Origin of the sequence: Microcoleus sp. D3_18_C2 (genome assembly GCF_036702395.1) — a bacterium.
In the GTDB taxonomy this organism is placed as follows: Bacteria; Cyanobacteriota; Cyanobacteriia; order Cyanobacteriales; family Microcoleaceae; genus Microcoleus.
Genome location: NZ_JAUBTG010000029.1, coordinates 1 through 48,037 on the forward strand (window position 1 = coordinate 1; position 48,037 = coordinate 48,037).

Below are 48,037 nucleotides of genomic sequence, written 5' to 3' on the forward strand. Positions count from 1 at the left end.
TCACTAACTCGCAGCGGAGTCAGGCTAACCGTCCCTGGATAGGAGAACCTATCCATTTAGGCTAAACGAATCGCACATCGGACATGATATCATGTACGATCCATCGAGATTCCCTGCCCAAAAACCTTAACCGCTTCAGCCAAATCAGTTTCACCCATTAAAATGCAGCGTCTTAGCAAATCGATATCCAGCGTTTCCAATCCTGACAGTTGACTCTGAATTACTTGCTCGTAGCCATCTTCCCGGAGATGATAAAGCCGCAGCGTGCCATCTTCCCAAAACCAGATTTCAGGCACGCCCAAAGCTCGATATTTTGGCAACTTGCTCAGTCCACCGCTAGTATAAACCACCTCGATCGACAAATCGGGAATCAACTTAGGTTCTCCCAAACAAAACGATTTGTCTGCTTGAGTTGAAGCTTCTGGCGTCTTCTCCTGCGTCATTGAACCAGAAGGGTAAAACTTAATACCTTGTTGCAGCAGAAAAGTAGTCACCAAGTAACCAATGATTTCAGAAAAATTTTCGTGTTGGAATCCCGGCATTAGAATCTCGATCGCCCCTGCAAAAAAAGACAACTTTATGCCAGGGGAATCTTCCGAAACCTTCTGGATTAACTTGAATTGCTCCCAAGTGCCGTTGAGCACCACTCGCCCATCAAGAATTTCGCGATCGAGAACTTGTGTCATTGACCCGCACCATTATCTCCTATTGGCATTATAACTGAGATGTTGGCACCATTCTCAATTATTTGTTTAGGAACAGGCCGGAAAGCCTGTTCCTAAAATTCACTCTTTGTGGAACAGGCCGGAAAGCCTGTTCTTGAGAATGGTGCAATATGTGAGTTATAACGCATTGGGCGATCGCTCCTACAGAATATCCATGCAGCAATTGTAGCTTCAAAATCCGAACAGTTATCTCTAGTTCCCAGGCTCTTCCTAAGAACACATATCCCAAGGCTCTGCCTCGCCTTAACTCCCAGCCTATTTCACAATACAAGACGCATCCAAAACCACTAGAATTTCATTCTGAAAAACCGCACAACTTGTCATTGCTGAAGCTAAGGCGGGAATTTTCCCTTGTTCGAGAGAAAGGCTCGCCTCCGGTATAGAATCAAATTGATTTAGCCAGCCATCATCCTTTATATACTGAAGACTCAAAGCATTGCGATCTATCATCCAAAAATCAACTCCATATTGATTGATAAAATTTTGCAATACAGCTCGATCGGGAGTGTATTGAGCGCGAATTAAATCGTTAAGTCGCTGCAGATATCTGCTGTAGTAGCCTTTCTGATACGGCACTGCATATTCTTTTGCCACCAGAACCGAACGCTGACTAAAGGTTGGCAAATGATCCGTATCGGTGGCGATCGAAGCAATCAATATATCTTTAGGTTGTTGCTCAAAAAATTTGTACAAAGCTGGCATTTTACCTTCTACATACCCGACAGTTGGGAATTTTTTGACCAAGGCGGGATAAAGGACAACGGCGATAGCGATTGTCGCTGTCGTAATTAGTGCCACGATATTTTTTAAATGAAATATTGTTGCTGTTTTTGATGCCCAATGACCGACTCCATCGATAATTAAAGTGAGGGCGATCGCAGTTATTAAAACAACAATAAATCGCAAGCTGTAAGCTGTATATCTACCTGGTTGATATAGCTTAAAAATGGTAGCGTGAGCCGCAAAAAACATCGCAGATGATGCTAGAAATAGCTGAAGCAAAAGCCAGATTTTGCTTTGAATCTGATTTGCTAAGGGAAAAACCGATCGCAAAAATAGCAGCAGCGGAAATAACAGCGCGACACAGTGAGTTACAGGCGTAAACAGCGACTTGGGAAACATCCCGCTACCCCGCCCTGTCAGCCAATAATCTACCGGATTTGGACGAAAAAAAGCATTTCTGCCACCTGGTGCAAATTCGGCCATTTGCTTCGCTTCTGCTGCGGTATAAGTTGGGCCAAATTCAGAGTTATCTAAAGCATAGGGCAGCATTACTAAAAATATTAATCCCAAACCTGTACTGCAAAATAGGTAATTTGTGCGATCGCCCGACAAACGCAAACCGCCGTTTTTCCAGCATAGCAGGCGCAAAACTAAAATTCCGGCAGCAACCAAGGCGTAAGGAGGATAGAATAGTCCGATCAGCGCGATCGCCCCCAAACAAGGCAGCAACGAACTGCGCGACAAATAATATAAAAAAGCAAGAAATATCGGATAGATAAAAGCTCTTGGCGTTGTGGAAGCCAAATCATCGGTCATCCACATATGCTGATTTAGCAGCAAAGATGCAATAAATCCAGTCATCGGCACTGGCAACATTTCTAGGCAAAGACCAAAACAGTAATAGGTGGAGATTAAGCCGAGAAATAGTGGCAATATTTTGTGAAATAATAGCGGGTGAATGCCAACTGTTGCTGCTAATTTGTAGAGCGTGCTGTATCCTGCGGGGGCGACAGATTGAAAATAATTAGCAATGAAATCGTTGGGGAATAATTCAGGATCGACAAACCGCATCATCCAGAAAACGTGCTGCCTCGCATCGTCTTGCACCATATACTCGGCGCTAAAGACTTGCTTGAGTCCTAAAACAGCATAAACTGTGGCAAATGTCAAGCTCAGAGTCAACCAAAATATTGTGTGCGATCGGGATGTGCGATCGACTGTAGCAGTCAGAAATTTGTGCAACCGAGCTATTAATACCATTTTAGATTTGAGATTTGAGATTTGAGAATTGGGAATGACTGATTTTGACAAGTAGGATTATATTATGCCAGGTCAATTACCCCTAATAAAAAGTGTTTGCCGTAAGGACTTTAGTCCTCACGACAAACCGCTTATTTTCAACTTCGCCCTATTTTAGATTATTTTCCAGGCCGCACGCCCGCAATTTTAAGGCGAATCCGATAAAGACTTGTACTTCCGGTAATATAAAGCGTTTTGCGATCGCTTTCTCCCCAAGCCAAATTAGTCGCCGTCTCAGGTACAGAAATCTTCCCCAAAAGCTTGCCATCCGGCGAAAAGATCCACACTCCCCCCGGCCCGGTGCTGTAAACATTCCCCTCTACATCAACTTTTAAACCGTCGGGTACTCCCCTTTGACTGGCATCTTTTAACTCCGCAAAAAGCTGCTGGTTAGTAACAGTTCCGTCCGGTTTTACATCGAAAACAGCAATGTATCCCGCTTCCGAATTGTTGACATAAAGTTTTTGCTCGTCTGGTGAAAAAGCGATGCCATTCGGCAGCACCAAATCCTTAACCAGCAGAGTTAATTTTCCGTCGGGTGCCAGTCGGTAAACACCGTAAAAGCCCAATTCTTCCTGCTCTTTACTAACACCGTAGGACGGATCGGTAAAATAAATACTGCCATCGGATTTAACAACTAAATCGTTCGGACTGTTGAGCCGCTTACCCTCGTATCTATCCGCCAAGGTGATAACTTTTCCGTCCTTTTCTGTACGGGAGACGCGGCGATTTTCGTGTTCGCCAGTAAGTAAGCGGTTTTCTTTGTCTAAAGTATTCCCGTTGGCTTTTCCCGAAGGGCGGCGAAATACCTCAACTTGCTGATTTGAGCCAAATTTATAGATAATATTGGCGGGAATATCGCTGAACAGCAAAAAGCCGTCTGGATGCCAAATCGGGCCTTCTATAAATTGGAAATTGCTAGCTAGTTTTTCTAGTTTGGCGCTGTCATCGAGAATACTTTGCATGGTATTTTTTGTGTTCTGGTTTTCCGTTTGAGCGGTCATTTTTGTGAAGTTTCCGCTAACTATTTCGCTAGGACTGCTGACTGCTAAAGTTAATACCATCAACAACAAACTAATTGTAGCAATTTTGATTGTCATGTTTGCTCATAAATAAATTATTTCCTTCCCGCCATAAGATTAACTATCTCCTTCTTTACTTCTTCCTTTCTTCTTTCTTTTCTCCAAGAGCGCTATCGCGCCCCTTCGCTAACAAATCTAAAGCGGTTCGTAAACTCACTCTTTTGTCCAGCAAAAAAGATGATTGAGAGCGGTATTAAATTTAATAGTACCGTATGGATCAAAAAAATTAAGCTCTAAAATGCGAGCTTAATTATATTTAACTTAAAAGGTTTTACCTGTCAACTGTTAAGCTGGAAATGAAACAAATAGCGCCGCAATACCAAGAACGATCGCACCGATACCCATCACAAAAGACCAGAAGCGGTGATAACTGTTAACCACCGTACCGCTATCGCTTTCAAGCTGAATCAAATCCATCCAAGGTGCAACACCCCGGCGGAACCAACCCAAAGTCCTAACATCCATCCCAATCAAACTTTCAACCCGTTTCATGCCAAACATAAAATTACCAATTGGCCCAAAACGAGAAGCATAGCGCAGATAAATCATTCCCGTTCTATCTTGCAATTTCAGATCGGAACCGAAGGTATAACCCGCATCGCCGCGACCAATTAATTCGCCTTGTAGTTGCGCCGGTTGACCCCGCAAAGGACTTGCGTAAGGGTCAGACATTAAGGTTAAAACATCCAAATGTTCTGCTTGTTGGTAATTCGGGAACATCACCAGAGTTTTGAGCAAAATTCCTGCACCCAAACCGATCAAAGGACAAGCAACCATCATCATCGGGTTTACAGCATACAGGGAAATGCCGATCGCAAAACCCACCGCTAAGCCCAGAGTTTCTGCACTGTACAGCAGCAAATCGAACACAAAATTGCCGTACAATCTCCGCTTGCTCAAATCGTTGCCTTCGCCGACAATTCGCCCCATGTCAAACTCAATATCTAAGCCTAATTGTTCGGCATAAGTGCTCAAAGCGCGAACTCGTTTACCAGTCAGCGGGTGAGTCGAGTTCAACTCCATCCACCAACCCCACGGATTAAACATATCCCACAAAAACACTCGCCCAATCTTTGCTGGTTCCGAAGAAATCCTGTAAGCAGTGCCAGTAGAGGTGGCAGCTTTGGCATCGTAAATGCCTAAAGCGCGAGTTCCTTCTAATAAGCTGCTGGGTTCTGTTGCTCTTTGTCCTTCTTCCAAAATACCGTAAGCAATTTTTACCAAAGCGCGGGACAAAGCATTGGGATTTCCGGTTGTTTCGGCAGCAAAATGGTCGGCAAAATATTCTCGCGTCCGCGACAAATACAGCAATAAATAAGTGCCAGCGATGTAAAACAAATAAGCAACAGCAGCTACCGTACCGGCCGCATCTTTAGCTTTTTCCCCACCACTTCGACCCATCCTTTGAGTTGTAGTGTAAATTAAATAAGTAATCTGCACCAAAGTCGAAGCTAAAGTCATTACTGCAAAGTCCCAGTGGACGATGTGACCGAGTTCGTGGGCGTAAACAGTGGCAATTTCCTCGTCGTCTAAATAGGTAAAAAGACCTTGACTGACGACTAACCGAGCGCTGTTGGGAAATGAACCGTAAGTAAAAGCAGTAGGGTTTTGGTCGTCGATAATTCCTAAACGCGGACAAGAGAGTTTTTTCTGCTTGCAAACCTTCTTAATAACTTTAGCTGTTTCTGGACTTAGGCTTTCAATTTCTGCTAGGGAAACCCAGCGAGTATGGTATAACCAATTTTGGCTTAAGTCCATCAAGTAAGGTGATAGGAAAAAGGCAGCGATGTTAAAAATCAGAGTTATGGGAAGTGCGATCGCCAATCCGGCGACTGGATCGGGACTGCTGAGAATCAAAACTGAGGCTAAGGATAGCGCTAACACCATACCAAACAGCAGGCTGATGGTGACGCCGGAAGCTAAAACGAGATTTCCCCCAGTTTTCTGTATCAGTTTAACGCCGGCTTTGGCTGCTCGCCCTGCCTTGCGTAAAGGGGCATGAGATGACATAATAATCTCCAAAGGTTATTGACAAAAGGAAATGACCGTGGGATTTTATCTATACTTCACTGTTTTAACCTGTTAATGCGGATTACTGTCAGGGGTCTCAACAAAAATATAGAATTTTCTCTAGAATTGTTAAAACTGAAAACCGCCCCGAAATTTATTTGTGCGGATTCAATTCCCAACTCAAAATTCAAAACCCAACACTCAAAACTATTTAAAAGTTACTGCCATGTCTATTATTGAAATTGCCCAAAAAACGCGCGGATCTGCTAGAAAATTGGCAGTTTTGTCCGCTGAGGCCAAAAATCAAGCTATTGAAGCTATTGCGAAAGCTTTAGAAGCTGCTGCGCCGGATATTGTGGCGGCGAATGCTGCTGACTGCAAGGCGGCTGAGGCTGATGGAATTGCGAAACCGCTGTACGATCGCCTCAAGTTGGATGAGAGCAAGTTGAAAAGTGCGATCGCGGGCGTGCGAGATGTTGCGAAACTCCCAGATCCGATCGGTGTCGTGCAAATCCACCGTGAATTGGATACAGGATTAATTCTGAAGCGCATCACCTGTCCTTTGGGCGTTTTAGGCATTATTTTTGAAGCGCGCCCAGAGGCGTTAATTCAGATAGTATCATTGGCAATAAAATCTGGAAATGGCGTCATTCTCAAAGGTGGCAAAGAAGCAGTCCGTTCCTGCGAAATCTTGACAAAAGTGATACATCAAGCCTTAGCAGAAACAGCGGTTAATCCAGAAGTCGTGCAGTTGCTGACGACGCGGGAAGAAACAATCGAACTGCTGAAAATGGATGAATATGTAGATTTGATTATTCCCAGAGGTTCTAATTCCTTCGTGCGGTTCGTGCAGGAAAACACGCGGATTCCCGTGTTAGGACACGCCGACGGAATTTGTCATTTGTACGCAGACAAAGCGGCGGATATTCAGAAAGCAGTAGAGATTTCTGTAGATGCAAAAACCCAGTATCCCGCCGCCTGCAATGCCATTGAAACTTTGTTAGTTCACAGGGCGATCGCCCCCAAATTCCTGCCCGCAGTGGCCGAAGCTTTGCAGCAGAAAAAAGTTGAATTGCGGGGAGACGAAAAAACTCGCGCCCTCCTCGAAAATATTGCCGAAGCAAATGAAGCGGATTGGTCTACAGAATACAGCGATTTGATTTTGTCAATCAAAATAGTAGATTCTGTGGAAGAGGCAATTAATCACATTAATACTTACGGTTCCAGACACACAGATGTCATTGTTACCGAAGATAGCGAAGCCGCCGAAACATTTTTAAATGGAGTCGATGCTGCCGGAGTTTATCACAATTGTTCAACTAGATTTGCCGACGGTTTCCGCTACGGTTTCGGTGCAGAAGTGGGGATTAGCACGCAGCAAATGCCACCTCGCGGGCCTGTTGGTTTAGAGGGGTTAATTACCTATAAGTATCGAGTTTTTGGAAATGGCCATATTGCGGCTAGTTATGTGGGGAAAGATGCTAAGGAATTTACACATCGGGATTTGTAAATCCTCGATAGCCGATCAAACCCGACAATAAAAAAGCCTGTAGGGGCGGGTTTTACCAACAATATTTGATGTTCACGAACAATTTATATAAACCCGCCCCTAGACAGCCGATAATCCAAATTAACCTGATATTCGATCGCAGGCGAAAAATGTAGATTTAGATTTGCCGCCCAAGTGGGGGCGGGTTTATTATATTTTTGGTTGATAACATAGATGGTTGGTAAAACCCGCCCCTACGATATCCTGTAGATACTGAATCTTAACCAAAGTGTCGCTTCTCCTTCATCCATCCCAAAAAAAGCGATCGCCCTTCCTTCCCTCGCATTCAAACAAACTTAGCTACAATAAGCTATACTGTGCTCGGCGACTCCCCACATCGAACAATTTGCCGTGGTTTATGTCTAACTCCTCCCTCCTCACCCCTGGTTCGACTCTCGAAAAACGTTACCGCATCCTCCGCGAATTGGGCCGCGGTGGCTTTGGGCGCACTTATCTCGCCGAAGATATCAACCGCTACAACGAACATTGCGTGCTCAAAGAGTTTTCTCCGGTGGTGCACAGCCCGAAAGCCGCCGAATTGTTCGATCGCGAAGCGAGTATGCTTTACCACCTCCAACACCCGCAAATTCCCCGGTTTCGAGAACTCCTGCGAACCGATTTGGCTGGGAATCCATCTTTATTTTTAGTCCAAGATTATATCAAAGGTCAAACCTACGAAGAAATATTGATATCGCGCCAGCAGCAAGGTAAAAATTTTAGCGAAGCTGAAGTTACTCAACTGCTATTTCAGCTTTTACCAGTTTTAGAATACATCCACTCAAAAAATTTAATTCACCGCGATATTTCCCCGGATAATATTATTCAGCATGATGCTGACAAACTACCATTTTTAATTGATTTCGGTTCAGTCAAACAAATTGCAGCCAATGCCGTACTTCAGTTTAACGGACAATCGGATACGGCGATCGGCAAACAGGGTTATTCCCCAGCCGAACAAATGCGACTGGGGAAAGTTTCTGCCGCTAGCGATTTGTATGCTTTAGCCGTCACGGCTTTGGTACTGCTAAGCGGCAAAAAGCCTCAAAAATTGTACGATATCAATCATAAAACTTGGGATTGGCGATCGCACGTCAGTGTCAGCCCTAATTTAGCCACGGTATTGGATCGGATGTTATCAGAACAACCGGGCGATCGCTACCAATCCGCAAAAGCAGTCCGCGAAGCACTCAAAGATCCAAAACTCTCTCAAATTGGCAGTATAATTTCCCAAATGGTGACAATGAACTTTGTCGGCCGCCCTTTCAAAAACGCCACTCAAACTGCTACTAGCAATCATACTCCTGTTCACCAAACTCCTCAAGTTGTTAACCACAACAGCACATTCAAGTTAATTCCTTGGAAAACCCTAGGGAGTTTAAGTGTGATTTTGGTACCGGGAATTTTAGCTTTTAGTGTAGTCAAATCTGGTTTCACATTGCCCAAGTTGCCGGATTTACCTAAATTTTCTTCGCGCCAACCGCCTCCCGATACATCTTTAGAGGAAGCAGAGATAATTCGTCAAGAAAAGATTGGGAAACGACGCAAAAATCTCAACATTGAGCAAGATATATTCTATCAAAAAGTTGATGAATTATATTACAATAAATATCCTGAATTCCAAGGTCGTACCTTGACAGAAAAGCCAGAAGATGCTGAAATTAGGCGGAAATGGTATGAAGTTGCTGAGGATTTATTGGACAAGTTGGAGAAAGGAGGACGGTTGTGAAATTTAAGATAGAATAAGAGTGATTGAACCGCAGAGGGCGCAGAGGGCGCAGAGGGAAGAGGAAGAGGGCAAAGGGCAAAAAAAGAGAGGGAAGAGAAAGAGAACTTTATCTGGTTTAATACAAATTGGTATAGAACAACGCACTTTTAGTTTATTGCAAAATGGATTCTATTCAACTTACAGGAATTCGCTGTTACGGATATACGGGCTATCTGCCGGAAGAGCAAGTTTTGGGGCAGTGGTTTGAAGTGGATGTTACTCTCTGGCTGGATTTATCGCAAGCTGGAAAAAGTGATGATATTCAACATACTCTTGATTACCGCAGCGCAATTACTCTGATTCAAAAGCTAGTCAAAGAGTCGAAGTTTTTATTAATCGAACGCCTAGCAGATACTATTGTTCAAGCGCTTTTACAACTACCGTTAGTCGAAAAAGTTAAACTACAACTCTCGAAACCTGCTGCCCCCATCCCTGATTTCGGGGGTAGAATTACTCTAGAAATTACTAGAAGTCATTAGTCCTTAGTCCTTAGTCCTTAGTCCTTAGTCCTTAGTCATCAGTCTTTAATCTGCATTAGTTTGTCGCTAATGACTGATGACTGATGACTGATGACTATTGATTAATTACCACTTCAGCAAGTTAAATTCTTCCATGTCTACTGTATTGCGGTTGCGATAAATCGCCAAAACAATTGCCAAACCCACCGCAGCTTCAGCCGCGGCTACCGTAACTACAAACACGGTAAATACTTGGCCCTTAATTTGTACGGGGTCGAGATAATTGGAGAAACCCATCAAATTGAGATTGACAGCATTCAGCATCAACTCGATCGACATCAACACGCGCACTGCATTTCTGCTGGTAATCAAACCGTAAATGCCAATACAGAAAAGTGCGGCGGCTAATAACAGGAAATACTGGAGTTGCAGTTGCATAAATTTTGCGATTTTGTCTCAATCTAAAGTTACTACAAAACTAACACTATGGTGCGCTCAGCGCACCATAATATTACTTAGATTCTGGCGAAGACACATCTCCGGCCGAAACTAATTCGCGAGGTCTTTCCGGCAAACTAAAAGCTGGTGTTTCAGATAGCTTGTTGGACAATTCATCTGGCAAGAAATCGCGGCGCGCCAAGACAATGGCTCCTACCATTGCCATTAACAAAAATACTGATGCTAACTCGAAAGGCAGCAAAAAGTCGGTGAAGAAATGTTTGGCGATTGTGACGATCGAACTTTCGGCCGGTGCTCCTGTCGTCGCGACAATAGTCCAAGGAGTAGACACCACCATCGTACCCAAAAGCGCAAACAAGCCTACGCAAACTACTGCTGTTGCTACTTGACGCACCCAAGCGTTGGGAATTGTGCGGAAATCTTCGCGCTTGTTCACCAACATAATCGCAAACAAAATCAAGACGTTAACAGCGCCCACATAAATCAATACCTGTGCTGCTGCTACAAAGTCGGCATTCAGCAACAGGTACAAGCCGGCAATGCTGGTAAATACGCCGCACAGCAAAAAGGCTGAGTAAACGATATTTGAGAACAGCACTACTCCTAGTGCTCCTGCAATCATCATTACGGACAATATTCCAAATGAAACAATTTGAACCCCTTCAGCTAGATTCACAATTTTTTATCCTCAATTATTAGTGTTCTATTGTTCGTTTTTACTCATTAGTTAGCAGTCATTAATAATTGGTTATTTCACTAATGACTGATGACTGCTGACTAATGACTAATGACTTACTTTTCGATAATTTCCTCTGGACGCAGACCGGCGCGGCGATCGGTGTAGGAAACTTCATGGGGGTCGATCGCACCTTTCGGCAAATAAGCGAATTCCCGCATCGGTGTCACCATCGGGTCATCTGTAACCTTGTAGGGCAAACGTCCCAGGGCCACGTTGTCATAATTCAATTCGTGACGTTCGTAGGCGGCTAACTCATACTCTTCTGTCATGGACAAACAATTAGTCGGACAATATTCTACGCAGTTGCCGCAGAAGATACACACTCCGAAATCGATACTGTAGTGCTTGAGTTGCTTCTTCTTAGTTTCTTTGTTAAATTCCCAATCCACTACAGGTAAGTTGATCGGACACACCCGAACGCAAACTTCGCAGGAGATGCACTTGTCAAATTCAAAGTGAATTCTGCCCCGGAAACGTTCGGAAGGAATTAATTTCTCGTAAGGATACTGCACCGTAATCGGGCGGCGTCTCATGTGGTCAAAAGTAACAGATAGCCCTTGACCGATATACTTAGCAGCTTGAAGAGTCTCTTTGGCGTATTCGCCTACTTGATTGAGGAATTTTAGCATCGTGTTCTCTCTCTGTACTTGAGTTTTTGGTAATTGCTAATTGATAATAGGTCATGAGAGTTAACAGCTACTCTAGGTTAGCTATTATCTGTTCTGTTACCTATTACGAATTAACCGCCAAAAGCAAAGGGAAAGGCAAGCTTCAAAGCTGCGGTCAACAGCAAATTAACTAAAGCAACGGGAAGTAAAAACTTCCATCCCAAATTTAGCAATTGGTCGATCCGAACTCGCGGCAGAGTCCAGCGGAGCAGAACAGCCAGAAACAAGAAAAAGTAGGCTTTCAGCATGGTCATTGTAATGCCCAGCAAGCCGGTAATTACCTGCAACCAAGGAGTCGTTTCGCTCAATCCTAGGGCATTTGTCAGGACTCCGACAGGAATCGGGGACTCCCAGCCGCCGAGGTACAAAACTGCTACTAACAGGCAAGAAAGGACGAGGTTAACGTAGGAAGCGATATAGTACAAAGCAAATTTCATGCCTGTGTACTCAGTCTGATATCCTGCTACCAATTCTTCTTCTGCTTCTGGAAGGTCAAAGGGTAAACGTTCGCATTCTGCTAGTGCTGCGATCCAGAAAATCAGGAAACCTGCTGGTTGCCGCCAGATATTCCAGCCGAGAATGCCGTAGCCGGCTTGCTGGTGTACGATGTCGATCGTACTGAGGCTGTTGGACATCATTACAACTGCCAATACTGCCAAAGCTAGGGGAATTTCGTAGCTGAGGGATTGAGCGGCGGCTCTGAGTCCTCCGAGGAGGGCGTATTTGTTGTTTGAAGCATAGCCGGACATCAGCAAGCCGATCGGCTGAATGCTAGAAAGAGCAATCCACAGAAATATTGCTGTCCCCATATCGGCGATCAGCATATGCTCTCCGAAGGGCACGATTAAGTAAGACAGAAAAACTGGAATCACCACAATTACCGGGCCTAGGGTAAATAGCAGCGCGTCAGCTTTTGCGGGTACGATGTCTTCTTTGAAGACCAACTTCAAACCATCAGCAACGGGTGCTAGCACTCCCAGAGGGCCGATGAATTCCGGGCCTACCCGCTGTTGAGCGGCGGCGGAAATTTTCCGTTCTAGCCAGACGCTAGTCAGTACCCCGAAGACGGCAGCGACAATCATCAGCAACATTGGCAGCGGTAGCCAAAGCACTTGGGCGATGTCCGCCGGTAAGCCCAAATTCATCAGGGCTTCTACAAAACTTCCTTGTAAGTCAATTCCTGGGTTCATTTTTCCAGCTTTTGAGCGCTCAGCATATAATTTTTCACCCGTCCTTTGTAGGAGTAGGCTTAGAAATCGGGGTCTTTGTAAAGATTTTTAATGCTTTACCGCCTAATAGTATATCGCCCGACAGGCTCCAAGAACGCACAGACAGGGTGAAGTTCTAATTATATGAGCCGGCAGCGTAGCTAATGGGTGGGTAACTTATGGTTGATGGTTGACTGTTGACGGTTGACTGTTGACGGTTGCAAGGCGGTGAGAACGCCAATTGAAAAACGACCAGCAAATATTTCAGTCCCCTCGCGGGGAAAAGGTAGAGCACTGCACGGATTTTGACACGGATACACGGATGAGTTGAGCTATCTGAGCCAAACAAAAGGGCCCAGAGTTAACTCTGAGCCCTTTTAATGCTATAAAGTGGCTTTCAAATGGCTTAAACCATTGATTTTACGTCACTTCTTTTATGGAACTGGGCAGAATCGAACTGCCGTCCAAAGCGGGTATTTACCTTCCGATCGTTCACAGGTTTATCCCCTCTAATCCTCGGGGCGGGAACCATCTTTATCCCAAATGGGGGGATTTTCTAGTGATTGCTTTCCTAGCTAGCCGACTAGAAACGTTTAGCTAGGGCATCCGTTGGGGGTTGTTATGCTACCTTTAACGGAGTGAGGTGGCATACACTCTAAACCAAGCTCAAGAAGTTTTTAGGCTACAGCTACGGCTTTGCGAGCGAAAGGAACGATGTTGTTCGCATTTACTATTTTTTTTGAGCCGATATTAACGAGAGTAGACTCCCTCTCGACCTGCATCACGGAGCAGCTTTCGCCACCCTGTCGAAACCATTACAGCCCCTCGTGCGTTCTCTAATTATAGACAATATTTCGTGTTGCGTCAACCGATTTTAGATTTTAGATTTTGGATTTTCGATTGGGGATTAAAGAAACCGGGTTTTTTGCGGTTTTTGTCTGCTTTAACGAAGTCTTGGAGCAAAAACCCGGTTTCTGACCACCCGTGCGTAATTCCTAATTAATGCAAATTTTCGTCCCAGACGCCGATGTAAATCCGATCGCGCTCATTGCGTTCGATTATCCCTTCCAGCGAACCTTTCCTAAACGTAAAGCGATTACTCCGGCGCTGCTGCACGTCGCGGAATCCCTGCAAAATCTCCCGGTTTGCCCCGCCCACCATGCCGTTTAAGGCGGTTCGCACCACCAAATCGTCCACAGACTGGGCAAAAGAACCCTCTGTTTGTACTAGCTCGCCCGAATCGCGATCGTAAATGTAGCCCAGAGTAATCCGATTTGGCAATATTTCGTAAAGTGCGGTGCGAGTATTCGGCCAATAGCCCCGCGCTTGAGAGTCAGTGGGTTCTCCCAATTCGGCTAAAATCTGACTTTCCGGCGTACCAACCGCATACCCAGGGATTGTGGGAGTCTTCTGATAACTGGTTCCCGGTTGTTCGCTGGGTGCGGGCGATCGATCGGGCGGCAACTCTTTGTCAACAAGTTTTTCTGTTGGTGTGGGTTCGACAGCTTCGGGAGAAGGCGCTGGTGTTGGTGCTGGGGCGGGTGTTGGAGTTTCAGCAGCAGGCGCTGGAGTTTCAGCAGCAGGCGGCGGAGTTTCAGCAGCAGGTGGCGGACTTTCTCTGCGAGTCGGCGAGAAAGGCGTTGGTGTCGGCGCGGGAATTGGTGCGGGGTTCACGCGCGCGTCTGGATCTGCAGGGGCCGAAGTGCGATCGTCCTGGGCCACCGGTGCGGGTTCCGAAGACGGCCGGTTGAGGAAAACCCTAGCAATACCGACAAAACCTGCCACAATAAGTGCGATCGTCACGAACCCCAAAATCCACCAAACCTTGCGGCTGCCTTGCCCAGAAGACACCACAGCAGGCGCTGTTCTGGAACCCGCCGGCGACTGAGGCCCGTGTCCCGGCATCACCGCCACCGTCGGCCCGGTGCTCGGCGACGCTGCACCATGAGGCTGCCCGTGCAGCAGCGACAGCCACTCATCCACGCTAGCAGGGCGATTTTGAGCTTCTACTGTCATCCCCCGCATCACTGCAGAACTGACAGCCGCACTTAGCTGAGGCCGCAAGTCGCGGGGTGAAGGCATCGGCTGACTGGTACGCAAAATTGCAGCCACCGGCACCTGTGCTGTCAGTAAAGTGTAAAGCGTCGCCGCCATACCGTAAACATCTGTGGCGGGCGTATATTTTCCTTGGGCGAAATACTGTTCTGGGGGCGCGTAGCCGTCGGACACCATATTAGTGTGACTTTGGGTTGCACCGGGAGTAAACTCGCGGGCAATTCCAAAATCTATCAGCACAACTTCTTGGGTGTTTTGGCGCAGCAGAATGTTTTGCGGCTTGATATCTCGGTGCAGCAAACCCTTTTGATGAACAACTTTTAAAGCAGCGCCAATTTGAGTGATGTAGAGAATTGCGAGATTTTCTGGTAGCGGATTATTTGAACCGACTACATCGCCCAAATTCTGACCCGGAACGTAGTCCATCACCATGTAAGGCTGCCCGTCTTCCACAAAGAAATCGCTGACGCGGACAATATTCGGATGAACGCAGGAAGCCAACCGCCTCGCTTCGTCTTGAAACTTGCGATCGAACTCAGCAAAATTGGGTTGCTGCCGCAGAGATTCGTTGAGGGTTTTAATGACTACAGGCTGTCCTAAATAGCGGTGATTTGCCCTGAAGGTAATCCCAAAGCCGCCGCGTCCCAATTCTTGTTCGAGGGTGTACTTTCCACCCTGTAAAGTTTTGCCGATTAGCGCATCCATAGGTTCAGGCGATCGCGTACCAGATAATATGGCTGATTATGGCACGTCTAGTGGGCTAAGTTACCAGTCTAAAGGGCGATCGAGAAGTGCGATCGGCGTTGCCATTCCTTCCCGAATCGATTCCCGCATTCCCGGCACTGAGAGAAGATACAGTGTTTCCTCAACAGATGCGGAGTCAGATTCAGATAATAACACTGCATTGCTAATCTGTTCTGCGATCGCGATCGGTTCATGTGGCTGACTCATGGGAGCGATCGACTGCTGCAACTGCTTTTGGGCTTCATTGATTGGAATCATATTTTTCCACTTGTCTAAATACACTTTTCTAATTGATCTTGGCTGGCTGTAGACACTGCTACAACTGCCCCAGAAACTTGTCGTACTCTGCGTGTGAACCAACCCAAAACCAGATTACAGTGTCTCCATCCAACTGACCAACTGCTCGATAGTTTTTGCTAAGTTTACATATAGAGATATAGGCGGTGATATGGGAGATTGGAGTATTGGTGGAGACGGACTTCTGCGTCAGGGAGGTAACTTAGTAACGGTGGGCAATGGAATTCCAGTGCGGATGCAGCAATTAGATTTTTGATATTGAATGGCTACAAAAAATTGAGCAAAAAGGAGAGTCAATTTATATGCAGGAATCTTTGCTAGATATGGTAACTGTCCCCGAAGGAGAATTCTTAATGGGAGCTTGTGTAGAAGATAATGAAGCCGAGACTAGGGAAGCACCATTAAGAAAAATTTGGTTGTCAACTTTTGCCATTCAGAAAATACCAGTAACCGTAAATTTATGGCAGGAGTTTCTAAACAAAACGGGCTATGACTGGTGTTTCCACGATGAAGTTGCCCAGAGATCGCCTAGCAAGCAGCATCCAATTACTTGCGTATCTTGGCATGACTGCTGCGCGTTTGCACGGTGGTTGCAAGATTCTTTGGGAGAAAAGTATGCTTTGCCAACTGAGGCACAGTGGGAAAAAGCCTGCCGAGGGACAGAGGGACAGTTATACCCTTGGGGAAGCGAGGAGCCTGAAGAGTACGACATCCTTCCTCCACCCCCAGAAACTACACTGCCTGTAGGAACTCGTCAAGATCGGCAAAGTCCTTATGGTTGTTTGGATATGTGGCAAAACGTATCTGAGTGGTGTTTGGATTGGTATGACGAAGAGCTATACAATCATGAAGATGGTGAATATTATCAAACCGACCCAAATGTTACAAAAAATCCTGCTGGCCCAGCAACAGGGAGATGCAAAGTTTTTCGAGGGGGACAAATGAGGTGGCAACAAGGCTGGCCGAGATGTAGTTATCGAACCTACCAATACCCGGATTACAGGGCTTTATCATTAGGTTTTAGAGTAGCCATCAACTTTTGAAAACTTAGACGGCAAAAGCGATAACTGTATGAATAAAGAAGTACCAACGCCTTAACGCTTGGGACGGTTTTAGCAACTTAATGATAGTCCGAGGTTTAGGTAAACCGACAGACAACGAACCAGGAATGGAAAACTGGTTAGTTTACGTTGACACTAACCGCGACGGCATCCGAAATACCAACGAACCCTTCACTTACACCGACGCCAGTGGCAACTATTCCTTCACCCTCGCCCCCGGAAACTACCGCATCGTCTCTCGATTACAACCCGGATGGACTCAAACGAATCCAACCAACCCCATTTATCAAGAAGTAACAGTCACCGCTAACAATACAAAGTTTGGAGTAGATTTTGCAGCCACAAATTCCCAACTAGCAGGCCCCAATATTGACCCCGAATTTACCAGTACGCCGCCAACAACAGTCAAAGCAGGAGAAAGATTAGTCTACAGAACAACTGCAACTTGCTAATTCGGGCTGAGTAGATTGGTAAGTCTGGATGCACCTTCTTGAAACGCAAGCTTGGATGACTTGGGTCTTCCTTAAACTGGCGATACGCCGCGCGTGTCTGCTGTTGAACTTGTTGGGGTAAATCAGCAAATAATCTACGGAACTCGGTTGTAGTGCTTGACTTCACAATGTTTCTGGATCGAGTTCTTGGGTTTTACCTGCATGATACTCAGCCATTGCGGTTGCTGCGAGTTTAGCAAGAGCATCTGGGGAACGGGAGAATGCTTGATCCCAGCGCATATCGTCTTCAAGTTCTTCCAGAATCATTGAAGCGAGGGCATCTTGCTCGCTTGCAGACAAGGTTTTCAACTTGGCGATCGCACGTTCAAGTAACTCAGTCATTACTAACACACTCTTACAATGAAAATGGCATCCTATCCATTATCGCTTGTTTCAGGCAAGTTGAGCGTAGTCCGAACGCGCTCATAGTTTTGAAATTAGCCTATCCATAGACTCTATACAATCGAGTTCCGCGGCCTCTTCTGCTATTAGTCGATCGTCCTTCTTCTTCTCTAACAAATTTTCCATACGCTGTGGCAGCGATTCACTAAATTTGAACAACTTCCACCGATCGACTTTTTCAATGCAAATCTCATGGATTAATGAGGAGGGTTTGTTGAGAATTGAAACCATTGTAGGCTCCCAGCTTCGGGCTTTAGGTAGTGACTAGATTATAGCTTTTGCAGTCCTGGACGCACCATATCCAAATTCCGGGGCAACCACGGGGGGATTGCCCCTACTTTCACACCATATAGGTCGGCTCACACCGCAGTACAATCCACTATCGAAATGCTGTTCTCGGAACCCTGGCGAGTTGGTAAGCGCCCCGACTGTCCAACAATTGATATTGATTTGGCTGCAATCCTAATTCCACAAATTTCTCTGGATATCCCAGCAACAAAATAGAGGGAGAATTTGGGTTTTTAGATTCCTTAATGTAGTCGATCGCCCTTCTGACAGCTCGGTAGTAAGTCACCGGCCCTTCGGTATAAAAAACCAGACTTGGTTTCCAGAAACCAACCATAATAAACTCTTCCCCCGGCAGTTTTTGTTGAACCGCAACCTGCGCTAACTGTCTCAGAGGTAGCTGGCGGTTGATATCAACCAATTTGTAGGCGGGAGTAAGACCAAAGATGATAAATGCTACTAACCCGATGAAGTTAGCAACCAAAATCCAGCGCTGTTGCCGCTGCCAAAGTAAAAGTGCGATCGCCACGGCTGTAATTATCCAAATCGTACCGCCGACAATCAGCAATCCCGACTGCTGAATTGCTTGGGGAAAATTCGGCATAGCCGGGTCGTCTCCGAGCCAGTTGTAGCAGTAGAAAGTTGCTCCGGCTATAATTAATAAAAATATGACATTGAAAATGTATGTAACTAACAGCCCTCGCGGTAAATAATTAGGTTTTTTTTCTAACTTTCCCCGCCTATTTTCTGGTTCGTTGCCTGCAATAATATCGCTCCACAGCAGCGTTACCAAAATCGCAGCGGCGGGGATTAAAGGCAATACATAACTGGGCAATTTGGTCACGGCGATCGTAAAAAAGCCAAAGATGCAGACGAACCAAAATAGGGCAAATAAACTCAACTGAGCCGATCGCGGTTGACGACGCCAGTAACTGCGCTGCCAAAAACGGGTGCGGGCGATCGCCACCGGCAAATAAATCGACCAAGGTGCAAAACCAACTAGCACTACAAAAAAGTAAAAATACCAAGGCGCGGAGTGCTTGTTGACTACTCCAGTAAAACGCTGGAAATTGTGATAGCCAAAAAAGCTGTCAATATAAGTTTGACCGTTGTCTAAAATAACCAAAATGTACCAAGGCAAGGCGATCGCCAGAATAATCAAGATTCCCGACACCGGACGCATTTCGCGCCAAAGTTGCCAAAAATTTCCCAAATAAAGCCCGAAGCAGCCAACAATCAGCGCTGGCAAGACAATTCCCACAGGCCCCTTAGCCAGAATTGCTAAGGCAATTAGTACGTAAAAAGTCAGATACCACTTATTGGGAAATCGGGAAGCGGAAACGGTGGAAAATTCGGCTTTTTCTCTCTGTTCTTCTAGAGTGTAACCGAGAAAAAATGCGAATAGTGCCGAACACATACAACTAACTAATAGCATATCTGAAACGCCAGTCCGTCCCCAGGCAATAGTTTGGGGATTTAAAGCTATTAGGGCAGCACCAATCCAGGGAGTAGAAAGAAAAATAGGAATACTAGGAGAAGGGGAGAGTGGGGGAGTGGGAGAGTGGGAGAACGAGGGAGAAAAGACAGTTACATTCATCCGTGTATCCGTGTCCGAATCCGTATCGTGCCCTTCTTCCTTATTCCTGACATCCGTTAAATCCGTTACAGAATCCGTTGCCGAACTTCCTCCTTCCTTCGATAAGGTATAGAATCCGAGGCAAGTCAGACCGATCGCACACAAGGCCGAGGGAAGACGCACGGCCCATTCGTTAACACCCAGCGTGCGGTAAGCCACCGCCATCAGCCAGTAAATCAACGGTGGCTTGTCAAACCTCGTTTCGCCGTTGAAATAAGGAGTGATCCAATCCCCTGTCAGCGTCATTTGACGGGCGGCTTCGGCAAACAACGGTTCGGTTTCGTCAACTAAACCGATGTTGCCGAGATTCCACAAGAAACCTACCCAGGCGATCGCGCACAGCCATAAAAGCGACAGCAGCTTTGGTGCGATCCTCTTCGAGGGCTTTCCTTCGGATCGCTTCGCTAACGCTAACGGGCGCTTCCTAAACTCTGACAAATTTTTAATAACTTCCTTCACGCAAACTTCCTGCGATTTTAGATTTTAAATTTTAGCTCGCATAGAGAGTCTACCGAAAGATTCGCATTCTCGAAACTCCCCATTCGATCGAATCTGGTTAAACTCAGATGTTACACCATTCTCAAGAAGGCTTTTATGAACAGGCTTTCCGGCCTGTTCCACAATAAAATTCACTCTTTGTGGAACAGGCCGGAAAGCCTGTTAAGCGAGAATGGTGCAAGATATCAGTTAAACAGAGATGTTGCACCATTCTCAACAAGCCTTTCAGGGGCTGGCTCTCCTGCCCAACCCCTACTCCCCACAAGAAAATTCACTCTTTGTGGAACAGGCCCAAAAGCCTGTTCGGCTCTCCTGCCCAACCCCTACTCCCCACAAGAAAATTCACTCTTTGTGGAACAGGCCGGAAAGCCTGTTAAGCGAGAATGGTGCCACTATGTGAGGTTAAACTCACATAGCCGCACCATTCTCAACAAGACCGTATCAACCGGGTTTCTCGACCAAAATCTCGGCACCTGCAGCTAAGCGTTCACGGCTGCAAAATTAATTGCCATTCTCCGGCTGTGCTGTTCCAAGCCGGCGAGGGTGTCTCCCCGGCGACGAAAGGCCCCCAGTAGCGGCGAGAACCATCCTGAGCAAAAACCACTAAAATGTCTCCCCGTTTGACTTGTAACTTTCCCTCCGGCAGCGATAGCATCAGTCCCTTGCCGCCACCTTCCCCCGGCGCAAAATCCCAGTGCGCCGGTTTGCCGTAGGATTCCTTGGCTTGCCGTTTCGACAGCAGGGCCACTCGCACTGGGTGTTCGCTGCGGTTGCTGACGCGCAAACGGCCGGAGGCTTTAGCATCTACAGGGATTGAGGAAAGCACTTCCTCCTCTGGATCTGGGGGGGTTGGTGTTGAGTCGGGTTTGGGCTCGCTAGCGGTGTCTGCTGAATCTGTCGCAACTGGAGAAATGGGGGGTATGGGGGGGAGTGCGGTGGCTTGTGAGGGCCAATCGCTCGACTGATTTGAACCGTTGGAGATAGTGATTTCAAAACGTCCTAGAAACATTCCTGTAATTAGGACGATCGACACTCCAATTACGAGCTGGTAAATTTTAAGATTCATAAATTTTAGGCTTAAAGGATAGACTGCACCCGCAATGAGTCTTAACTATTTTTAATGTAAAACCAGGGGCTGCTGTGACACAAGATACAGTTACACTTAATGACTTAACCGTTCTCTGCTATAATTCGCCAATCGCTTAATACCATCTTAGATGTTAAATTTTATATTTTAGATGGCGACATACTGACCGCGGTAAGAATTTGGATTTAGCCTGGAGGGGCATTTGTTGACTCATCGTTATAGCTTTTAATAGCAGTTGAAAAAAAAAGTGCTACTCTATGCCCGTACTCCAAAACCCAATATTCATCAGTAATTCCGCATCTCAAATCTCCAATCTCGAATCTCCAATGGTATAACTTTTTTTATGCAGAATACCCGAATTAACAGATTGATTGATGTTCTGGGCGAGCGATTCCGAGGCTGGCTGAGCAATCCTTGGCGGCGGATTTCGCTACTGCTAATTAGCCTGCTTTTCGGCACTTTTTTGGGAACTGCTATTTCGACTATCGCCGGACAATCAGCAGATTGGGATATTATCGCGGCCGGGCTGTTGGTGTTGTTGACTGAGTTTGCGAGCTGGCTGGTTTACGGCAGCCCGCGGCCTGTAGCCCGTTCTTTTTGGGTGGATATGCTCTATGCTCTGAAAATTGGCGTGACTTACAATTTATTTGTGGAGGCTTTCAAACTTGGCTCTTAAAAGGAGGGGAAATATTTGTCGGTTGTAGATAGTAATTGGACAAAACCAGCCCCCGCTAGCGAGAGTTTTTAGGATATGGATCGATCGACTGTAACCCCTGTTGAAATTTTACATCGATGGCAAGCCGGCGATCGCCCGATCGCTCCCGACTTCGATCACCTGGCTTTGTGGGAACTTGCGGATGATGTGCGATCCTCTTCGAGGGCTTCGCGAACGCGCGCTTTTGGGATTACTCCTGACAGTGTAGCCGATGTTGTCCGCTGCAAAACCGATTTATTCTTTTCTCTTCTTGACGAACTGCATACTTTCCCCCTAAAGTCAACTGTTTTCCTCGAAACTTTGTGGAATCTGTGGCTGCCGCTGGCAATGCAATTATCGACTGCCAAACAAAGTTTAAACCGTCCTTTAATTCAAGGAATTTTAGGAGGGCAAGGAACGGGAAAAACTACTTTATGCCAAGTTTTGAGGCTGATTCTGGGAAAATTGGGATATTCTACTGTCAGCCTTTCTTTAGACGATCTTTACAAGACTTATGCCGATCGCCAACAACTCCAAAAAGCAGACCCGCGTTTAATTTGGCGCGGCCCCCCCGGCACTCACGATATTGACTTGGGAATCGCAGTTTTAGACAAGTTGCGCGGTTCTCAAACTCATAATTTAGCAGCATTTGACAATCCCAAATCAGATGCCCTCAAACCGGATATAATTAAAAATATAGAAATTCCCAGGTTTGACAAATCAGCCTATGGAGGTGCAGGAGATAGAAGTCAACCCGAAATTATTTCCGGTGCGGATATTGTACTTTTTGAAGGTTGGTTTGTCGGTGTGAATCCGGTGGTTGATGCCAAATTAAACGAGTTTTTGGCGGCTGCACCGTTTCCGATTTCCACAGAAAGCGACTGTCAGTTTGCGCGCGATATGAATGCGAAGCTGCACGACTATCTGCCCCTGTGGAACCGATTAGATCGGTTGATGGTTTTGTATCCCCAAGATTATCGCATTTCTCAAGTGTGGCGCAATCAGGCGGAACGGGAAATGATGGCGACGGGGAAGTCGGGAATGTCAGAAGCGGAAATTAATCGGTTTGTCGAATATTTCTGGAAAGCGCTGCATCCCGAGTTATTTATTAAGTCGATGGTTGAGGAGGGCGATCGCGTGGATTTAGTAATTGAAATTTTGGGCGATCGCACTGTCGGCCAAATCTGTCGGGCGATCGACTTAAAATTAAGCGATTAGGGAGAGTTAAAATTAACGCTTTAAGGACACAAAAATGTTGTGTCCCTACCCTATTGCAGCTTTTAAGGACAAAACCTTGTTCCGTCCCTACTGTATTGCAGCTTATCGTACAGTCACTTGCAGGACTTATATAAAAAGTGGTTTGACGCGCGAATTATAGGGGGAAGGCGCGTCATAAGCACCCTACAATACAGAGGTTGTCCGTCGAGGATGGAGAATTTCTAAATTAACTGCCGGGAGTACCAAGATCGATCGCTTTCTGCATCAAATCGTCGGTAACTTCGCCCGGTGTACCTGCAGGCTTAATTTCCTGAGCCATCGAACGAAAATCAGCGGGATTGCCGCTTGTATCTGCCGGCTTTGCGATATCTTTAGGAGCGGGAATAGGAAATTTAGGTGCAGTTGCAGCGGCGGCAGCTTGAGCGCCGGCACCCGTGCGATCGATGTCACTAACACTAAATTCTTTTGAAGCTTCGTAGTCTGCTGATACATCAACTGTCGGCAACTTTTGTTCTCCAGCTTCCACGCTTTCAGTTATCTGCTGAGCGTCAAAGCTTTCAGTGTTATTTGGTTCTGTATTGATTTGAGACATAGCCGACTCCTTTCTAGTTTTATTTAACAATTTACTGTATTTATTGTGATTCTATTTCGTTAATTTTTCATCTACCCGTAGATATATCGCGCGCTTCTATCTCAAGGCTGATTTATTCTCATGTGGCTGGTCAACATTACACGAGTTTCCTAAACTAATCCAACTATATGCAAGCTTCAAACCCATACCTCATCTGTCATTCTCAATTCTTTCATCTAAAATCTAAAATTTAAAACCTCAAATCGTATTACCTCTTCGGGATGGTGACTGGCACTTACAAATGTTGATATTTATATATTCTGAAAGCATTTTTAAGGAATTTTGTTTATGAACTCACCCGCCGCCACCAATCCTCACTCTCTCTCCAACGACACTCAAAACATCGTTCAGACAATCAACGGGTTGGGTACAGATGAAAAGCTGGCGCTGCTCTACTTTGTTTATGAAAAAATGGGAGATTCAATTACACCAGCCGCTCCCGCCGCCGCCGAACCAGAATTAGCTCCCATGCTGCTGGATGATTTTTACAAGCTTTCGGCCGATCAACAACTGAATATCATGCGAGGTATTGTCAACCGCGACGACACGCCCTATTCTCACGCTTACGGAGCTTTAACTGCTAACAATCAGTTGGTGGTTTGGTATGCTTGGGCGATTGGTATGGGTGAAACAATTGTCGATATCCCCGACGGATATGAGGCAACTGAGGCTGTCAATGGCGTGTTGGGTCAAATTGAAGGTCTTGATTTTGAACAGCAAATTTCGGTGCTGCGCGACGTAGCTAATAATATGGGCTACACCGATGTTAAACCAATTGCTACTCAGGCAGAAGTAGGGAAAACTTCTAGTCTTTAGATAAGAGTCTGCTGTTGCAACCTATCCTACACAAACTCTCCTCCTAGCAGAGAGGGACTCAAGAATAAAGGAATTACCCAAAACCTCTATATGTAGGGTGCGTCTCGGCGCACCCTACCGCTATAATTAGTAGGTAACACCTTTTTTTGCTCTTAGTCCTATTTATTTTTTCGTCTATTAAGCTGTTGTGCATTTAAAGCACTAAGGAATGAGAATTAAATAACTTCCACAAGTTTGTGGGACGGGCGGGACGCCCATCCCACAATAACAATTAAAATTGTAAGTTATTTAATTCGCGATCCTTAGTCAGGAAGTAAGTTTTTTAGGATAAACTTTTCGCGGAAATTCCATCCGAAATATCGAACCTTTTTTTGGTTGACTTTCAGCAGTAATTGTGCCGTCGATCATCTTGACTAAAGAGGCACAAATAGCTAGTCCTAAACCAGTGCCTGGATATTGGCGAGTTGTGGTTTGGTCGCCTTGGTGGAACTTGTCGAAAATGTGGGGAAGAGCCTTTTCACAGATGCCGATTCCTGTATCCCGAACGGTGATAATTAGCCGATCGCGATTTAATTCCCGCACCTCAATATAGATGCTGCCCTCATGTGTGAATTTAACCGCGTTGGAAACGAGATTGACCAAAATTTGCCGCAGGCGCAACTTGTCATTAACTATAAACTGATGCTGCAAGCACACGCTGACGGACAATGCCACATTCTTATCGGTGGCTTGATTTCCGAATTCCAAGGCGACATCCATTACTAAATGCGCTAAATCAAATTTTTCAATTTTTAATTCTGTGCGGCCACTCTCGATTTTGGAGAGGTCGAGGATATCGTTAATCAGCAGTAGCAGGTTTTTGCCGTTATGTAAAATGCGCCCCACCATTTCTGTTTGCTGGGCGGTCAGCATTTGTTTGTGCTGGCGCAGCAGCAATTGGGAAAAGCCGATAATCGAATTCATGGGAGTTCGCAATTCGTGGGACATGATGCCCAAAAATTGCGATTTTAACTTGGCTGCTTCTAGCAGTTCCAATTTTTGCTGTTGAATGCGTCGCCCCTGATTTTCCAGTTCTTCCTGCTGGCGAATTAGCAGCTCGTTTTGCAAGTCTAAAAGCTGTTCCTGCTTTTTTAATTTTTCGATCGCCAGTGCGTTATTAATGGCCATCGCCGCTTGTTTTCCCATCACCGCCAGCAGTTGCTGAGTATGCCCGTCCATCGCCGTGCTGTCTTTCCCGTTGCCGATGGCGAGCACACCCAAACGCCCGCTTTGCCCCGACTCGATCGCCGCTGCACAAGCCGCCGCCGGCAGCAAGCCTTTGCGGCACTCCGAGCGCCACAGTACAGACTCTCCCGTCGCAAATGCTTTCCACAGCAGCTTGTTTTGCACGTGCGGAGTTTTGCCCCCACCAAAGTTTTCTGTCCCTCCGACAGCGCTGAGTTTGAGGCCGCTGCAATCGGACTCCAGGAGAGCAACTAGGCAAAATTCCGCTCCTGCGATCGCCTCTACAGTCGCATCCGCAATGCCTTGCAACAACTGGCACAAGCTACCCGCCCGCTGGCTCAATATATTTGTAAACTGCTCTATCACCTGTAAATCCTGCCCAGCCTTTATTACCGTCCGGGCTTCGCACAATTTTTCTACTTGGAAATTAGCTTCCGATCGCGCTTGATGCGGCCAAAATTCTCGTTTTGCTTGGGGATCGGCTTGAGTTTGTTCGATCGGCTCCATATCTGTGTAGGTTCCCACCCACTCCAAAACTTCCTGACTGTCGGGGTTAGCAGGCTCTCCTTTTGCCACGTTCCAGCGGTAAGTGCCCTCTCGCGTCTGCAGACGAAATATAATTTCGTAGCTTGGCGGCGGGAACTTAGAACTGTGCGATCTCGCCAATAGACGAGGGCGGTCTTCTGGGTGGACGCGCGCCAGATAGCCGAAACCCAAAGCTGCTGATGCTGGTACGCCTGTGTACTCCTCCCAGCGCTGACAGAAATAAGTCGCCCAGCCGTCGGCCTTTGTTTTCCAAACTATGTGAGGAATTGCCGACCACAGGCGATCGTCCTGAGTTTCGCAGTCGCCAACTTGCGGTTGGGGGGATGTTATTTCAGATACTTTGTGTAAGATTTCCGAGTCGGAAAACTCCGAGGGAAAAGACTTATTGCCGTGATACTGAGTCATAACAGGTTATATAAATAAGCATTGGACTAGAGCCCTAACACCGGCTAAAGACTCGTGCTGCTAGCTTTATTGATTTTGAGAACCCAAGTGCATCAAAATTTTTTATACTTTAAATTTATCCGGGTAGTGGTATCTTTACCTCTATCAACGGGCGGACAATGAGATAATTCAGTTAAACTGTTAAAACATTGAGAGCTTACCTGTCCCGATCGGGTTCCTGCAGGCATCGCAAAATAACTTAAAAATTAACTTGCATTCTTGGCGGCTGCATGAGTATGCTTTAAAATGATGTGCTACCTGTAAAACCCTAAATCAGGACACATTCTCAAATTTACTCAGTTTAGCTGAGTCAGTTGATGATATTTTAAAACTTTAGCGGACTATTGGAAGAAAGATGAGTAAAATTCGCGTTGCTTTGGTAGAAGACCATGACCTGACAAGAGTTGGCATCCGCACAGCTTTACAACAGCGTGACACAATAGAAGTTGTCGGCGATGCAGCTAACGCTACAGAGGGATTGAAACTGCTTCAGTCTTCAAAACCTGACGTGGCAATTGTAGACATTGGGTTGCCGGATTTTGATGGCATTGAACTTACACAAAAGTTCAAGAAATCGGTAGCGGAGTCCGATCCTGATACAAAAATTTTGATTCTGACTTTTCAGGACAATGAAGAAGAAGTTCTGGCAGCTTTTGCCGCCGGAGCTGATTCTTACTGCATGAAAGATATTAGCTTCGATCAGTTATTAGATGTAGTAAAAGTAACTCACGAAGGTAACTCTTGGATCGATCCGGCGATCGCCCGTATCGTCCTCAAACAAGCTCGCACTCAGGAACCCGCGCCGGAAGAACCGAAGGCTGAGGGCAAAAGAGTCACCATTAAGGCTGCCGAACCAGAGTTTAGTCACATCATTGAGACTTACCCTTTAACCGAGCGGGAATTAGAAGTTTTGGAACTAATCGTACAGGGTTACAGCAATGCTGCAATCGCCGAAAAGCTTTATATTACCGTCGGTACAGTCAAGACTCACGTCCGCAATATTTTGAACAAGTTGTGCGCTGATGACCGCACTCAGGCAGCCGTTCTCGCCCTGCGTTCTGGCTTGGTTGGATGAAGCCCGATCGTCAGGCAAAATCAAGTTAAAAGTAGGGTGCGCTGGGCGCACCTTACGGCCAATCGATTTGAGATTTTAGATTTTAGATTAAAGAATTGAAGCATTGACTTGCGCGAGATAAATTCGGGGGTTCCTTTATCGGATACACGTTTTTTATTTCTGGGTCCTGAGTCTGCTTTTGGAATGAATCACGGGGCGGGTATCCTGGAGGCTTTCGGTCACTGATTAAGGGTGTGCAGTGCACACCGAATGACTAATTGTTATCAAAAAATTAGGGCAGGCAGTGTGTACCAGCCGAGCAATTGTTTCTTGTTAAAAAAAAGATCGAGTTTAAATCCGCATCTATCCCAGTACAGATATTTTTTTCAAAATTTTAAAAAGTAAATATACCTTAAGATAGATGCTAAAAAACTATGATATTACTAATACTTATTGTTGAGCGATCGCCAGTGAGATAAATTTCGATCGCACTGCCAATACTGCGCGATTTCACTTCATAAAAGGCAGAGACAGAGACTAGATTACGATACTTTTAGGAAGAGTTAAGCCTTAAATAAATTATATCCGTAGAGTGATGCTGAGTTCGCTTAAATTTGTAAAATTAAAAGTATCAACTGCTACTGAAAAATTTTAGAAAGAGGTATTATGGCTGCCCCAATTGAATTCAAGTTATTTGCTCCCTACAACAAAGGAGCTGCCGTGATTGGCTCTTTTTCTAATTGGGAAGATATTCCGATGGAAAAGGACGAAGAAGGTTTTTTTCGCACGCGAGTTGAGTTGGAGGATGGCGTTTATCAATACAAATTCCGCGTTCAGTCGAAAAGCTGGTTTCTGGAACCCGATCAGTGGGTAGATGTGGTCGATCCCTACGCGACTGATATCGACGATCCTACTCAAAACGGCATTGTTCGGATCAAAGATGGCTCGCGCATTGTCGATACCTACGTCTGGAAACACGATGACAAACCGCTACCAGCCGATCGGGAATTAGTGATTTACGAAATGCACGTTGCCGACTTTTCCGGTGGCGAAGACGATCCCCTAGCCCGCGGCAAGTACAAGCACGTCGTCGAAAAACTCGATTACCTAGTCGAACTCGGCGTCAACGCGATCGAACTCATGCCCCTCAAAGAATACCCAGGCGACTACAGTTGGGGCTACAACCCTCGCTACTTCTTCGCTACCGAGTCCAGCTACGGAACCACAGAAGAACTCAAAAACCTGATAGACGAGTGTCACGGGCGGGGGATTCGCGTCATCATCGACGGTATTTACAACCACTCGGAATCATCGAGCCCCCTCACTCAAATCGATCACGATTATTGGTATCACCACGAACCCCGCGATCCAGATAACAATTGGGGCCCGGAATTTAACTACGAATTTTACGACGAAAATTTAGGAACTTTCCCGGCGCGCAGATTTGCTGGCGATACAGTCCGCTATTGGGTTCAAGAATATCATCTCGACGGCATTCGTTTCGACGCGGCGCGACAAATAGCTAACTACGATTTCATGCACTGGGTAGTTCAAGAAGCCAAAAATGTCGCCGGCCCCAAACCGTTTTATACCGTTGCCGAATACATTCCCGACGATCCCAGCATCACTAATCTAGAGGGGCCGATGGACGGCTGCTGGCACGACAGTTTCTATCACTCGATAATTCCACAACTGTGCGGGGACAATTTTGATTTAGAACGCCTCAAAGAGGTAATCGACTGCAAGCGGCAAGGTTACTTGGGTGCTACGAATGTAGTCAATTATTTGAGTAATCACGATCACGATCGCATTTTTGCCGAATTTGGCGATCGGGGAATTTTGGATGAAGCCGCCTTCAAGCGGGCAAAGTTGGGAACCGTGCTGTTAATGACAGCAGTTGGCGTGCCGCTGATTTGGATGGGCGAAGAATTTGGCGAATACAAAGGCAAAACTATTGAGCAATCTAAAATTGACTGGACGCTGCTAGGAAATGACCTGAATAAAGGTTTGTGGGAATACTACAAAGGCTTGATTCACCTGCGTAAAAATAACCAAGCACTTTACACAGAAAACATCGAGTTTTTCCACGAAGATCCCGACTCGAAAGTTTTTGCTTACACTCGCTGGAACGATGAAGGTTCGAGAGTTGTAGTAGTGGCGAATATGTCGGAAAATTATCTAGCAGGTTACAGCGTTCCCCACTTTCCGGCAAACGGAACTTGGCACGAATGGACTGGGAATTATGATGTTGAATCTGGCGATGACAATATTATGATTGACTTGCCGGAATACGAAGCAAAAGTGTTTGTTTGGCAGTAAGGCAACGGAGGACAAAGGCTTTCGCCGTTTCCCTAGCCCAAAATAATCATTATGTAGGAAAGGGCACTGCCTTTCGTCGTGTCAACTTAATCTATCAGTCCGCCAGTCCTCCCACCCGGCAGTCCGCCAGGGACTGAAGTCCCTGTCTAATAGCTGAAGTCCTCTGAAGAGGACTAATGAGTTTTTCAGTCCTCTTCAGAGGACTTCGGCTTTGAGGCAGGGGTTTCAACCCCTGCCGGACTGCCGGAGTGCGGGTTTAACGCTAAGTTGACACCTATGGGCATGGCGCCGTGCCCTACTCCCCGCGCCGGAAACGGCGAAAGCGTTTGTCCCTATCAGATATCGCTCAAAAGAGAAGCTTTTGTTTGTTCCCCGATTGATTTTCTAAGCACAATTGGGTGATGGCCGCCGCCGGTATTGGTTTGCTAAAGAAGTAACCCTGACCCATATCGCACTTATGCGATCGCAAAAACGCCAACTGTTCTGCTGTTTCCACTCCCTCAGCAATCACCTGTAAATTCAGGCCCTGTCCCAAGGCGATCGCCAGTTTCACAATAGTAGCACCGCTGCTGCCAGTCACCAAATCGGCCACGAAAGATTTGTCTATTTTTAAATTATTGAGGGGAAAGTTTTTCAGAGACCACAGCGAAGAATAACCGGTGCCAAAATCGTCCAGAGAAATGTTAATTCCCATGTCCTGCAACTGCTGCAATACCGACACCGTAAAGCTCACATCTGTCATGGCAATGCTCTCGGTAATTTCTATTTCTAAATATTCGGGATTTAACTTGGTTTCTGATAAAATTTCAGCGATGGTTTGTACCGTGTGAGGTTGCAGAAACTGGCGGGCTGATAAATTCACTGCTATCCGCATCGGCGGCAATCCCAGTAACTGCCACGCTCGATTTTGCAAGCAAGCAGTCCGCATCACCCATTCGTCAATTTGGCAGATTAATCCTGTTTCCTCAGCTAAGGGAATAAATCGATCGGGAGGAATCAAACCGCGTTCGGGATGCTGCCAGCGAATCAGAGCTTCCATGCCCACTATTTTGCCAGTATTTAAATTTATTTGCGGTTGATAGTACAGGACAAATTCTGAATTTTTTAGAGCTTTGTACAGATGATTTTCTAAGTTAAGATCCTCGGATACTTTACTGCCGATCGCCTGCGTGTAAAACTGATAATTATTGCGACCTTTCTGTTTAGCTTTGTACATCGCCGCATCAGCATTTTTCAGCAAAGTTTCTGCATCTTCTCCGTCGTAAGGAGCCAAAGCAATTCCCAAGCTAGCCTTAATATAAAGTTCCAAACCCTCAAAATCAAAAGGAGTGCTTAAACTCTGGATAATTAGCTGGCAAATCTTAGTTGCTTCCTCTGGGGTGTTGATATTGTACAGCAGCACAGTAAATTCATCTCCGCCCCAACGAGCCATCGAATCCCCCACGCGCAAACAGTTAGTCAAACGCCGAGATACACTTTGCAGCAACAAATCGCCCACTGGATGACCGAGAGTATCGTTAACATTTTTAAATCTATCTAAATCTAGAAAGATTACCGCCAGCATTTCTCCATTTTGGTGAGCGCTAGCTAAAGCCAAAGACAGCCTTTCATTAAACAGTAATCTATTAGGTAAACCCGTTAATGGGTCGTGAGAAGCTTGATGTCGGATCATCGCCTCGACGCGCCTCTGCATTACAGCCATGTACAGGTGAGTTCCTAAAGATTGTGCTAGCTTCTGTTCTTCGCTAGTCCACTTTTGAGCTTCGCCTGTTTTGATTTCTTTCCAAGCTGCAAAGGATTGTCGGGGACGATCGTTCCGGGCGTCCGAACTGCAACGGCCCGCCCACAAAATTTCGGTTTGTATAGGGCTGCGAAAAACGGTGAGACAGCCGATGCACTGTTGGCGATATTGCAGCGGTACTGCCAAAAATGATCGAATGGAAGCTGCGACTAAATTGGCAGATACAGATTTGAGTTGAGGTTCTTTAGAAATATCGGAAATCGCGTACAAGTGCGGTACGAGAAAACTGGAAATATTGGTGTCAATTGAGCTGTAATGCTGGGAATAGAGATTTTCAAAAATACCTAATTGGCTTGTATGGTTAGCAGTTTGCGATCGATCGTCTTGGTTTGCCCTCCCCATAATCTGCTGCCAAAATGGGCTGAGTTCCAGGTCGATGTCCGCGGGCTGCTGGCCACAGGTATAAAGCAAAGCGGGTCGATCGCCAAACTCGGCTGCAATGTAGAGTCGCCCTCCTGAACCACGCAAATGCTTGACAGTTTGTTCGAGAACTGCTTTCCGAATTTCGTTGAGTTCCAGAGGAGAATGCAGCAAACTGGTAATTTGGTTGATAACGGCTTCGTCACGCGCTTGCTGTCGGGCTTGACTCAGCAGAAAAGATTGGGCGATCGCAATTGAAAGTTGATCCACAAGCAACTGCACCATTTTCAATTCTCGATCGCTAAACCGTTTCGGTTGGCTATGGTGAGACACCAACAGTCCCCAAAGGTGATTTTGATGCAAAATCGGCACCGTCAGAGAAGAACGTGCCCCCATAGCCTTCAGATATTCAGCGTGACAGGGGTCTACAGGACGATAGCTAATATCTTCAACTGCTAAAGTTTGGCCGGTGTCGGGACAATCTAACCGATTAATTGTTTGATGCTTCAATTCCACATCTACAATCACTCGCTGCCGCGCTTTGAGAAACATTTCCCGAGCACTATGGGGAATGTCGCCTGGTGGAAAGCGCAAACCCAGCATAGATGGCAAATTGTCGCCGTTGATGGACTCAGCAATTACCTCACCGCTACCGTCGGCCTCAAAGCGATAAACTTTTACTCGATCGCTCTCTAAAAAGCTGCGGATTTCTCGCGCAGTTGTCGTCAAAATCTCTTGCAGTTCTAAAGAGTTGCGGATGCGATTGGTAATTCGATTGAGTAAAATCTCTTGTTCTAAAGTCGATCGTGACATTTGTGTAACTTTGGTGCGAGTCATGCCTTTTGATCTCCCGGGCTGTTGACAGCATTTTTGCGAGCCACAGTCTTAACTTGCCCTGTATTATACAATACAATACTTTCGCGCCGTCTAGGGGCTTGACCCTACCCCAGAGCGCGAAACTCGGTTTCTGGGGATATTTCTGGTTTTTAGACAAATTCGGGTGATAAACCGGGTTTTTCACAGCACTTACAAGGCAAGGCAAGAGCGATCGGACAATTAGTGAGGACGAAAGTTCGATCGAGTTGAATCAGGACTCAAGTCCTCACTACAAAGCAATTGCAGAGCTACAACACAAAAAGTATAGAGAAACCGATTTGAGCAACCAGTATTCTGCCCTCTGGAGGGAGAATACTGATTGCTCAAACCGGCTAGTAAGTATTTATACTTTAAAAGGCCTCATTAAGCCGCGTCCCAAATTTCCCGAATTCTGTCCGGCAAAAAGCCAGCTATTTCCTGAATTCGCTCCTGGGACAGCTCATCCTTTGTTGCCGAAAATACAGCCGCGATCGCAGTTTCCGGTTTTACTCCCGAAGGAAGTGCGCCTTCTAGTTCCACCCTCCGTGCAAACAAATTGCCATCGATCCCCAAAGGTGCAGGCGGGCCGGTCAAAGGCTGACGTATCCGGCTGAGCAATCCCACCAGCGGATTGGTATCTTTCCAGAGGTCTGCTATTTCTTGTTGCAGGGTTTTGTCATCCGTAGGCAAAACTTCTGTGTGCAATTCAGATTCCACGTGCTCGATGGCTTCTTTTGTCATCACATCGCGCATGATCCGGTACACTACTTCGGTAATGTCGCGGGCATCAAAAATATCCTCCAAGTGACCTTTTACCATCACTTTTTCCAAAAACGGCATATCCTTTGAAGCGATAGGAACTGCCGATCCTTCCTGGTGGAGCGAGGTCGGAGGATTAGTCTCCATTTTGTGTAACAGTTTGCGGCCTTTTTCTGTTAACTCAGCTTGTTGAAATGCCACTAAAGGCGGCAATAACTCAGTTCCTCCATAAGGCTCGCCACTAAACTGAGCTTTGATAAATTCCCTTTGGTTGAGGTAGTCTAAATGACCGAGCAATTCCGCTTCCGCCACCGTGTGACCCACATATTCTTCCGCTGCGTTCCTAATTTCTGACTCTCCCCTGCCGTTGCCACTGCCAATCTTTTTGAGCAAAATGTAAGTCAGGTCGTCTCTGATTGGAATTGTCATTAAAACCTCCTAGGTTAATATCCGGTAAAGCTCAGGTAAAAAATGATTTTTTTTACTGGCTTAAATTGTGATTATTACTACTTAAAAACATTGAAGTCTAAAGTAGAGTAATCAAGTATCTCTCAGCAGGTGTAAGTTATTCAAATAAAGTAACGGTTAGAATATTCCTTTAGGTAGATCCAGGTAGGGAAACCCATGTTTAATGTGGTTAATATCCGAAGAAGCTGTCGCCACTCTTCAATGCTATTAAGCGAGAATGCTTTATTGGTAAGAGTTTTCGTATTTATTGCGTATTTTTACCATGGCTGACGCACCAAGAGAGCCTCAGTTGGTAATTGGCGCTGGGAGAGGTAGAATTAAGCAGATGCTATGGAATGAATCAACTGCGGTCGTTTTGCCCGCAGCTTGTAGCGATATTGTATCGGGTTAGACCAAAAACTGGTCATGGGAGAGCTACAAATACGAGCCAATCTGTGTCAAGTGCCGCAGCGCCACTTGAAGAATGCCTCGGTAACAAATTTTTTGATCGTTGCGATCGGCATTTATGAACTACCCTAATTGGAACAATAAATTGGAATCCTCGTCTCTCATTAGCGGTCAACCCCCGGTTGAAAAGCGTCCTTTAGTGTTGGCGGTAGACGACAATCCTGACAACTTAGAGCTGCTGACACAAATACTCGATTTATTCGGGTGCGAGTGTGTGGGAGCAGTGGACGGGTACGCAGCTCTTTCCGCAGCAGTCGATCGACAGCCCGACCTAATCGTACTCGACATTTGCCTGCCGGATATAGACGGTATGGAAGTAGTAAAGCGCGCCCAACAAAACCCCGAGATCAGACATATTCCGATTGTTGCTGTCACAGCACTAGCAAAACCAGAAGACCGTGCTCGAATTCTTCAAGCAGGCTGCGTGGAATACCTTTCCAAACCTTTTAACATCAAAGATTTAGAAAGAGTTATGCGCCAGCACCTCAACTCTCCAATGCTTTTGGTTGAGTTTTAGATTTATAGTTAGAATCACGAACTTGAGGTGCAGAGTCCAAAATTGCGATCGTTCCAGTGCGGCCTGTCTCCAAGGTCGCATCGCGGAGCAAATCAGTGACTCCCACGCCCAAAACCTTTTGGATTAATTCTTTCAGTGGCAATTCCAGAAGTGATTCTAATTCTGTCCGTACCTGCAAGGCCAAATCTTGCTGACCGTTCTGAGCCAGCAGTTTTTCGGGTTGAGTAAGCCCATTTTCGACAACAATTATCAATTTGTTATCCAAAAGATTGCACAGCGCCTGACTCGTTGGGTGTCCGAGTTGAGAGCGGTACAAAGCTTGAATTCCCTGCGAAAGAGTCCGTTCTAATTTACCACGAGTAGGTTCTAAGGTTTCCCCTGTCATATTTTTTATTGACACCATGATAGATAAAAAATACTGTTAGCAGCAGTTAACAGTTACAGTAAACTTAACTACTGCTAACAGTCAACTGCTAACTGTTAGAAATAAAGTCGCTTTAGCCGACAGTAACTTGATTAGTTTCCACCCCAGTTGCACCCTTAACGCCTTTAGCAATTGTCACCAATTTGTTGACAATTTCCTGACTGGGAACTGTACCTTTGAGAACCACAGTAGAGCCAAGTTGAGCCACATAAACAGTCTCAATATCCGCAACATCGGGATTTGCATCGAAAGCCTGAGCTACCCGTTTAGCTAAACCGCTTTGATCGTATTCTCCGTTCAAGCCCATGCGTTCCGGCGGGATTGTCTGAGCGCTCGCAGCAGGTTGAGCTTGAGCTTGAGCTTGAGCTACAGGTGCTTGGTAAGCAGGAGCGTCAACAGTTTCTTGATTTTCTTTTTTTTCTAAACCAAACAATCTTTTTAACCAGCCCATAGAGTTTTTCCTCCGACAAAGTTTGTGTTTATTGACCTGTTAATTCGCGATTGGCACGTCACCCTGTAATTGTTATTCTCAATACCAGGAATTACGATCGCACTCTTGGATGCAGAAACCGAGTTTTTTTACAAAAAAGTATCGTTACAGCCATCCACCTAGGTAGAAAAACCCGGTTTGTTGAGCTTGGTGCGCCCGTCCTAAATACAATTTACTGTTGTACAACTGCGCCGATCATCTGCCTGGAGACATAATTCTCCGGCTCTCAAACAAATACTTGCGCTGACCATTCCGACAAATCAAACTTAAACCCTTCTTCCCCAACTTCTACTATTTTGTTAGACATCCACTCGTGCCAACTTCCTGCCGCCGGAAAGTTAGGAATGCTGTTACCAGATAGATAAGTATCCGAAAAATTAGCCACAACTACTGCCCGCGTTCCCTCATCGCTCCAGCGGTAATAAACCAGCACTTTGGCTTCTGGATTTTCGTGGATGAATTCAATATTTTCGGTATAAAGTGCAGGCAAATCTTGCCGCAGCCGAATCACGTGTTTGTAGTATTGCAACAACTCATGATTGGGCGGATTTTTCAACAAATACCATTGCAGTTTATGCGGCTGGTTGGGAGTTTGCCGAAGCGATGAGTTCGGGAATTTCGGGAATGTGTTCTGCTATGTTCTAGAATGGCTTGTCGCCGGCGGTTTTTTTCGCTTCATGAGTTATCCAGTGTAAGAAATTTCGATATGATATTCTTGCACTCCAGAAATTAACAACATCGCCGATGAATTTCCAAGCGAGACGAATGCCGAGTTTTGGGTCGAAATTTTCGTAGTTAAACTCCGGGATCCAGTAGTTAGCCGGATATTCGGGATAGTGTTTGTCGCGGTAGTACCAATAATTGCGATCGACTAGCAATAAGGGACAATCTTCATCGCAGTGGTTGTAAATCCCGTCCAGAATCACCCGAATGCCCCGTCCGTGGCACTCGTCAATCAATTGCTTCAAATCTGCGGTTTCACCGTAGCTGGACTCTACAGCAAAGAAATCGCGGACTTTGTAGCCCCAGCTATAATCGCCCGGATATTCATTAACTGGCATTAGTTCGATCGCATTTATAAGTGTGATTAGTATTGATTTTTACAATTTTGCAAATCTGTCGCCATCGTTCTTAAGAGTTAAACCTGTAAGTCTTATGTTGTAAGGTGCTTGGGGGCGCACCCGGAGGATTTAGTAGTGCGAACCCTAGCGAGTAAGGTGCGCCCCTAGACACCCGGAAACCTGATTTTAATCAAAAATGTAGTTAAAGTAACTAAACATTATTAAGTGCTATTTATGAAAAATAGTCCGGACTGCTTTGAGTTGGTAGTCTGAAACCCTAGATTTTCCGTTGGTAGCGAACGTGCCTTGGAGCCTTGAAACCCTTATTCTACGGTTGTCTATCAAAAACTGTCCGAAGTATTGTATGAAAAGTAATTTAACTTTTGATAACTAGATAAATCGTGGTGAATATTTAAAATTTGTAACTAAAGAAACATTTTTTAGCGGACAGGAATAATACCGTAGAAAGATGTCATTTTATGCGGAAACAGGGAGGATGAGCTTGTAATTATAGGGCAAGGGAAACCAGAACCATGAATCTTTTATTCAACTCGGTTTTCCCGCGACGTTAAGTCAAGTTTGAGCAGAGAATAGCAATAATTATTTTTGCTTATGTCTTGGCATCACTTGTTTTATAGTTTTTGACTTGCAAACTTTGTAGAACCTTTCATCAGCTTTAACGACTGCTGCTACCTCAGTAATTGGTAATTGGTGAAAATCTCATTCGTCCCTATTACCCGTTAGATATTCCGAGCAGTGGCTCTAAGGCTCTAAAAGTTTAATGTGGGATGTTGGCGAATTACCGTTACTGTAAAACTCTGGAGTGTTAAAAATGCTAAAACAAATGTGTTGGTTGCCCAGATTGGGACGTAATGGAGAAAAGATATTGCACTTACGCACCGATGCCCGTCAAGGGTGGCGGCCTTATACAGCTTTTCCGCAGTTCGCTGTATCCGACTACCGGGAACCGGGCGGTTCTAAGGGATGGGCAACATATCAGAAGCTGAGAACTCAAGGGTGGAATTTAATATCGACCGCAGAAGGGCAGCAGTCGATTTTTGGCGAACAGAAAAGTGCTTAAAAAACCCGAAACCGCAGCAATAAAAGAAGAGGTAAAATCCTCTTCTTTTTATTATTTTTGGGGTGCTGCTGAATTCAAGTATGATTTTGCCTGATGAAGTAATTCTAAGTCAGCGGTGGGGCAACCACGGAGGGATTGCCCCTACAAATTTCATACCCCAATTAAGCAACGCCATTTTTGGATACAGAAACTGGGTTTTTAACCATCCTACTTGGTAGAAGGGGTAAGGTGTGCAGTGCTCACCTTACATAATTTTGAGATGTTTGCCAGTTGCAAGTAAATTAGGCGATCGCCCTTTCTCTCTCTCCTGTAATTGCTACGTTATGGAGCACCGGCTGGTGAGTTTTCAAGTTAAACCGGTATCCGTGGGGGAGGATGTGCAACTTGGCCCCGCAAATCGCCAAAGCCTCATCCTTCAACAGTCCCTCCAGATTGTCGTGGAGTTGTTCAGACGAGTCGATGACAGTTACAGAGTTTTCGCCAATGACTTCCAACTCGTCACCGTGGACTAAAATAGCTGTATTTTCGTCAATACCAAATCCCAACACGGCAGGTTGCAGCAAAAGTGCGGAAACTAAGCGTCCCAGACGACCTCGCTGGGCGAAATGCTGGTCGATGACAACTCCTGGAAGGAAACCCATTCCCGGCCCCATTGCTACCACATCAACGCGGGGATTTGTCTCCGAGTCTCCTTCAATAATCATCACGTCTGGCATCATCGCCGCGCCGGCACTGGTGCCACCAATGATAATACCTTCAGAGAAGCGTTTGTGCATAGCTGCGTCGAGTATGGTGTCTTTCAAGCAGCTAATAATCCGCGCTTGCTCTCCGCCGGTAAAGAATATGCCGGTGGCTTGTTCGATCGCTTCTAAATAATCTCGATTGTTGGCATCTTCCGGTTTCTGAGTGTCAACAACTCGCACATCTTCAGCGCCAAGTCGCTCAAACACTCGGATGTAATTATCTCCTACTTCTCCCGGCAGGCTAGTGGCAGCAGTCATGATCGCAATGCGGGCTTTAGTGCCTCCGGCGCACCGCAAGAATTCCCGCAGAATTTTGCAGTCCCCCTCTTTGTCTTCCGCGCCACCAATAATTAGCAACTTCCCCTGAACTTCGTTGCTCGCCATATTATCTCTACTTTTAATTTATTTAATTTCACTAAAACACAAACTTATTTTTTCCGAAAACTGCCAAAAGGTATATATAGATACAAAAAAAGCTCAGACTTTTACCACTTTAGAACGCACACAGCAAGGGTGATATGGGAGTTTACCGATCTTCGACGATCGACAAAACAAACTTACCCCCCCTAACAGGAGATAGGAGGGGTCAAGAAATGAGCTTAAACTACAGGGCCCACGCGCGCGCGGTGATCGATCCGGTTTCTGATCCGATGCTTCGCTAATCCTCCTCTGATTGCTCGTAGAAATCCGGTTGATGAGCGTAAGTCCTTAATTAGTCCGATCGCTCGTTAGTGGGATCGATCGATCAAATTGCTCAATATGGTACTCGCCCGTTCTAAAGGTAGGTGTCTGGGTTTGCCGTTCCAGACAATCTGATATTCGTTGCTGTTTTGACCATCGCCGTAGCCAGAAATTAGCTTCCGGTGAAATGCTTCCTCAGCTAAGTGGTGAACTTTTTCTCTGAGAGCAGTTTGTGCGATCTTCATAATTTGCTGCCTCTTAAATTTTCTTTCACTGTCATAAACAATTATAAGTACACAGTGTACCTCTCAAAAGTTATAGCTTTTTTTGGGAGGGGGGAAAGAAGTAGTCATTAGTCATAAGTGCTTAGTCATAAGTGCTTAGTTATCAATGCTTAGTTATCAATGCTTAGTCATCTATACTTAGTCAGATGTTAAAGGAAGAAGGAATACTTTCCTACTCTCACCCACTCCCCCTCTCCCCATCCCCCCATCTCTCCCAATCCCCCTATTGGGCAATACTGAAGGCAGAATTGGTCGGAGTATTTGTCTGACTGCTGGAATATCTATGCCCCCAGGTAGTATCCCCTGCACCAACTATAAAGTTACCGTAAAAAATTAGCTCAAAGGAGGTTAGAAAATGCTGCAAGAAAAAAGCACAGAAACAGCGCGCGTCAATGCTCGAAAAACCGATATTTTCGATGTGTTCAACTTCAAACACTATATCGGGCCCAACCCTTATTTAGACACCGCGGCTTTAGTTTTTGATTTAGCGGTGACGGGGGGGAGCGAACCTTTGCCGATCGCACATTACCATACAATTATTAGCGATCGCTACCCGCAACTGCTGCACGAAACTTTCTCGAACCATGCCCAACTGTTCGGTCGTACCGCCTCAGAACTAGCAAAACTCGACATGGGTTTGCACTTCCAACACTGGAACATCAAGCCATTTTCTTACTTTAACAGAATCAGCATAGAAGCACTTCACGCCCGCACCGCCAGAGCCGTAGTTTACGCAGTTTGGGATTGGTTTGAAGCCATTAATCAAAATCAAGACTTTCCCTTAGAAGCACAAATGGGCGCGCTGCAAAATATGTTCCGGCAGTCAGTTTACGGAGGGCCGACAGTTTATTCGTTAATGCGATCGGCATCCCAAAAAGGCATTCCCACATTTTATTTGTGGGATGAAGGACTAATGCAATATGGGTACGGTAAAAAACTGGTTCGTGGCTCTGCAACTACTTTTGATTCTGACAGCCATTTAGACTCAGATTTTACCACGCGCAAAGACGATTGTAAAGCTTTTCTCGCTACATTAGGATTTCCTGTTCCCCAAGGCGATATCGTCTCCACAGAAAACGGAGCTCTGGCAGTTGCTAGAGAAATTGGCTACCCAGTTGCTATCAAACCCGTAGTCGGTCATAAAGGAATTGGCGTCACAGCAGATGTCCGAGATGGTGAGGAATTGCAGGCGGCTTTTAAAAGAGCAGTTAAGGCAATTCCCGAAACAGATCCGGTGCGAGTAATTGTGGAAAACAGCATCAAAGGATCGGATTTTAGGCTGCTGTGCGTTGACGGCAAATTTGTTTCGGCAACTGAACGCCGGCCCGCTTCGGTAACAGGTGATGGCGACTCAACAATTCGCGAATTGATCCGCCGTGAAAACCGCAAACCAGAACGTTTGGATACGCCTACTTCGGCGATGAGCAAAATTCAGTCCGACGAAGCGATGGAAATGTATCTGGAAGAACAAGGGCTGTCATTAGATAGTGTACTAAGTCGCGATCGCACTGTGTCTCTACGCAAAGTCGCTAATCTTTCCGCAGGCGGCGTCAGCATCGATGCTACCCGCAATATTCACCCGGATAACATTGTTTTAGCTCAAGATATCGCCCTACATTTTCGGTTAACTTGTTTGGGAATTGATGTGGTAACAGAAACTCTCGCCAAATCTTGGAAAACCGGGAATTTTGGGATTATCGAGATCAATGCCGCGCCGGGAATTTTTATGCACCTTAACCCTGCTGTCGGCGAAGGAGTTGATGTACCTTCCCATATTATCGAAACTTTCTTTGAATCGGGAAAATTAGCCAGAATTCCGATTATTACTTTCAACAGAATTTCGGTACATGACCTACAAGAAACCATCGACCATGTTCTGTTGCAGCATCCCGATTGGACAATCGGTGCTGTTTGTCGCGGTGGACTTTTTGTTAACCGTTCTGAAAAAGTTTTGAATAAGAATTACCATCTGAACTTGCAAAGTTTGCTGCGGAATCCCAAGCTCGATTTGTTAATTGCTGAATATCCCGAAGATATTTTGGAAGCTGAGGGAATGTTTTATCGGGGCAGCAATATGGTGGTGCTGGACAATCCGGGGGAAACTGAGATGATGTTGGTCAGAGAAAGCACTGATGACGATACTGTTGTGATGAGGGAAGGAAATAGTATTTCTATTCGCCGCCAAGGATTGATCGAACAGTATACTCTGGGGGATGATGAACCGTTTACACGGGTTTATTTGAAGGAAATAGGGACTGTTTTGTAAGCGGTTCCACCTTTAAGTTGGCTTTGTGGGGCGGGTATTGAGTACCCGCCCCACCAGATCGAGGCTTTTTCTTGTTCCCCGGTTCTTCCGGGGCAGGAACTTGGGAGCGCCGAGATTGGAACTGACTTCGTTACACTTAGTTACAATTGGTTTTAATTCCTCAGTAAGCTGTTCTCCATTTAAATTGTGTGTCAAAAATCACTCAAATTATTGTGGGATGGGCACGCGAGCCCGTCCCGAATATGCAATTTAAACGCGCAACAGCTTAGTGGATGGACTATTCGGAAGAAACCGGGTTTCTTCCCAACTTTCTCGTTACACATTAATATTTTCGTAGAAATTGGGTTTCTCAAGGTAAGTTCTATTTCTGCGATCGTAAGTTTTTAGACAATCTTGTTTGTCGGCTGTCGATCGTGCTATCAAGGACTTTTACAAGTCTTTAAAAAATAGCACTTCGGTGGCAGAAGGTGTGGAAATATGAATTTTGCGAGCAATTGGTTTAATTCGCTGACCGAAAGTTTACAGTCGCACCGTCGCTACATTCCAGCAGCGCTGACTCTTTGCACAGGTACGAGTTTGTCCTTGGCAGCCGCAGCCGTTGTGTGGCATTCGGAACACCAACGAATGCAAGCGGAATTTCATCAGCAAGCCGATCGCCTGAATGTGACTTTGCAGCAAAGCATCAACAAAAATTTAGAAGTTCTGTACTCACTGGAAGCATTCTACAGGGCGTCTACTGAAGTTAGCCGACAAGATTTTAAGCAATTCGCTCAACCTGCACTTGCCCGAAATACTGCTATACATTCTGTTAACTGGATTCGGCGCGTGCCTGCTGCCCAAAAAGCAGCTTACGAAAAGACAATTCGAGCCGAAGATTTTCCGGCATTTCAAATTTACGAACGAACTCCTGACAAAAAGCAGGTCAAAGCAAAAGTGCGATCGGAATACTTTCCTATTATTTACAGAGAAGCATTAGAAGAAGATAACAAAGTGATCGGTTTTGATGTTGCCTCCAGCCCCGATCGCAAAACAGCTTTAGAGAAGTCGGCGAATACCGGGAAAATAGCGGCTTCCGCGCGGATTAGATTAGTCAGCAACAATCAACCAGGATTGCAAGTATTTCTACCAGTACCCCGCCCCACAAATTCTCCAGATAATTCGGTCAACGGCCGCCAAAACCTCATGGGAGTGATTGCGGGTCTGTTTCAGATCACGAGTATGGTCGATTCCTCTTTAGAATCGCTGAATTTAGACAAGATTAATTTTTACCTCTATGACAACTCTGCTATAGAGAAAGAACACTTTCTGGTGCGCTACGACTCACAAGCTAAGCAGTTGATAGATAACCCAAAACACGAAAAGCCAGAGTTAGCTAATCTGCGGGGAAAAATCTGTAAAAATCCTAGTGCTTGCACTCGCCTATTTAACGTAGCAGACCGCCAGTGGAGGCTGCTAGTTTTGCCAGGGAAGGGGTACAACAGTCTGAGGACGCATCAGGGTTCGCTGGCCATTGGGGCGATCGGGCTATTGATGACTGGCAGCTTGACGATTTACCTGTTGATGTCTCTAGAACGTACTGCAAAAGTAGAACAGCAAGTGTACGATCGTACAATTCAACTAAAACAGCGCACCGCTGAACTAGAAACAGCACTAAAAAATTTGCAGGAAGCTCAATTTAAACTAATCCAAACTGAAAAAATGTCCAGCCTGGGGCAGTTGGTGGCTGGAGTTGCCCACGAAATTAACAATCCTGTCAACTTCATCTCTGGCAACCTGATCCATACAGGCGCATATACTAGAGACTTGCTGGAACTTGTGGAAATATACCAGCAGCAATATCCCAACCCAACGCCCGAAGTGCAAGCGAAACTAAAAGATATTGATTTGGATTTTATCAGTGAAGACTTGCCTAAAATCCTAAAATCTATGAATATGGGAGCTGAACGGATCAGCCAGATCGTGCTTTCTCTGCGTAATTTTTCGCGCTTGGATGAAGCTGAAATGAAGTCGGTTGACATTCACCAAGGAATTGACAGCACCTTGATGATTTTGGATAGTCGGCTGAAACAAAAAGCTGATTTTTCTGGCATTGAACTCATCAAAGAATACGGAAATTTGCCATTGGTGGAGTGCTGTGCGGGACAATTAAATCAGGTATTTATGAATATTTTGAGCAATGCTATTGATGTTTTATCTGATGCAGAAAATCAAAAAAGGCTCAAAAAAAACGCCTCGGATTCTGCCTTTTTACCTACTATTCGGATTCGCACTGAACTTTTAAGTTCTAATTGTGTATGCGTGCGAATTGCTGACAATGGAACGGGCATGACGGAGAATGTCAAAAAACGTTTGTTTGATCCGTTTTTTACTACCAAGCCTGTAGGCCAAGGTACTGGCTTGGGATTGTCTATCTGCTATCAAATAGTGGACAAACATCAAGGTTCGCTCAGGTGCGTGTCGGCTTCGGGGGAGGGAACTGAATTCTGGATTGAGGTGCCGGTGCGACAACAGTCTAAGCAATCTATTTCTAAGGTTTTACCTGCGGTAGGTGTCAATCGATTTTAGATTTTAGATTTTAGATTTTAGATTGACTTGCGCGAGATAGATTCGGGGGGGCAAGTTTCATCGGATACAGGTTTTTTATTTCTTCATTAATTAATCTGGGGGCTTGTATCCTGGATGCTTTCGGTCAATTGGAATTAGCGGAACAAATCTCGCTTTTAGCTGAGTCTTGCTGGGAGCATCTCAATGAAAGCAGCCCAGCTATAAATTGGAGACAGGAGGCAGGAGATAGGAGGCAGGAGGGGGCAGGGGGCAGAAGGCAGGAGGGGGCAGGGGGCAGAAGGCAGGAGGCAGGAGGAAAGAGGCAGAAGGAAGGAGCCAGAAGGAAGGAGCCAGAAGAAGTGTTTTTACAAATATGAGATGCTCCCTAATTCCTGTTTATAAAACGTAAAATCTCCGCATTTTACTTGGGAAAGTTTCGGATTTAGCACTCTACTTTCAACGGTTAACTGTCAACTGTTAATTGTCAACTGTCAACTGTTATAGTTATTAGCAAACCTGTGCTAAGTTCAGTGGAATATTGCCGAAAAAAATATCTGGGTTTTTACCCGTCGTAACAATTTATAATTGTAGCCAGGCCAGATTACCAATTATTAACTACGATGTCTTTACAATCTATTAGCATACCGCCCACAACGGATCGCAAACCTGTCGCTTTGATGGTCGCTTTACATGGATGGGGTGCTAATGCTCGGGATTTGACTTCCTTAGCACCCTTTTTCAATTTGCCGGATTATCAGTTTGTGTTTCCCTATGCCCCCTTTCCCCATCCCCAGGTAACGAGTGGCAAAGCGTGGTATAACCTTCAAACCAAAGACGCTCAGGGATTGGTAGAAAGCCGGCAATTGCTGAGGGAATTTTTGCTGTCTTTGGAAAGCACCACGGGCGTGCCTTTGTCTCGCACGATTTTAAGTGGCTTTTCTCAAGGCGGAGCGATGACTCTAGATGTGGGATTGACTTTGCCCCTAGCTGGTTTAATTTGTCTGAGCGGTTATTTACACCAGATTTCGCCAGTTGCGGGGAGTGTTTTGCCACCTGTTTTAATCGTACACGGTACTCAAGATACTATTGTGCCTGTTAGTGCTGCTGTGCGATCGCGCGAGAGTTTGACGGCTTGGGGAGCTGCGGTGCAGTATCGAGAATTTAACATGGGACACGAGATTCTGCCGGAAGTTATAGAGGTAATGCGAAGTTTTGTTGTAGAAACTGTGTCGAAATCTGATTAAAGGTTTAGTATATAGTATGGCGGAAGTCTCGGGCAGGGGAAAAAAATGAAAACTTTAACCAAAGCATCGCGCGATATTGCTGTACTTACTTCTCAGGACGTGGCAGAATTGGCTGTCCGTTTGGAAGTTGACGATTATACAGATCCTTTTGAGGGATTGAATGATTGGCATTTGTTGCGATCGCTTGCTTTTCAGCGGCCGGAGCTGGTTGAACCTTATCTCCACCTTCTGGATATGGAAGCCTACGACGAAGCATAGACTGAAAAATCTAGCTCAAAATTTTCGACGGAATTGAGGAAGAAGTTAGCAGCATATTTTGTTGCAGATTAAACAGATGAATGAGGGATTTTAGTCTGTTTTTATCTTAATTTCTTTCTTGATTCTTTTTTATGGAAAAATGACACCAGTTTCAAAAAAGAATGTGAATGTAGGCCAGCTCTCAACCCTGGTATTCATCAGTCATTCCCAAATTAAAATCTAAAATCTAAAATCTAAAATCTAAAATGGTATGACATGAAAGGCAGACGAATTTTAATCGGCGTTAGTGGCGGGATTGCGACTTATAAAGTTTGCGAAGTAGTTTCAACTTTAGCGAAAGCTGGAGCGGAAGTTAAAGCTATTCTTACTGATGCGGCAGGGGAGTTTGTAACGCCTTTGACTTTTGCTACTCTGTGCCGCCATCCTGCTTTTACTGACAAAGATTTTTGGCAACCAAGTCACGGGCGCCCCCTGCATATTCAACTGGGAGAATGGGCGGAAGTTTTTGTGATTGCTCCCCTGACGGCTAATACTTTGGCTAAGTTGGCGGGGGGTTTTGCTGATAATTTGTTGACTAATACTGTCTTAGCTTCTAATTGCCCAATTTTGCTGGCACCGGCGATGAATACGGATATGTGGGAACAGTCGGCGGTGCAGCGGAATTGGCGGGAAGTGTTGAGTTATCGGCGCTATCATGCTGCGAATCCGGGGGCGGGTATGCTGGCGTGCGATCGCGCGGGTGTTGGCCGTATGGCAGAACCTTATGAGATTTTGCCTCATATTGAATCGCTGTTGTATGCCAAGGGCGATCGAGATTTAGCGGGGCTTCGGGTGTTGATCAGTGCGGGAGGAACGCGGGAACACCTCGATCCAGTGCGGTTTATCGGCAATCCTTCCAGCGGCAAAATGGGTATAGCTTTGGCGCAAGCTGCACAGCACCGCGGCGCTACAGTGACGCTGGTACACAGTATAACTGGCGAATTGCCGCTGTCAGGTGTGCGGGCGATCGCAGTTACGAGTGCGGGCGAAATGTGGCAGGCGATGCTGCAATGCTTCCACGATGCGGATTTGACGGTGATGGCGGCGGCGGTAGCGGATGTGAAGCCGGCTGAGTACAGTAGTGAGAAATTGCCGAAGCGATCGCTCCCGAATTGTTTACCGTTGGCACCGGTAGCGGATATTGTGGCAGAGTTGGGAAAATTGAAACAGCCGCATCAAAAATTAATCGGGTTTGCAGCACAAACTGGGGATATTGTCAAGCCTGCTTTGGAGAAATTGCGGGCGAAGAAACTCGATGTAATTGCCGCAAACCCGATCGATCGAATAGGTGCAGGTTTTGGCAGCAATACCAATCAAGCAATATTAATTAATGCCGCCGGCAAGCAAGTAGAAATAGCACCTTGCAGCAAGCTAGAAATGGCTCACCGATTGTTAGATTTTGTGATGAAAGGGTGAGGGCGATCGAACTGCGATGATATTACCAATTGCGGATTTGTCGCCTTGTGGGGGCGGGTTTTGGAGATGGTAGGTTTCTAACATAAATGGTTGGTAAAACCCGCCCCTACAA

The 48,037-nt window shown here is 45.8% G+C and carries 42 protein-coding genes and 1 other RNA gene; 18 read left to right on the top strand and 25 right to left on the bottom strand.

From position 1 onward, the window contains the following. Nucleotides 1–89 precede the first annotated feature (89 nt). The 4 genes from QUA88_RS17630 to QUA88_RS17645 form a co-directional block, all read right to left on the bottom strand. The gene (locus QUA88_RS17630) at nucleotides 90–686 is read right to left on the bottom strand and encodes a Uma2 family endonuclease (RefSeq protein WP_333057052.1); all 597 of its coding nucleotides are present in this window, start codon (nucleotides 684–686) and stop codon (nucleotides 90–92) included. Nucleotides 687–980: 294 nt separating this feature from the next. After that, on the bottom strand, nucleotides 981–2,708 hold the full coding sequence (locus tag QUA88_RS17635; RefSeq protein WP_333210238.1) for a hypothetical protein: 1,728 nt from the start codon (nucleotides 2,706–2,708) through the stop codon (nucleotides 981–983). A gap of 158 nt (nucleotides 2,709–2,866) precedes the next feature. Continuing rightward, nucleotides 2,867–3,847, bottom strand: a complete 981-nt coding sequence (locus QUA88_RS17640) for an SMP-30/gluconolactonase/LRE family protein (protein WP_333232962.1) — start codon at nucleotides 3,845–3,847, stop codon at nucleotides 2,867–2,869. A 267-nt stretch (nucleotides 3,848–4,114) separates the two neighbouring features. After that, nucleotides 4,115–5,839 carry a zinc metalloprotease HtpX gene (locus QUA88_RS17645; protein WP_333057049.1) on the bottom strand — a complete coding sequence of 575 codons (1,725 nt, stop codon included), beginning with the start codon at nucleotides 5,837–5,839 and terminating at the stop codon, nucleotides 4,115–4,117. 226 nt (nucleotides 5,840–6,065) lie between these two features. Between QUA88_RS17645 and QUA88_RS17650 the strand changes: the two genes are divergently transcribed. The 3 genes from QUA88_RS17650 to folB all read left to right on the top strand — a co-directional run bounded on the left by QUA88_RS17650 (nucleotide 6,066) and on the right by folB (nucleotide 9,632). Beyond that, nucleotides 6,066–7,349 carry a glutamate-5-semialdehyde dehydrogenase gene (locus QUA88_RS17650; protein ID WP_333057048.1) on the top strand — a complete coding sequence of 428 codons (1,284 nt, stop codon included), beginning with the start codon at nucleotides 6,066–6,068 and terminating at the stop codon, nucleotides 7,347–7,349. Between the two features lie 397 nt (nucleotides 7,350–7,746). Then, nucleotides 7,747–9,114 (top strand): serine/threonine-protein kinase, encoded by a 1,368-nt coding sequence (locus QUA88_RS17655; protein ID WP_333272913.1) that lies wholly within the window; start codon nucleotides 7,747–7,749, stop codon nucleotides 9,112–9,114. 161 nt (nucleotides 9,115–9,275) lie between these two features. Further along, nucleotides 9,276–9,632 carry a dihydroneopterin aldolase gene (folB, locus tag QUA88_RS17660; RefSeq protein ID WP_333057046.1) on the top strand — a complete coding sequence of 119 codons (357 nt, stop codon included), beginning with the start codon at nucleotides 9,276–9,278 and terminating at the stop codon, nucleotides 9,630–9,632. A 105-nt stretch (nucleotides 9,633–9,737) separates the two neighbouring features. On the opposite strand, the gene nuoK is transcribed toward folB, so the two are convergent. The 8 genes from nuoK to QUA88_RS29545 all read right to left on the bottom strand — a co-directional run bounded on the left by nuoK (nucleotide 9,738) and on the right by QUA88_RS29545 (nucleotide 15,974). Then, a complete protein-coding gene (nuoK, locus tag QUA88_RS17665) occupies nucleotides 9,738–10,043 on the bottom strand; it encodes an NADH-quinone oxidoreductase subunit NuoK (RefSeq protein ID WP_228042566.1) in 306 nt (101 codons plus the stop codon). Nucleotides 10,044–10,122: 79 nt separating this feature from the next. After that, nucleotides 10,123–10,746, bottom strand: coding sequence for an NADH-quinone oxidoreductase subunit J (locus QUA88_RS17670; protein ID WP_333057044.1), 624 nt, complete (start codon nucleotides 10,744–10,746; stop codon nucleotides 10,123–10,125). A 116-nt stretch (nucleotides 10,747–10,862) separates the two neighbouring features. Continuing rightward, nucleotides 10,863–11,438: an NAD(P)H-quinone oxidoreductase subunit I gene (gene ndhI / locus QUA88_RS17675; RefSeq protein ID WP_193975265.1), complete on the bottom strand. Its 576-nt coding sequence runs from the start codon at nucleotides 11,436–11,438 to the stop codon at nucleotides 10,863–10,865. 110 nt (nucleotides 11,439–11,548) lie between these two features. Further along, nucleotides 11,549–12,667 carry an NADH-quinone oxidoreductase subunit NuoH gene (gene nuoH / locus QUA88_RS17680; RefSeq protein ID WP_333057040.1) on the bottom strand — a complete coding sequence of 373 codons (1,119 nt, stop codon included), beginning with the start codon at nucleotides 12,665–12,667 and terminating at the stop codon, nucleotides 11,549–11,551. A 452-nt stretch (nucleotides 12,668–13,119) separates the two neighbouring features. Next, nucleotides 13,120–13,510, bottom strand: a transfer-messenger RNA (tmRNA) gene (gene ssrA, locus QUA88_RS17685). A gap of 174 nt (nucleotides 13,511–13,684) precedes the next feature. After that, on the bottom strand, nucleotides 13,685–15,445 hold the full coding sequence (locus tag QUA88_RS17690) for a serine/threonine-protein kinase (RefSeq protein WP_333272917.1): 1,761 nt from the start codon (nucleotides 15,443–15,445) through the stop codon (nucleotides 13,685–13,687). Between the two features lie 60 nt (nucleotides 15,446–15,505). After that, on the bottom strand, nucleotides 15,506–15,742 hold the full coding sequence (locus QUA88_RS17695) for a type II toxin-antitoxin system Phd/YefM family antitoxin (RefSeq protein WP_333272920.1): 237 nt from the start codon (nucleotides 15,740–15,742) through the stop codon (nucleotides 15,506–15,508). Between the two features lie 58 nt (nucleotides 15,743–15,800). Then, nucleotides 15,801–15,974, bottom strand: coding sequence for a ParE family toxin-like protein (locus tag QUA88_RS29545; RefSeq protein WP_445300598.1), 174 nt, complete (start codon nucleotides 15,972–15,974; stop codon nucleotides 15,801–15,803). A 109-nt stretch (nucleotides 15,975–16,083) separates the two neighbouring features. On the opposite strand from QUA88_RS29545, the gene QUA88_RS17700 reads away from it, so the two are divergent. Together QUA88_RS17700 and QUA88_RS17705 are read left to right on the top strand one after the other, a co-directional pair. Continuing rightward, nucleotides 16,084–16,824, top strand: a complete 741-nt coding sequence (locus tag QUA88_RS17700) for a formylglycine-generating enzyme family protein (protein ID WP_333272922.1) — start codon at nucleotides 16,084–16,086, stop codon at nucleotides 16,822–16,824. 125 nt (nucleotides 16,825–16,949) lie between these two features. After that, complete coding sequence (locus QUA88_RS17705; protein ID WP_333272925.1) at nucleotides 16,950–17,294, top strand: hypothetical protein; 345 nt, start codon at nucleotides 16,950–16,952, stop codon at nucleotides 17,292–17,294. Between the two features lie 162 nt (nucleotides 17,295–17,456). Here QUA88_RS17705 and QUA88_RS17710 read toward each other — a convergent pair whose 3' ends face one another. The 3 genes from QUA88_RS17710 to QUA88_RS17720 all read right to left on the bottom strand — a co-directional run bounded on the left by QUA88_RS17710 (nucleotide 17,457) and on the right by QUA88_RS17720 (nucleotide 21,220). Beyond that, nucleotides 17,457–17,675, bottom strand: coding sequence for a hypothetical protein (locus tag QUA88_RS17710; RefSeq protein ID WP_333272928.1), 219 nt, complete (start codon nucleotides 17,673–17,675; stop codon nucleotides 17,457–17,459). A gap of 439 nt (nucleotides 17,676–18,114) precedes the next feature. After that, nucleotides 18,115–20,115 carry an ArnT family glycosyltransferase gene (locus QUA88_RS17715; protein WP_445300597.1) on the bottom strand — a complete coding sequence of 667 codons (2,001 nt, stop codon included), beginning with the start codon at nucleotides 20,113–20,115 and terminating at the stop codon, nucleotides 18,115–18,117. Between the two features lie 526 nt (nucleotides 20,116–20,641). Then, nucleotides 20,642–21,220 (bottom strand): hypothetical protein, encoded by a 579-nt coding sequence (locus tag QUA88_RS17720; protein ID WP_333057033.1) that lies wholly within the window; start codon nucleotides 21,218–21,220, stop codon nucleotides 20,642–20,644. A 364-nt stretch (nucleotides 21,221–21,584) separates the two neighbouring features. On the opposite strand from QUA88_RS17720, the gene QUA88_RS17725 reads away from it, so the two are divergent. Next, complete coding sequence (locus tag QUA88_RS17725) at nucleotides 21,585–21,917, top strand: DUF565 domain-containing protein (protein WP_333057032.1); 333 nt, start codon at nucleotides 21,585–21,587, stop codon at nucleotides 21,915–21,917. A 75-nt stretch (nucleotides 21,918–21,992) separates the two neighbouring features. Then, a complete protein-coding gene (locus QUA88_RS17730) occupies nucleotides 21,993–23,153 on the top strand; it encodes a glycerate kinase (protein WP_333057030.1) in 1,161 nt (386 codons plus the stop codon). Between the two features lie 226 nt (nucleotides 23,154–23,379). On the opposite strand, the gene QUA88_RS17735 is transcribed toward QUA88_RS17730, so the two are convergent. Continuing rightward, complete coding sequence (locus QUA88_RS17735) at nucleotides 23,380–23,745, bottom strand: hypothetical protein (RefSeq protein ID WP_333057028.1); 366 nt, start codon at nucleotides 23,743–23,745, stop codon at nucleotides 23,380–23,382. Nucleotides 23,746–24,072: 327 nt separating this feature from the next. Between QUA88_RS17735 and QUA88_RS17740 the strand changes: the two genes are divergently transcribed. Further along, nucleotides 24,073–24,600 (top strand): orange carotenoid protein N-terminal domain-containing protein, encoded by a 528-nt coding sequence (locus QUA88_RS17740; RefSeq protein ID WP_333057027.1) that lies wholly within the window; start codon nucleotides 24,073–24,075, stop codon nucleotides 24,598–24,600. A 306-nt stretch (nucleotides 24,601–24,906) separates the two neighbouring features. Here QUA88_RS17740 and QUA88_RS17745 read toward each other — a convergent pair whose 3' ends face one another. Next, the gene (locus QUA88_RS17745; protein ID WP_333057026.1) at nucleotides 24,907–26,775 is read right to left on the bottom strand and encodes a PAS domain-containing sensor histidine kinase; all 1,869 of its coding nucleotides are present in this window, start codon (nucleotides 26,773–26,775) and stop codon (nucleotides 24,907–24,909) included. A 394-nt stretch (nucleotides 26,776–27,169) separates the two neighbouring features. Here QUA88_RS17745 and QUA88_RS17750 point away from each other — a divergent pair, with 394 nt between their 5' ends. Next, entirely contained in the window at nucleotides 27,170–27,889 is a 720-nt protein-coding gene (locus QUA88_RS17750; protein WP_333057024.1) for a response regulator transcription factor, read from the top strand. Between the two features lie 645 nt (nucleotides 27,890–28,534). After that, on the top strand, nucleotides 28,535–30,187 hold the full coding sequence (locus tag QUA88_RS17755) for an alpha-amylase family glycosyl hydrolase (RefSeq protein ID WP_333057023.1): 1,653 nt from the start codon (nucleotides 28,535–28,537) through the stop codon (nucleotides 30,185–30,187). A gap of 346 nt (nucleotides 30,188–30,533) precedes the next feature. Here QUA88_RS17755 and QUA88_RS17760 read toward each other — a convergent pair whose 3' ends face one another. Both QUA88_RS17760 and QUA88_RS17765 read right to left on the bottom strand, forming a co-directional pair. Next, nucleotides 30,534–33,185, bottom strand: a complete 2,652-nt coding sequence (locus QUA88_RS17760) for an EAL domain-containing protein (protein ID WP_333272933.1) — start codon at nucleotides 33,183–33,185, stop codon at nucleotides 30,534–30,536. A gap of 402 nt (nucleotides 33,186–33,587) precedes the next feature. After that, complete coding sequence (locus tag QUA88_RS17765; RefSeq protein ID WP_333210255.1) at nucleotides 33,588–34,391, bottom strand: DUF2267 domain-containing protein; 804 nt, start codon at nucleotides 34,389–34,391, stop codon at nucleotides 33,588–33,590. Nucleotides 34,392–34,692: 301 nt separating this feature from the next. On the opposite strand from QUA88_RS17765, the gene QUA88_RS17770 reads away from it, so the two are divergent. Continuing rightward, nucleotides 34,693–34,821, top strand: a complete 129-nt coding sequence (locus tag QUA88_RS17770; RefSeq protein ID WP_333272936.1) for a hypothetical protein — start codon at nucleotides 34,693–34,695, stop codon at nucleotides 34,819–34,821. A gap of 114 nt (nucleotides 34,822–34,935) precedes the next feature. Next, on the top strand, nucleotides 34,936–35,394 hold the full coding sequence (locus tag QUA88_RS17775) for a response regulator (RefSeq protein ID WP_333057020.1): 459 nt from the start codon (nucleotides 34,936–34,938) through the stop codon (nucleotides 35,392–35,394). On the opposite strand, the gene QUA88_RS17780 is transcribed toward QUA88_RS17775, so the two are convergent. The 4 genes from QUA88_RS17780 to QUA88_RS17795 all read right to left on the bottom strand — a co-directional run bounded on the left by QUA88_RS17780 (nucleotide 35,363) and on the right by QUA88_RS17795 (nucleotide 37,369). Next, nucleotides 35,363–35,797: a DUF2294 domain-containing protein gene (locus QUA88_RS17780; protein WP_333210257.1), complete on the bottom strand. Its 435-nt coding sequence runs from the start codon at nucleotides 35,795–35,797 to the stop codon at nucleotides 35,363–35,365. The genes QUA88_RS17775 and QUA88_RS17780 overlap by 32 nt on opposite strands. Nucleotides 35,798–35,891: 94 nt before the next feature. Further along, complete coding sequence (locus QUA88_RS17785; RefSeq protein WP_333057018.1) at nucleotides 35,892–36,269, bottom strand: BON domain-containing protein; 378 nt, start codon at nucleotides 36,267–36,269, stop codon at nucleotides 35,892–35,894. Between the two features lie 265 nt (nucleotides 36,270–36,534). Further along, nucleotides 36,535–36,864, bottom strand: a complete 330-nt coding sequence (locus tag QUA88_RS17790; protein WP_333232980.1) for an alpha amylase C-terminal domain-containing protein — start codon at nucleotides 36,862–36,864, stop codon at nucleotides 36,535–36,537. A gap of 85 nt (nucleotides 36,865–36,949) precedes the next feature. Further along, complete coding sequence (locus tag QUA88_RS17795; protein ID WP_445243041.1) at nucleotides 36,950–37,369, bottom strand: alpha-amylase family glycosyl hydrolase; 420 nt, start codon at nucleotides 37,367–37,369, stop codon at nucleotides 36,950–36,952. 832 nt (nucleotides 37,370–38,201) lie between these two features. On the opposite strand from QUA88_RS17795, the gene QUA88_RS17800 reads away from it, so the two are divergent. Then, the gene (locus tag QUA88_RS17800; RefSeq protein WP_333145102.1) at nucleotides 38,202–38,450 is read left to right on the top strand and encodes a hypothetical protein; all 249 of its coding nucleotides are present in this window, start codon (nucleotides 38,202–38,204) and stop codon (nucleotides 38,448–38,450) included. A 281-nt stretch (nucleotides 38,451–38,731) separates the two neighbouring features. Here the strand turns inward: QUA88_RS17800 and QUA88_RS17805 are convergent, their stop codons facing one another. Next, complete coding sequence (locus tag QUA88_RS17805; protein ID WP_333232982.1) at nucleotides 38,732–39,577, bottom strand: cyanophycinase; 846 nt, start codon at nucleotides 39,575–39,577, stop codon at nucleotides 38,732–38,734. A 344-nt stretch (nucleotides 39,578–39,921) separates the two neighbouring features. After that, nucleotides 39,922–40,119 (bottom strand): hypothetical protein, encoded by a 198-nt coding sequence (locus QUA88_RS17810; protein ID WP_333057913.1) that lies wholly within the window; start codon nucleotides 40,117–40,119, stop codon nucleotides 39,922–39,924. Between the two features lie 394 nt (nucleotides 40,120–40,513). Here QUA88_RS17810 and QUA88_RS17815 point away from each other — a divergent pair, with 394 nt between their 5' ends. The 5 genes from QUA88_RS17815 (at nucleotide 40,514) to coaBC (ending at nucleotide 47,925) form a co-directional block, all read left to right on the top strand. Continuing rightward, on the top strand, nucleotides 40,514–42,424 hold the full coding sequence (locus QUA88_RS17815) for an ATP-binding protein (RefSeq protein ID WP_333057914.1): 1,911 nt from the start codon (nucleotides 40,514–40,516) through the stop codon (nucleotides 42,422–42,424). A 477-nt stretch (nucleotides 42,425–42,901) separates the two neighbouring features. Then, entirely contained in the window at nucleotides 42,902–44,989 is a 2,088-nt protein-coding gene (locus tag QUA88_RS17820; protein ID WP_333272943.1) for a CHASE domain-containing protein, read from the top strand. Between the two features lie 599 nt (nucleotides 44,990–45,588). After that, complete coding sequence (locus QUA88_RS17825; protein ID WP_333057916.1) at nucleotides 45,589–46,212, top strand: alpha/beta hydrolase; 624 nt, start codon at nucleotides 45,589–45,591, stop codon at nucleotides 46,210–46,212. Between the two features lie 45 nt (nucleotides 46,213–46,257). Next, the gene (gene isiD, locus QUA88_RS17830) at nucleotides 46,258–46,470 is read left to right on the top strand and encodes a protein IsiD (RefSeq protein ID WP_006632739.1); all 213 of its coding nucleotides are present in this window, start codon (nucleotides 46,258–46,260) and stop codon (nucleotides 46,468–46,470) included. A gap of 255 nt (nucleotides 46,471–46,725) precedes the next feature. Next, nucleotides 46,726–47,925 (top strand): bifunctional phosphopantothenoylcysteine decarboxylase/phosphopantothenate--cysteine ligase CoaBC, encoded by a 1,200-nt coding sequence (coaBC, locus tag QUA88_RS17835; RefSeq protein WP_333272946.1) that lies wholly within the window; start codon nucleotides 46,726–46,728, stop codon nucleotides 47,923–47,925. The last annotated feature ends 112 nt before the right edge of the window (nucleotides 47,926–48,037 follow it).

Excerpts from the sequence above, each read along its gene's own strand:
- QUA88_RS17630 (WP_333057052.1), bottom strand. The coding sequence starts at position 686 with ATGACACAAGTTCTCGATCGCGAAATTCTTGATGGGCGAGTGGTGCTC.
- QUA88_RS17635 (WP_333210238.1), bottom strand. The coding sequence starts at position 2,708 with ATGGTATTAATAGCTCGGTTGCACAAATTTCTGACTGCTACAGTCGAT.
- QUA88_RS17640 (WP_333232962.1), bottom strand. The coding sequence starts at position 3,847 with ATGACAATCAAAATTGCTACAATTAGTTTGTTGTTGATGGTATTAACT.
- QUA88_RS17645 (WP_333057049.1), bottom strand. The coding sequence starts at position 5,839 with ATGTCATCTCATGCCCCTTTACGCAAGGCAGGGCGAGCAGCCAAAGCC.
- QUA88_RS17650 (WP_333057048.1), top strand. The coding sequence starts at position 6,066 with ATGTCTATTATTGAAATTGCCCAAAAAACGCGCGGATCTGCTAGAAAA.
- QUA88_RS17655 (WP_333272913.1), top strand. The coding sequence starts at position 7,747 with ATGTCTAACTCCTCCCTCCTCACCCCTGGTTCGACTCTCGAAAAACGT.
- folB (WP_333057046.1), top strand. The coding sequence starts at position 9,276 with ATGGATTCTATTCAACTTACAGGAATTCGCTGTTACGGATATACGGGC.
- ndhI (WP_193975265.1), bottom strand. The coding sequence starts at position 11,438 with ATGCTAAAATTCCTCAATCAAGTAGGCGAATACGCCAAAGAGACTCTT.
- nuoH (WP_333057040.1), bottom strand. The coding sequence starts at position 12,667 with ATGAACCCAGGAATTGACTTACAAGGAAGTTTTGTAGAAGCCCTGATG.
- QUA88_RS17690 (WP_333272917.1), bottom strand. The coding sequence starts at position 15,445 with ATGGATGCGCTAATCGGCAAAACTTTACAGGGTGGAAAGTACACCCTC.
- QUA88_RS17695 (WP_333272920.1), bottom strand. The coding sequence starts at position 15,742 with ATGATTCCAATCAATGAAGCCCAAAAGCAGTTGCAGCAGTCGATCGCT.
- QUA88_RS17700 (WP_333272922.1), top strand. The coding sequence starts at position 16,084 with ATGCAGGAATCTTTGCTAGATATGGTAACTGTCCCCGAAGGAGAATTC.
- QUA88_RS17705 (WP_333272925.1), top strand. The coding sequence starts at position 16,950 with ATGGAAAACTGGTTAGTTTACGTTGACACTAACCGCGACGGCATCCGA.
- QUA88_RS17710 (WP_333272928.1), bottom strand. The coding sequence starts at position 17,675 with ATGACTGAGTTACTTGAACGTGCGATCGCCAAGTTGAAAACCTTGTCT.
- QUA88_RS17720 (WP_333057033.1), bottom strand. The coding sequence starts at position 21,220 with ATGAATCTTAAAATTTACCAGCTCGTAATTGGAGTGTCGATCGTCCTA.
- QUA88_RS17725 (WP_333057032.1), top strand. The coding sequence starts at position 21,585 with ATGCAGAATACCCGAATTAACAGATTGATTGATGTTCTGGGCGAGCGA.
- QUA88_RS17730 (WP_333057030.1), top strand. The coding sequence starts at position 21,993 with ATGGATCGATCGACTGTAACCCCTGTTGAAATTTTACATCGATGGCAA.
- QUA88_RS17735 (WP_333057028.1), bottom strand. The coding sequence starts at position 23,745 with ATGTCTCAAATCAATACAGAACCAAATAACACTGAAAGCTTTGACGCT.
- QUA88_RS17740 (WP_333057027.1), top strand. The coding sequence starts at position 24,073 with ATGAACTCACCCGCCGCCACCAATCCTCACTCTCTCTCCAACGACACT.
- QUA88_RS17745 (WP_333057026.1), bottom strand. The coding sequence starts at position 26,775 with ATGACTCAGTATCACGGCAATAAGTCTTTTCCCTCGGAGTTTTCCGAC.
- QUA88_RS17750 (WP_333057024.1), top strand. The coding sequence starts at position 27,170 with ATGAGTAAAATTCGCGTTGCTTTGGTAGAAGACCATGACCTGACAAGA.
- QUA88_RS17755 (WP_333057023.1), top strand. The coding sequence starts at position 28,535 with ATGGCTGCCCCAATTGAATTCAAGTTATTTGCTCCCTACAACAAAGGA.
- QUA88_RS17760 (WP_333272933.1), bottom strand. The coding sequence starts at position 33,185 with ATGACTCGCACCAAAGTTACACAAATGTCACGATCGACTTTAGAACAA.
- QUA88_RS17765 (WP_333210255.1), bottom strand. The coding sequence starts at position 34,391 with ATGACAATTCCAATCAGAGACGACCTGACTTACATTTTGCTCAAAAAG.
- QUA88_RS17770 (WP_333272936.1), top strand. The coding sequence starts at position 34,693 with ATGGCTGACGCACCAAGAGAGCCTCAGTTGGTAATTGGCGCTGGGAGA.
- QUA88_RS17775 (WP_333057020.1), top strand. The coding sequence starts at position 34,936 with ATGAACTACCCTAATTGGAACAATAAATTGGAATCCTCGTCTCTCATT.
- QUA88_RS17780 (WP_333210257.1), bottom strand. The coding sequence starts at position 35,797 with ATGGTGTCAATAAAAAATATGACAGGGGAAACCTTAGAACCTACTCGT.
- QUA88_RS17785 (WP_333057018.1), bottom strand. The coding sequence starts at position 36,269 with ATGGGCTGGTTAAAAAGATTGTTTGGTTTAGAAAAAAAAGAAAATCAA.
- QUA88_RS17795 (WP_445243041.1), bottom strand. The coding sequence starts at position 37,369 with ATGCCAGTTAATGAATATCCGGGCGATTATAGCTGGGGCTACAAAGTC.
- QUA88_RS17800 (WP_333145102.1), top strand. The coding sequence starts at position 38,202 with ATGCTAAAACAAATGTGTTGGTTGCCCAGATTGGGACGTAATGGAGAA.
- QUA88_RS17805 (WP_333232982.1), bottom strand. The coding sequence starts at position 39,577 with ATGGCGAGCAACGAAGTTCAGGGGAAGTTGCTAATTATTGGTGGCGCG.
- QUA88_RS17810 (WP_333057913.1), bottom strand. The coding sequence starts at position 40,119 with ATGAAGATCGCACAAACTGCTCTCAGAGAAAAAGTTCACCACTTAGCT.
- QUA88_RS17815 (WP_333057914.1), top strand. The coding sequence starts at position 40,514 with ATGCTGCAAGAAAAAAGCACAGAAACAGCGCGCGTCAATGCTCGAAAA.
- QUA88_RS17820 (WP_333272943.1), top strand. The coding sequence starts at position 42,902 with ATGAATTTTGCGAGCAATTGGTTTAATTCGCTGACCGAAAGTTTACAG.
- QUA88_RS17825 (WP_333057916.1), top strand. The coding sequence starts at position 45,589 with ATGTCTTTACAATCTATTAGCATACCGCCCACAACGGATCGCAAACCT.
- isiD (WP_006632739.1), top strand. The coding sequence starts at position 46,258 with ATGAAAACTTTAACCAAAGCATCGCGCGATATTGCTGTACTTACTTCT.
- coaBC (WP_333272946.1), top strand. The coding sequence starts at position 46,726 with ATGAAAGGCAGACGAATTTTAATCGGCGTTAGTGGCGGGATTGCGACT.